The organism is Pseudomonas sp. B33.4, from assembly GCF_034555375.1.
Classification (GTDB): Bacteria; Pseudomonadota; Gammaproteobacteria; order Pseudomonadales; family Pseudomonadaceae; genus Aquipseudomonas.
In genome coordinates this window covers 6,297,940-6,354,047 of record NZ_CP140706.1, presented here as the reverse complement: position 1 = coordinate 6,354,047, position 56,108 = coordinate 6,297,940, and the positions used below count along the sequence as shown (strand labels likewise).

Sequence of the window (56,108 nt, the reverse complement as noted above, 5' to 3'; positions counted from 1 at the left end):
CATTCACCCGAGTGAACCGGTGACGGTGGCCGGCACCCAGACCCCGGGCCTGCACCTGGGCAGCGAAGTGTTGAACAACAACTTCAAGGAAGTCGACGAGTTCAAGCAGATGACCGCCGGCGTCGCCACGCTGTTCGTGCGCAGCGGCGAAGACTTCGTACGGGTCAGCACCTCGCTGACCAAGCAGGACGGCACTCGCGCCATTGGCACCTTGCTTGACCACGCGCACCCGGCGTACGCGAAGTTGATGGCGGGGCAGAGCTATGTCGGCCGCGCGTTGCTGTTCGATCGTTCCTACATGACCCAATACACCCCGGTGCGCGATGGCAGCGGCAAGGTGATTGCGGTGCTGTTCGTCGGCTTCGATTACACCGATGCTCAAAACGCCCAGTTCGACAACCTCAAGCGCTTCCGCATTGGCCAGACCGGCTCGCTGGCGCTGCTCGATGAGCAGAGCAAATGGCTGGTTGCACCGGCAGGTGTGCAGGCGTTGGATCAAGCGATTCCAGTGATCAAGGATCTGGCGAAATCGCCGGGCAAAGGTCAGTTCTGGGGCGACAAGTCCGAAGATTTCTACAGCGTCGCGGTGCCGTTTGATGGTGGCCCGTGGTCGGTGGTAGCAAGCATGCCGAAAGCCGAAATCCGCGCAGTGACGTGGAGCGTCGGTACGCAACTGGCGATCGGCAGTCTGTTGGCGATGCTGCTGGCGGTCGGTTCCGTGGTCTGGTTGCTGCGTAGCAAACTGGCGCCACTGAGCGATCTCGTCCGTCAGGCGGAAGCCTTGGGCGCCGGCGATCTGAGCGTGCGCCTGAACGTGTCGAGCAACGACGAAATCGGTCAGCTGTCCCGCGCGTTCAACCAGATGAGCCAAGCGCTGTCGACGATGGTCGAGCACATCCGCCGCTCTTCGGAAGAGGTCAACAGCCGTGCGCAGGCACTGTCCGGTTTGTCCGGCGGTGCCTACGAAGGCATGGAGCAGCAGTCTGGCGAAATCACCAGCATGGCCGGCGCGGTGGAAGAGTTCAGCGCGACCTCGCTGAATATTGCCGACAACATGGGCGCGACCCAGCGTCTGGCGCAGGAAAACGCCCAGCAAACCCAGATTGGCCGCAGCTCGATGGAAGAGGCGTCGTCCTCGCTGGAGCAAATCGCTGGCGCCCTGAACAGCACCGCCACCGTGATCAACACCCTCGGTCAGCGCTCGCAGGAAATCGGCGGCATCGTCGGTGTGATTACTTCGATTGCCGAGCAAACCAACTTGCTGGCGCTCAACGCGGCCATCGAAGCGGCCCGTGCCGGCGAACAAGGTCGCGGCTTTGCCGTCGTAGCCGATGAAGTGCGTAGCCTGGCCTCGCGCACTCGTCAGGCGACTGATGAAATTTCCAGCATGATCCACAGCATCCAGCAGGAAACCGGCAACGCGATCAGCACCATGGAGCAGGGCAATGTGCTGATGCAGGAAGGCTTGTCGCGTAACGCCAACGTCGCTTCGGCGCTGGCGCGCATTGATGAGCAGAGCCGTTCGGCGGGGCAGCAGTTTGCCGCGATTACCACCGCGACCCAAGAGCAGAGCAGCACCGCCACGCTGCTGAGCAGCAATTTGCAGAGCATTGCGCTGGCCAACAGTGAGCAGCGCGAAGTGGTATCCAACCTGGCAGTCACTGCCAAGGAACTGGAGAAGCTGGCCGCCGATCTGCGTCAGGAGGTGGACCGGTTCCGTTAAGGCGCCGGTGCCTTATTGATACACCGAGAGGTCTTCACTGGAGTCGACCTCTCCCCATTCGCCGGTGTAGGCGACAGCTTCGATCGGCACACGACCGGCATCGATAACGCGTTGCAGGGTGTTGGTCATGTGCATGCTGTCGCGTTGCTGCGGCGACAGTTCGGCGCGCAGCCGCACGACTTCCGCCCAGCCTTCGGGAGTGAAGCGCAAAAGCCCCATGTACTGCCCCTGAACATCGTCCACTGATTGCGGCTTGTTGCCGATTTCGGCCAGCGTGTGCGCGGCGGTCAGGCGAAAGGTTTCGGCATCCAGCAACGGGTCGCCGAAGCGCTCGGTCCACAGCTGCAACCAGTTGGGGTCGTAGGTGACGGCCAGCGCTGCCTCGCTGTTGATCAACGACTGCACGGCCACAGCGCTGTAGAAAATATCCGAATAGCTGACGATGCATGGCTCGCCATCAAGCCAGGACTCGGCGCAGGCCAGTGACGAAACCATGTTGGTTTCGGCCCAGCGCGGGTTGTGAAACTCGCTCAGACCACGCTCTGCCAGCAGCTCGCGCTTGTAACCGGTGACCACCGCGATGTCGCTGATACCCGCTGCACGCAACGACTCCAGCTGCCATTCCAGCAGCGGTTTACCGCGCAATTCGACCAGACATTTTGGACGTTCATCAGTGAGGCTTTTCATGCGACTGCCACGTCCGGCAGCCAGAATAATGGCTTTCACAACAGGTCTATCCCGTGAGTTCTTCAGTGGATTCGGTTTCGCCAAACAGTTGTTGCAGGCGCTGAAGGTCGTGCGCTGCGAAATCGCTTTCGCGCTCCGGGTGCCACATCCAGCCCTGCCACGGCAGTTGAAGGTGACGGATCGCTTCGATTTCGCCGTCCTCGCTGCGCGCCAGCACTTCAAACCCTGGCGGGCAATCGGCGAGGGCGAGGGTGTGATAGCTGTTGACCTCGGCGGCGATCTGCCCGGATAGCTGATGCCGGGTGCGTACATGGCCGGTGACCGGTTTCAACGATACACCCGACCAGTGCGCCAGCATTTGCATACCCCGGCAAATCCCCAACAACGGCAGATGGCGCGCCTGTGCGTGATCCAGCAGACCGCTTTCGGTCTGATCACGGGCCGGGCACTGACCGATGTCATTGCCGCCCGACAGCACGATGGCTTGCGGGTTTACCGCTGTCAGCCAGCGATCGAGGTCATCGGGTGATTGCCAGCCGTTGGGCACTGGCACAGGGATAAAGCCTGCCGCCAGCACAAACGCGATCAGGCGCTGATCCAGCGCATCACGGCTTTCGCCGCGCTCAGGGAGTGTGTCGACACGCTGGCTGATCGCGACCACTGTCATGACATCAACTCCACTCGGCGCCCCGGACAATCGAGGTGCAGAAAGTCCGCCGTCGACCAGCGCCGGTAGAGTACTTCGCCGGCGCCAATGACCGCCGGCAGGCCAAGCTCACCGGCACGGATCGCCATGTGCGAATTGGCGCCGCCCCACGCGGTGATCAGCCCGGCAATCGGGTAGGCGAACAGCCAGTCAAACCCCGGATCGGCATTGGGAATGCAGACGATCGCCCCGGCGAGTTTTTCCCGGTCATCACACAGCACCACCGGCGCGGTCACGCGTTTTTGTGTAATGAAGTTGGGCGCCGTTTCCGGCCACTCAAAACACCAGACATCTTCCGGGCAGGTAATCACCGGCGGTAGCGACACTTTGAGCGTTTCGGCGTAGCGCGCCTTGCCCTGTTCAATGCTGCGCTGCAACACTTCCTTCGGATCTGCTGCAGCTACATGCAGCTCCTGGAAGGCGCTGATGTCGCAATAGGCCAGATCCTCGCGATCAATGCCGTACTGCGCACCGACCTGAGCGATCAGAGCCAAGGCATCGGAAAGGTTACGCGTGAAGTGAAACTTGGCCAGCTCGCGCAGCTCGATGCCGTTCTGCAGGAAGTCCAGCAGCCCTACCGGATCAGGCTGCAGGCCATGGGCTTCGAGCTGTTTGACGATTTCGCGCATCTGCGGCAGCGTCAGCGAAAACGGTCGCAGCGGTTCCGGCGCGGCGGGGCTTTGCGTCCAGTCGAAATACAGCTCTGGCGCCTCGTCGTAACGCGGCGAGAGGATGTCGTAAGTGCCCGGTCGCAAATGCCCGTAACGGGCGAGGAACGTGGTTTTGTCGAGGGTGGCGCGGTCACGGGCCAACTGCCCGCTGACCGTGGAAACCCCGGCCATGAACGCATCGTAATCCGCCTGCGAAAACACGCCCACGCTGACCAGCGATCGAAGCATCTGCACGGCAACAAATCCGGCGCGGGCCAGGCCGGCGAAGGGCAGGGTGCCGTAACGCTTGGCATCCTCCAGCAGCCAGTAAATGCGTTCGAGCGGATCGGCATCGGAGGCCAGCAGCTCTTCGCGGCGAGCGTTGAGCACATCGAGCTTGTTGGCATCGCTGCGCCACAAACCGTCCTTGGGGTGCACGATGCGGTTGGTCAGCTTGCGCAGACTGGTGCTGATGGCGTCCAGTTCATGTTCAAGAAAACCGGCACTGCGCAAACGCTCCAGTTGCTGCGACAAGTCGAGGGTGTAGCAGGAGAACACGATCTCGAACTCTACCTTGTCGTGCAGCGTCGGTTCCGCCAGCAAGCGATCGATGTAGTAATCGACCAGACGCCCCGCCAGTCCTTCATCCAGATCGGCCGGGATAAACGAGTTGAACGACAGACGCACGTCGATATACGGCAGACCGAAAAAGTGCGGCATCAGCGGGAAGCTGCGCAAGTTACGGTAGCCATAGTTATGGCGCTGGTAGGCCCAGATCGAGTCAGTGACCAGATCCCGATACAGCGAAAGCGCCAGCGGTTTGGGCCGGATGCCGATGATCTCGGCCGGGTTCCAGTCGGGCATCACGCCATACACCGTGCGCTGACCGATCAGAAAGGGGTGCGGACGCATGCCCCGTTCGACTTTGCTCTGAATGCTTTGCAGGCGAGCGAACTGGGTGGCCGCAGACTCAGGCGCCGTCGGCAGAATCAATGGCCGGGCTTGCAGCAGCCAGAGCGTCTCGCCTTCAGCATCACGGGTGACCGCGAACTCGCAGTCGACCGGCCGATCACCAAACAGGCTGAGCAATTCTTCGAGCAAGGCCACCACTGGTGCGAGCGACACAGGCGCTGCCACTTCACTGTGCGCCGCCTGCTGCCAGAGCCGCCCACCCATGCCGCCAGTGACGGCGGCGGTGTCATCGCCCTCCGACCAATTCACCACGCGATAAGGTGCGCAGGTGTTGGGGTCGTGAGAGAAGGCTACGCCGGAGCGTGCCACATTGCCGAGCATTGGCTGAATCAGGATCTCGTCAGTCAGGTGCGCATCGCCGTAACTGGCGATGACTTGTTCGATCGCCGAGACCAGCTCAGCCTCCTCGACATTCGGCACCGACAGGAAGGCGCCGGCGAACGACGCCTGCGCACTGTCCTCGCGCCCGCAACTGGAGCGCACGATCCACGGAGCGGCTGGCAGCCGACGCTGGATATCCTCAACGCAAGCGCGCTGATCCAGTTGCCAGTCCGCCACCGTGAATGACAGCAACGGCGCAATGTGCGCCGAGGCGAGTCGCCCTTGCAGGCTGGTCAGGGTGCCGGCCTTGGTTGAGAAATGCAGGGCCATCAGCGGTTATCTCAGTTGAGCAACCCAGATGTTGGTCGAGTATGGAATCTGGATCGACGGCGTCTGCAGGCTTTTCAGGTAGTCGTCGATGGCCGCGATCACTTCATGGAAGCTGGCGCCAGCCTGACGTTCCAGCGTGGCGTGCGAGCGCCAGGCTTCGAGGCATTCTTCGATCGACTGCTCGTGGATCACGCGGGCATCCAGATGCACGACCGGGCCGAACAATTCGCTGGCATCGATCACCGCGGTCTGGTCTTCGCGACGGGTGCCGTAGCCATAACCGGCCACGCGCTCTTTGATGATCGCTTCGATGCGCGCCTGGATCGGGTCTTCCAGATTGCGGTGGTTCCACATGCAGGCAAACCAGCCGCGCGGCTTGAGAATGCGCGCGGTTTCCTTAAGGGCCTGCTGACGGTCGCAGACGTTGAAGGAGCTGCCGAACGTGACCATGTCGAACGCTTGCGCCGACTGGCCGGTGGCTTCACCGGTGCCTTCGTGCCATTTGACGTTTTGCAGTTCTGCGGTGCGCTTGATGCCATTGCCGCGCATCGCATCGTTGGGTTCTACCGCTGTCACATCCAGGCCGCGGGCGGCCAGCATCAGCGTCAAGTGCGCAACACCCGCGCCGACGTCGCAGAACTTGTCGCCTTGCTCGGCACCGGCAATCGACAGCATGGCGTCGATGGCCGCGTCGGCGTAGTCAGGGCGCTTCAAATAAGCATCGGCCAGGGTGGTGTAGTCCCATTCGGTTTTCATTGTCAGTTCCTTCGAAGAATTTTAGGGAGCAAATCATCGGCCAGACGCTGGCTGGAGCGTTCGCGATCGAACTCAACCAGGCAGTCCGCCGCCAGCGGTTCATCAATGGCCAGGTCGAGCCCGGCAACGTTGTGCAGTTCGCCTGCATCGAAACGGCGATAGATGTCCTTGGGGTCGCGGCGACGCAACTCCTCGACGGGCACCTTCAGATAAATCTCGAAATATTTGGGCAGCTGGGCGCGGTTCCACTCGTGAACCTCGCGAAACAGCGAGATCGTGGCGATCACTACGATTTGTCCCTGTGCTGCGATCATTTTGCACAGGCGAGCGTATTGCAGAGCGAGGGCCAGGCGACCTTCGCGGCCATGGTTCTGTGAGTTGGCGGCGGCTGCGCCAAATACTTCGCGCAATTCATCGCCATCGAGTATGACCACCGAGCGTCCTTCAGCACGCAGTCTGGCAACCAATTCACCGGCCAGCGTTGATTTGCCCGCTCCTGAAAGGCCCGTAATCCAGATTACCTGTCCACCAGCTTCACATTTCATAGTGTTCTGACTTGTGTTCGATTCGAGTGTATCGGCAGGCTGTTTCCTTGCATGAGGCCAGACGTGCTTTATTTTAAGCGTTGTCCCGCTCGATTATGTTTCCGAAAGAGTCAATCGAGAGCGGGCAATACTGCGACTCGTGCCGGTATTCAATCAGGTCGTGGAACACTTCCTGAGGCAGGGGCAAGTCGCTGTATTGTGCCTGGTAGAACTTGTTGTATATGTAATAGCTGTCTTCTGGTTTCAGCAGGCTGAACCCCAGTGCCATGTCCCTGAGCTCATTGTTGCTTCTGGCAATTGGCAACAGGTTATCCATTTGCTTTAGCCAGGCGTCGACCGTGAGATTGCTCTCTTCGGTATAGGGCACATAATAAATCGGCAGTTTGCAGGTATTGAGCATGAACGAAACACCGCCGGTGGATGCATCGGTGATGACCGTGTCGCATTGTGTATAGAAAGCCGTGCTGCTGGTCCCGGGCTTGTCTATGGTTATCCAGTCATGGGCAGACAGTTGTTCGCACAGATCCTTCACGGTCGGATGGGAAAGTTCGGCCATGTACGGACGCAAGATGAACGTCGCGTGGGGAATTTGCGACTTCACTGCATTGATGACGGTCTGCAGATTCTCATACAGAGTCGCCCCGTTCGGGCAGATACCCAGTTGGGTCGGCAGAAGCCCGACGACGTAGTCATCCGAGGTTTTTGTCGATGGCGGTGATGATTCGAAATTACCGGGGATCTTCACCGGCAGCGTGGCCACCGGGCTGGTGCTGCGCATGTCCGAGCGCAACGCCAGTCCATCGATCAATAGTGTTTTCAGGGCCTTTCTGTCGCGACGGTATGCCTGCATCCCGGCAGTAATCAAATCAAAGCCTGACCGGGAAGACGCGATGACCACATCCCAGTAAGAGGTCAATTCGGCGTAGTAATATTTGTCTTTGGTCGGCATCCCGACATTGCCGTGACTGATGAAGATGCCAAAGTTCGAGTTGTCCAGCAGGCGTCCGGAATAGGCATCATTTGAAATGACAACCTGCGATTTCAGGCTTGCGATGAATTCATTGTCAACCTGCTCTACCGGGAAATCGAGGACGGCTTCGACTTCCTCTCTATTCAAGCCGGTACGATCAGTATTGAGCACGACACAGTTATACTTTTCTCGAAGCGATTTTAGCGCTGGAATCAGATACTCGAGATAAGTTTTGCCGCCGTCCACCACGTTGCTGAGCAAGTAAACATTTTTCATAATGAAGTTTTGTTTTCAAAGTTTGTTTAAATAAGGCCAATGCCAAACAGAGTAATAACGACGGGCAAGGGATTTTTTGTCTTGATTTGAACTAATGAATTGAACAGCTTTGTCCGGTAACAGTAAAAACCTTGTCCATGATGCCCCGCCTCCACTCCATGATGAAAAATGCTCTATGTCTTGACGATAGACAGAATGTAGTAAAAAAGAGCGCCGTCGTTATATCACATCCCGGCCAATCGCCATCAGCGCTCGGGTGTTTATTTTCGGGGCAGTTCACTTGCGAGCCGCGCTGTCATTTTCATTGCGTTGCCGGCCGATACTGCAAAGCCTCCGCCAGGTGTTCGCGTTTAATGTCTTTTTCCTGGCTCAGATCGGCCAACGTTCTGGCGACCTTGAGCAACCGGTGCGCCGAGCGCAGTGACAGGGTCAGCCGTTCACAGGCTGATTCCAGCCAGGCCTCATCGGCTGTGGATAACTTGCAGTGGCGACGCAGGCCTGGCAGATCAAGAAACGCATTGGCACATCCCTGGCGTTTCTGTTGTCGTTCACGGGCCTCGGCTACCAACGCGGCCGCACTGGCGCTGTCTTCTCCTGGCTTTACCGCAGGGTTCAGCGCTGTCGCCTCCCGCGCTACCGTCAGGTGTAAGTCGATCCGGTCCAACAGGGGGCCCGACAACTTGTTGCGATAACGCTGAACCATATCCGGCGTGCACGAGCACTTGCCACTGGGTTCACCAAGATATCCACAGGGGCAAGGGTTCATCGCCGCCACCAACTGAAAGCGCGCGGGGAAACGCACGCGGTCCTTGGCCCTGGCGATCACGATGAACCCGGACTCCAAAGGCTCGCGTAAAACCTCCAGCACCTTGCGATCAAACTCCGGCAGCTCATCGAGGAACAGCACGCCGTGGTGGGCCAGGGTGATTTCGCCGGGTTGCGGTTTTGAACTGCCACCGACCAGTGCCGGCCCGGATGCCGAGTGGTGCGGTTGGCGGAACGGACGCTGCGGCCAATGGGTCAGCGGCGCACCGCTGGCGACTGACTGAATCGCCGCGACTTCCAGCGCTTCACTCTCAACCAACGGTGGCAACAGTCCCGGTAACCGGCTGGCCAACAAGGTTTTGCCGGTTCCCGGCGGCCCGCTGAACAACAAGTTATGCGCACCCGCAGCAGCAATCAGCAGCGCCCGTTTTGCCGCCAGTTGCCCCTGCACTTCATTCAAGTCGGGATAAGGCTTGCTGGCGTGCATCAACCCGTCGGACACATAGGGCTCAACCGGCGTATGCCCATTGAAGTGCGCCACCGCCTCCAGCAAATGATCCACCGCAAACACCTTCAACCCCGAAGCCAGGCACGCCTCCTCGGCATTCGCCCGCGGCACCACCAGTGCCCGTCCAGCCTTGCGCGCCGCCAGTGCCGCCGGCAACACGCCACGCACCGCTCGCACTGCGCCGGACAACGCCAATTCACCCAGACATTCCACATCATCCAGCGTCAGACACGGCACCTGCACACTCGCCGAGAGAATCCCCAAGGCAATCGCCAGATCAAACCGCCCGCCATCCTTGGGCAGATCGGCCGGCGCCAGATTCAAGGTGATCCGCCGCGCCGGAAACTGCAGCCCGGAATTGATGATCGCGCTGCGCACCCGATCCTTGCTCTCCTTCACCGCCGCCTCGGGCAGGCCGACCATGGTCAGCGATGGCAGACCATTGGCCAGATGGACTTCGACGGTGACAGCGGGGGCTTCCACGCCAATCTGGGCGCGACTGTGGACGATGGAGAGGGACATGGTCGTTCCTTGAGCTGAATCGGGGGCCGCTTCCTGCGGGTTTTTGAAGGGTAGCCTGGGGAGAAGATGTTGGTAGGTGGGTTCTATGGGTGAATGTTCACCGGATGTTGCAGGAGACAGTAACCTTCAAGCGTAAAAAAACCGCCTTGAGGAGGCGGTTTTTTTGTATGCAGGCTTCGGTGAGGCCAAGGCCTGCGCATCCTTAGCGGACACACTCACGTTCGCTGAGACTATGCACCTTTGCTCAAGGGTGCAAGTGCAAAAGTCATCCTTCGCTTATCAACCCGGTTCTGGAGTGGACTGCTTTATTCATGTCCGACCACTAGCTTCATGGCTTGATACACCTTGTTTAAATTGCCTCTGGGAGCTTGCAATAAAATCCGAGACGACGATGCCCACGCATTGAGTATTCGTAAAGTGTGGTCGGGAGCCTAAAGATTTCATGTTCCTCGACACGGTGTGAGACCCGTGCCGGTGCTGGTTTTGGGGAGCCCACAACCGGCCGCCTTAGCGGACACACTCACGTGCAGTCCCGAAGGTGTTCGTACGCCGGAAAGCACATCGGAGGTTTGGCCCCACGCAAGGAGGGCCAAAGTATGTCTAAGTTTCTTAAACATATGTGGCGCCTCGTCAGGATCGCGTTATGGGCTTTTCGCCTGTACGAGATTCTGCGAGACCGTTGGAATAATTCGTTGTAAAGGATTGATCTGACGGAAACCGCTCCTGCTTCGGCAGGAGCGGTTTAATTTCTATTAGCAAAATTGAAGGTATTTTTGCTCAGGCGTTGCAGTTTTACTCGGCGGGCGGCGTCAGCTTCGCTTCCATCTCGGCAACTTTAGCTTCGAGGCTTTCGAGGCGGGCGCGAGTGCGCGCCAACACAACCATCTGGCTATCAAATTCTTCACGGCTGACCAAGTCGAGTTTGCTGAAGGCACTCTGCAGCAGCATCTTGAACTGGCTTTCGATTTCGGCTTTCGGTAGCGGGGTGTCGCCGCTGAAGAGGCGGGAGGCGGTGCCGCTCAGGGCGTCGAGGAAGTCTTTGGGCGCGAGCATGGTGGATGTCCTGGAAACAATGGCCGGCAGTGTATCACGCAGTGTCTATAGTCAATCTCGTGGTCAGGGATGCACGCTTTTCGCGCAGGCGCACGGACGGCGACGCACCGTTGTTGTGCGTATCCGGATGGCGTTTCGGGCGCGATGGCTTGCAGCAGCGGCCAAGGGATTGAAATCAGGGGATTTTGGCGAGATGGCAAGGTTTCTGCTTAGTCACCTTCGACCCATGCACTGATGCAGTCGCTGTGACGAATGCAGTGCGGCAGACGGAGCGGGGAGTTTCGTCAGCAGCGGTTAGCTGGCGTCAGTCGGGCAGGTACGGCCGACGATGCGTTACAAAGCCAGGCACTGCGCTTAGACTTGAGTCGGGTTTGTTTTCCTGGGGCAAGTCCACCAATTCGGGAGAGAGTTTCATGAAGCTAGTCACTGCCATCATCAAGCCGTTCAAGTTGGACGACGTGCGCGAGTCGCTGTCCGAAATCGGCGTGCAGGGCATTACCGTTACTGAAGTCAAAGGCTTCGGCCGGCAGAAGGGTCACACCGAGCTGTATCGCGGCGCGGAATATGTGGTCGATTTTCTGCCCAAGGTGAAAATCGACGTGGCCATCGACGACAAGGATCTGGATCGGGTTATCGAGGCGATAACCAAAGCGGCCAACACCGGCAAGATCGGTGACGGCAAGATCTTCGTGGTCAATCTGGAACAGGCGATTCGCATCCGTACCGGCGAAACCGATACAGACGCGATCTAAGCGCCGCCACAAACCCCAACGCCCCAGGAGAAAACAATATGACTCTGCGTAAATTCGCAGGGCTAGGAGCCCTGTTGTCTATCGTAATGCCAAGCCTTGCAATGGCGGCAGACGAAGTGGCGGCCCCGGTCCTCAATTCCGGCGACACCGCCTGGATGCTCACCTCGACAGCCCTCGTGCTGTTCATGACCATCCCGGGCCTGGCGCTGTTCTACGGCGGCATGGTTCGCTCGAAAAACATTCTTTCCGTGATGATGCAGTGCTTCGCCATTACCGGTCTGATCAGCATCCTGTGGGTCATTTATGGCTACAGCATTGCGTTCGACACCACCGGCATGGAGCAGGGCGTCGTCAACTTCAACTCGTTCTTCGGCGGCATGGGCAAGGCGTTCCTCGCCGGTGTCACGCCTTCGAGCCTGACCGGTCCTGCGGCGCTGTTTCCTGAGGCGGTGTTCATCACCTTCCAGATGACCTTCGCGATCATCACCCCGGCGCTGATCGTCGGTGCGTTCGCTGAGCGGATGAAGTTCTCCGCGATGCTGATCTTCATGGGCATCTGGTTCACCCTGGTTTATGCACCGATCGCACACATGGTCTGGTCCGGCAACGGCGGCCTGATGTGGGACTGGGGCGTGCTCGACTTCGCGGGCGGCACCGTGGTGCACATCAACGCCGGTGTGGCCGGTCTGATTTGCTGCCTGGTATTGGGTAAGCGTAAAGGCTTCCCGACCACCCCGATGGCTCCGCACAATCTCGGTTACACCCTGATGGGCGCGGCGATGCTGTGGGTCGGCTGGTTCGGCTTCAACGCCGGTTCCGCTGCAGCGGCCAACGGCACCGCTGGCATGGCGATGCTGGTCACTCAGATCGCTACCGCTGCTGCCGCACTGGGCTGGATGTTTGCCGAGTGGGTCACCCACGGCAAGCCAAGCGCACTGGGTATCGCATCGGGTGTGGTTGCCGGTCTGGTAGCGATCACTCCGGCTGCCGGCACCGTGGGCCCGATGGGCGCACTGGTCATCGGTCTGGCCGCAGGCGTGGTGTGCTTCTTCTGCGCCACCACCCTGAAACGCAAACTCGGTTATGACGATTCCCTGGACGCGTTTGGCGTACACGGTATCGGCGGTATCCTCGGCGCGATCCTTACCGGTGTGTTCGCAGCTCCGGCGCTGGGTGGATTCGGCACCGTGACCGATATTGGCGCGCAAGTGTGGATTCAGGTCAAAGGCGTCGGCTTCACGGTGATCTACACCGCGATCGTCACCTTCATCATCCTCAAAGTCCTCGACGCCGTGATGGGTCTGCGTGTGACCGAGGAAGAAGAGTCGGTCGGCCTCGATCTGGCACAACACAACGAACGCGGCTACAACCTGTAAGTACGCGCATTAAAAAACTTGCCCGGTTCGCCGGGCATTTTTTTGTCTGGAATTTGTCATTGAGTTGAAGGCTGAAAGGATTTTTCGTACGGCTTTGGTCGTGTTTACGACGGGCGTTTTTCTGCGGCCAATGGCTTACATCATTGCAGGAATATTAGGGCCTTTGTTTTTTCCCAGAGCGCGCTAGAATGCGCCCCGAACGTGCGGAGAACTGTATGTGGCAACAGACTCTGATAACCCTGCGGGCACGGCCCCGGGGCTTTCATCTGGTAACGGACGAGTTGATCAAAGGCCTGCCTGAACTCAGGGAGTGCCGGGTCGGTCTGTTGCATTTGTGGCTGCAGCATACCTCGGCGTCGTTGACCATCAACGAGAACGCCGATCCGGCGGTACGTCGCGACTTCGAACGATTTTTCAATCGTCTGATCCCACAAGGAACAGACGGCTATGAGCATAACGACGAAGGCCTGGACGACCTCCCGGCGCACTTCAAGGCCAGCGTACTTGGCTGCCAGATCAGTCTGCCGGTTTCGGCGGGTCGCCTGGCATTGGGGACCTGGCAAGGCGTTTATCTGGGCGAGCACCGTGATCATGGCGGTGCTCGAAAAGTCCTCGCCACCTTGCACGGTGAAGGGGCATAAACCGTTGGTCACCAATGGTTACTGATTTTTTAACGGCGACTTTCGACAGTTGCCAAAGCTGGTCTATAACTAATCTGCTTTTCGCAAGTCATGAGGTAGAACATGAGCGACGATGATCTGGAAAACGACGACCTCGAAGTAGGCGACGAAGACGAGGCCGAGGAAGGCCTGGAAGCAGCAGCGGAAGACGTTGCTGACGACGATGGTGGCGACGATACGCCGGCCCCGGCTGCCAAAGGCAAAGCCAAGGCTGCGGTGTCGGTAGACGAATTGCCGAGCATTGAAGCCAAGAACAAGGAGCGCGACGCCCTGGCCAAGGCCATGGAAGAGTTCCTGTCCCGTGGCGGCAAGGTTCAGGAAGTGGAGGCCAATGTGGTCGCCGATCCGCCGAAGAAGCCGGACAACAAGTACGGTAGCCGCCCTATCTGAGGCGTGCCGCTGTCTTGCTGAAAAAGCCCGCCGTCGCTGCGGGCTTTTTCATGCCTGGAATTCCGCACGCGCCACTACCCCCTGTAGGAGTGAGCCTGCTCGCGATTGCGGTGTGTCAGTCAACCCAGATGTATCTGATACACCGCAATCGCGAGCAGGCTCACTCCTACAATGGAACTGTGTCAGTTCGAGGTGGCATTCCAGCGTGCAAGCACGGCTGGCAAATCGGTCAGGCTACGAATCTCGGCATCCGGCAGGCGATCCGCTTCCCAGACTTTGCCCGCCGGGTTAAACCAGATAGCCCGCAACCCGGCCTGCTGCGCCCCGGCAATGTCATCGCCCGGATGATCACCGATGTGCACGGCAGTTTCGGCTGTAGCACCACCACGCTGCAAGGCTTCATGAAACAACCGGGCATCCGGTTTGGCGATGCCGATATCTTCCGCGCACAGCGCAAACTTGAAGTAATCCGCCAGCCCCAATCGACGCACATCGGCATTGCCATTGGTGACCACGCCAAGCGCATAGTGATTGGCGAGAATTTCCAGCACTGGCTCGACTTCAGGGAACACTTCGATCTGATGCCGCGCATGCAGAAATACTTCAAAACCCTTGTCTGCCAGGTCGGTGGCTTCGCCATGGGCATATCCAGCGTCTTCCATCGCATGAAACAACACGCGCCGTCGCAGCGCGCTGATTCGATGCTTGAGCCCCGGCTCATTGGTCAGCACCCGCTCACGAATCGCCCACAAATGCTCCACCGGCACGGCGCCCAGATTCGGCGCGTGTTCGCTCAGCCATTCGCGCAATACCGCTTCGGCGCTGACGATCACTGGCGCGGTGTCCCAGAGGGTGTCGTCGAGGTCGAAGGTGATCAACTGGATGCTCATGAATCATCGCCTTTCATGCGTTTGGCCCGTGGGTGGGCGCTGTCGTAGACCGCCGCCAGGTGCTGGAAGTCCAGATGGGTGTAGATCTGCGTGGTCTTGATGTCTGAGTGGCCGAGCAATTCCTGCACGGCGCGCAGGTCCTGCGAAGATTCCAGCAGGTGACTCGCAAAGGAGTGCCGCAGCATGTGCGGGTGCAGGTTCTGCCCCAGTTCGCGCTCGCCGGCCAGTTTGACGCGTACCTGAATCGCTCGCGGGCCAAGGCGTCGACCTTGCTGGCTGACGAACACGGCGTCGTCCGCCGGGTTGGTCATGGCGCGCAATGGCAGCCATTGTTCGATGGCTTCGCGGGCCTTTTTACCGACCGGCAGCAGACGGGTTTTGCTGCCCTTGCCGAGCACTTGCACCATGCCATCGGCGAGGTCGAGTTGATCTAGATTGAGCCCGGTCAGCTCGGAGAGGCGCAGACCGGAGGAGTAGAACAACTCCAGAATCGCCTGATCCCGACGCGCAAGAAAATCGTCCTCGACCGCGCCTTCAAGCAGTTGCAATGCACGGTCGGTGTCGAGGGTTTTCGGTAGGCGACGTTCGCCTTTCGGCGGCGCCAGACCGGTCGCCGGATCGTGGTCGCAAAGACCTTCGCGATTCAGATAGTGATAGAGCCCGCGCACCGCCGAGAGCAACCGGGCGAGGCTGCGCGAGGACTGGCCTTGCGCGTGCAGGCGGGCGATCAGGCTGCGCAGGCGTTGAATATCGAGCGCGGCCCAACTGCCAATGTTCTGCTTGATGCACCAGCCGAGGACTTTATCGAGGTCACGGCGGTAGGCTGACAGCGTGTGCGGCGACACCTGTCGCTCACTGCGCAGGTGTTCGCAGTAAGCGTCCAGCTGCCGTTCCATGTTCAGCGTACCGAGCGCAGGGAGCTGTTGACCCGTGGCAGCACGCGGCCCATGACTTCGGCGATGTAGCTGAGGAACAGCGTACCGACCGAACTCTTGTAGTGCTGCGGATCACGGCTGGCGATCGCCAGAATGCCATGGATGCCTTGATGGCTGACCGCGACCACAGCGGTGGAGCCGATCTGCTTGCGCTGTTCTTCGCCGAAGAGGAAGTCCAGCTCATGTTCGCGCAGGCTGCCGCTGACGCTTTTGCCTTCGGTGAGCAAACCGCCGATGGCGACCTGCGCGTCGGCGTGGGTGACCCAGCGGCCGACCGGTGCCGGGTTATCGCCGAGCAGAATCAGGCTGACAAAAGGCACCTGAAAATCCTGGCGCAGACTGTCTTCGACGCTGATCACCACGTCTTCCAGGCTACTGGCGTCCATCAGGGAAAGAATCAGGCGGCGGGTTTTGTCGAACAGGCGATCGTTGTCGCGGGCGACGTCCATCAACTGCGAGAGCCGATGGCGCATTTCGATGTTGCGGTCGCGCAGGATGGTCATCTGCCGTTCGACCAGCGACACGGTGTCGCCGCGCTGGTGAGGAATACGCAGGGCAGGCAGCAATTCTTCGTGCTCGACGAAGAAGTCCGGATGCGCCTCGAGGTATGCGGCAACCGCTGCCGCCTCCAGGCTCTCGGACGCTGATTCGTCGGACTGTCGGGCGGGTACCTGAGGCTTATCGGTCATGGTTTCTGCTCACTCAAAGACGCACTTGTCCTTCGTATACACGCACTGCCGGACCGGTCATCAGCACCGGTTGGCCAGGGCCTGCCCATTCTATGGACAGACGCCCGCCGGGCAGGTCGATCAATAGCGGCGAATCCATCCACCCCTGGCTGATCGCAGCGACAGCCGCTGCACATGCGCCGGTGCCGCAGGCCTGAGTTTCCCCGGCGCCGCGTTCCCACACGCGCAGCTGCGCGCGGTTGCGGTCGATGACCTGGAGAAAACCGACATTCACTCGCGCCGGGAAGCGCGGGTGGTGTTCGATTTTCGGCCCCAGTTCATGCACCGGTGCGCTGTTGATGTCCTGCACACGCAGCACTGCGTGAGGGTTGCCCATCGACACGGCGGCCAGTTCGACCGTGGTGCCGTCGACTTCCAGCTGATAACTGATGGCTTGCGCTGGCGCGTTGAACGGAATATCCGCCGGCACCAGACGCGGGGCGCCCATGTTCACGCCGATCTGGCCGTCGTTACGCACGTCCAGTTCAATGATGCCGCCCTTGGTCTCGACGCGGATCTGCCGTTTGGCGGTCAGACGCTTGTCGAGCACGAAGCGCGCAAAGCAGCGTGCACCGTTGCCGCACTGCTCAACTTCAGAGCCGTCGGAGTTGAAGATCCGGTAACGGAAATCCACGTCCGGGTTGCTCGGCGCCTCGACGATCAGCAACTGGTCGAAACCAATGCCAGTGTGGCGGTCGCCCCATTGCTTGGCGTGCTTTGGCTGAATATGCGCGTGCTGGCTGACCAGGTCGAGAACCATGAAGTCATTGCCCAATCCGTGCATTTTAGTAAAACGCAGCAGCATGGGTTACTCCGGCAGCAGGCTTTCGCCGGCAAACAGCTCGGCCACGGTTTCGCGGCGGCGCACTTCAAAAGCCTGATCACCGTCTACCAGCACTTCAGCGGCACGGCCACGGGTGTTGTAGTTGGAGCTCATCACAAAACCGTAGGCACCGGCCGAATGCACAGCCAGCAGGTCGCCTTCTTCCAGTGCGAGTTCGCGGTCCTTGGCTAGGAAGTCGCCGGTTTCGCAGATCGGGCCAACGATGTCGTATTTGCGCGCAGCGGTGTCACGCGGTTTGACTGCAGTGACGTCCATCCACGCCTGATAGAGCGCCGGGCGGATCAGGTCGTTCATCGCCGCGTCGACGATGGCGAAGTCTTTGTGTTCAGTGTGCTTGAGGTACTCGACCTGAGTCAGCAGCACGCCAGCATTGGCAACGATGTAACGGCCCGGCTCGAACACCAGTGCCAGATCGCGACCGTTCAGACGCTCGCGCACGGCTTTGATGTAGTCGGCAGCCAATGGTGGCTCTTCATCGCGATAACGCACGCCCAAACCACCACCGAGATCGATGTGGCGCAGGTGAATGCCGCAATCGCCGAGACGATCGACCAGATCCAGCAGACGGTCGAGGGCATCGAGGAACGGTGGCAGCGTGGTCAGCTGCGAACCGATGTGGCAGTCGACACCGACCACTTCCAGGTTAGGCAGATGCGCGGCACGCACGTACACGTCTTCGGCGTCGGCGATGGCGATGCCGAACTTGTTCTCTTTGAGACCGGTGGAAATGTACGGGTGGGTGCCGGCATCGACGTCCGGGTTCACGCGCAGCGATACCGGCGCGCGAACGCCCAGCTCAGCGGCAACCACTTGCAGACGCTCGAGCTCGTCGGTGGATTCGACGTTGAAGCAGTGCACGCCGACTTCCAGTGCGCGACGCATGTCGTCACGGGTCTTGCCGACACCGGAGAAGACGATCTTGTCAGCGCTGCCGCCAGCGGCCAGTACACGCTCCAGTTCACCACGGGAGACGATGTCGAAACCGGCGCCGAGACGGGCCAGGACATTCAGCACGCCGAGGTTGGAGTTGGCTTTGACCGCAAAGCACACCAGATGCGGCATGCCGGCCAGCGCATCGGCGTAAGCCAGATACTGCGCTTCGATGTGTGCGCGCGAGTAGACGTAGGTGGGCGTGCCGAAGCGGTCGGCGATGGCGGACAGCGCCACACCTTCCGCGAACAGCTCCCCGCCACGGTAGTTAAAAGCGTCCATGGCGATCCCTTATTGGTAAACGTCGTGCTTGTGTGCTTTGGACGGCTGCTTCTGCGAAGACTGGGCTTGCTCGGCCGGGTCCTGATCGTCATCCGGCAGGTACAGCGGGCCTTTTTGACCACAGGCCGAAACGAGGCAGGCAACCGCGACGAGCGCAGCAAGGGAAGAGATCAGGCGCTTCATGGCGAAATCCTTGAAAATGCGTTAATTGCGCCGGAGTATACCGGCCACCCGGCGGCTTGCCTATGCGAGGGGGTTCCCGTCCGGCGGGGCTTGCCCACCAGCATATAAAACCCTGTGGGAGCGGGCTTGCCCGCGATTGCGGTGGTTCAATCGACATCAATGTTAAATTTGCCGGCCTCATCGCGGGCAAGCCCGCTCCCACAGGTACCGGGTTTGTTACGCCGATCGGTGCTTGGTCGTTAATCTTTGCAATCGGCCGGCAGCGTCCGTATCTTTCGGCGCTTGAGCCTGATCAGACATTTTTTGAGGTTGCCGCAATGAGTTTGTCCGAAGCCCGTTTTCACGATCTGGTCGATGAAACCCAGGAAAAACTGGAAGACATCTTTGACGAAAGTGATCTGGATATCGACATGGAGAACTCGGCCGGTGTGCTCACCGTCAAGTTCGAAAACGGCTCGCAGCTGATCTTCAGCCGTCAGGAGCCGCTGCGTCAGCTGTGGCTGGCGGCGGTGTCCGGTGGTTTCCACTTCGACTACGACGAAGAAAGCGAGCGCTGGATGTGCGACAAGAGCGAAGAGCAACTGGGCGAAATGCTCGAGCGTATCGTCAAGCAGCAGGCCGACGCCGAATTCGATTTCGAAGGTCTGTGATTCCGTGACTGACACCGCTCCCGCCCGGCCTCCGAAGCCGCTCTACAGCAACATCAGCCCGGCCGTGCCTTCACCGTGCAGCGGCGTGTGCCGGCTGGACGAACAAAAGGTCTGTCTGGGCTGCTTCCGGCATGTCGAAGATATCCGCGAATGGCGCTCGGCGGACGATGAGCGGCGGCGGGTGATTTGCGCGCAGGCGTCGCAGCGCAAACAGCGCGGCGGGGCGTGACTTGTATATTTTTTGAGCTGTGATAGTGTCCGAACACGCCTCAACCCATCGAGGCCTGGTGAAAACCCCGTCTTTTTTGGCGGGGTTTTGCTTTTTTTGTGTGCAGAAGAAAGGAGTCTGCCCGGATCATGACCGCACCTTCCATCACCCTTACCCGTCTGGACGTGCAACGTCTGGAGCGCCTGATCGACAACCTGAACGAGAAAGACCAGGCTGCGCCGGGCGTGATTGCGCTGCAAACCGAGCTGGACCGCGCCGACACCGTGGTCGGCCACGATGAAGTGCCCGCCGATGTCGTGACCATGAATTCCCGTGTGCATTGCCGCGAAGAAGGCAGTGGCAAGGACTATCACCTGACGCTGGTCTATCCCAAGGATGCCAACGCCGATGAAGGCAAGATCTCGATCCTGGCTCCGGTCGGCAGCGCGTTGCTGGGCCTGAAAGTCGGTCAGCACATCGACTGGCCTGCACCCGGTGGCAAGACCCTCAAACTGACTTTGCTGGAAGTTGAATCGCAGCCGGCCAACGGCGGTGATTTCCGCGAGTAGGCCCGCCTCAGACCTGTTCGAGCGCCTCGTTCAGGGCGCGCTCCAGGTCAGCCTTGTAGCGCAGATAGAGATTGCTTGAACTTTGCCCGTCACCGAGCAGGCCTGAAAGGTCGAGGTCGGTGATGTAGCAGCGATAGCGTTCGCTGTCGCGGCGCTGCTCGACGATCTCCCGGGCGACCACGCTGAACAGCTGGTCGCCATGTTCCAGCTCGCTGAATTCCCGTTGATTGCAATACAGGGTGACCTGCACTTCGCCCGGTGCGGCTTTGCCGACGATTGCCTGTACGTCGTAGAACGGCTTGTTCACCGGCGTCTGCGGTGCCGGCCGCGCTTCGACACGACGCGCGCGCCCCGGACCCGAAGGCAATAACTGGTAATACAAAGTTTCGAGGCGGGCATCCGGACCGGCGTCCATCGGCAGCACGGCTTCGCGGCGGAACAGGATCGATTGCAGGAAACGCTGCAATGGCACCAACAGACTTTGCTCGTCGTGATAGGGCAAATGCTGCTGCCACAGCGCGTTGAACTCATCCAGCACGTACAGCTCTGCCTGTTGCTCGGTGATGCGGTAAAAGACCTGAATGCACTCCGGCTGGCCCATCGGCAGGATCAGCGCAAGGTCGTGATCTTCCAGTGCCATCGGATCCAGATGCAGCGGACTGTAGCGCGGCTGTTCTTCACCGAGGTAATCCAGCAACGCTGGCAATGTCGCGAGCGCGACGTGGTTGACCTGACCAGGTACCAATTCCAGCACGTGATAGTGCTGCTGCACCTGGATCAGGTAGCGGTGATTCAAGTCGCTGAGCAGCAGATTCTGTGCGGTGTCGACGATTTCCTCGACACGACGGGCAATGAACTGCGCACGGTTGTGACAGAAACAACGCACCTTCAACGACGGCTGCAAGGACCCGCGTGGCAAATTGTTGAGGTAATCGCGCAGGCAATCGAGCAGGGCATGCGGCCCGTCGAAACGATTGACCAGCACTTCGTTCCAGCTGTTGAGCGTCACTTGGTCGAGCGTCAGCACGAGGTTTTCGCGCACGCCGGCGTAACTCAGCGAGTCGGTGCGCTCGGTGGTCATCAGGATGTTCAGGTCGCGGTGATGCTTGAGCGGATCAATGCCGACGTTGACCAGCATCAGCACTTCACTCGGCACCGCAGCACGCAGCAACGGCTCTTCCGCAACGGTGGGCAAGGGCAGGGCAATGCACTGCTGCAGGCTGCCGAGCAGGTTGAACAGCTCGAACTCGCTCAGGTCGCTGGTGCCGGGATGCAAAGCGAGGCGGGTGCTGCTGTCGATCACGCCGTTGCGGTGACACCAGGTCAGCAGTTCAAGCAACTCGCGACTGCGCTTGATCGGCGCGAAGTGTTCCCACTCCAGTGCAGTGAGGCTGCCGTTATACAGGCCCCACTGGGTCTGCCCCGGTTCCTTTTTATTGCGCGATTGCACCAGGGTCAGAGTGTCTTCGGCCAGATCCGGGGCGATGCCGGGATTGATGAACTCGACCTTGGCGGCCTTGCGCTCGAAGGCTGCATAGAGCCGGCGACCGAGGACGTTGAGGTCGCGTTTATTGATCAGGCTGACGGTCTGCTCGGTACGCGCGAATTGGGTCAGGAAGCGATAGCTGTAATTCAGCTCGTTGACCAGCGCGCGGCGTTCGGCGCTGACCTGACGCACCTTCCACTGACTGCGGCTGTCGAGCAGGGCGAGTTGACGCTGATCCCAATGCCATTCGCTGGCCAGGCGTTCCAGCAACGAGCGTTGCCAGCTCTGGGTGCGGCTGTTACCGGTGAGCTTGCGGTTGACCTTCAGGTACAGCGCGCGGCGCACCAGTTCAAGCCGTTCCGGCTCATTGCGCGCGGTGAGGTATTCCTCGATGCGCCGGTACACGACCATGTAGGGATCCAGCTCGTCCAGATCCAGCTGGTTGGCGAATACGGCTTTTTTGAAGCGCAGGCTCAGACACTGCACCTGCGGGTGTTCGCTGGCGTAAACCTCGGTCAGCAGCAGTTTCAGCACCGATTTGTAAGGCGATTCGATGCCTTTGAACAGTTGCCATAACCCGGCGCCGATGAACTCACCCGGCGGAATGGTCGCCAGATGACCGAGATCGAGGGTTTCGTCGGCGCGAATAAAGCGCTTCGACAGCAGGGTATGGGTGTAAAGGTCGTAGGCGGTTTCTTCGTAGACCGGCACCAGCCACCAGATGGGTGTGCGCCCGGCTAGCCAGATAGCCGTGCGGTAAAACTCGTCCAGCAGCAGGTAATGCTGGGTGGTGCCGCAGTTTTCCGAACTGAGCTGGGTGTCGCGTTCGCCTTTGACGAAGCGCACCGGATCGATCAGAAAGAAATGCGCCTCGGCGCCCTGACTCGCGGCCCAGGCTTCCAGTAACTGGCATTTCTTGCTCAGTTCGGCGAGTTCGCTGTCGCTCAAGTCTGGCGCGTGGCAGACCCATACGTCCATGTCGCTCTGGTCGGCCTGCGCCAGCGTGCCGAGGCTGCCCATCAGAAACAGACCGTGGATCGGGCGCGGTGGATTGCTGCCGTGGCGCGGCTTGTAGGAGAACGAACGGGTCAGGCGCTGGGCTTCGGCGAGGGTGTTGGCGTCCGGCTCGTAATTCGACAGGCCGGCCGGCGTGCTGCCGGAGACATAACCCGGCAGCAGCGGATGATTGACGTGGAAGAACAGTGGCAACAGCGTCAGCACGCTCTGTTGGCGTGGCGACAACCCTTCGAGGGCGCGGCCGAGTCGGCCTTCGTTGAGTTTGAGAAAACGCGCACGCAGTTGGCTGAGTACCTTGCGGTCGATGCCTTCGTCCAGGTCGGGGCGGATTTCGTGTGTGCGCGTCATGTCAGCTCAAACCGGCTCGCAGGCACGGACGTAGAGGGTCTCGGAATGTCAGGCAGTTTAGCCTTAGCGCAGCGGGACTTTTAAGCTGAATTTGTTTTTTGACGTCAGATTTCTATCGCGGGCGACCGGGCAGGCCCGCGGAAATCCCGTGGCAGGAGTTCCCGTGGGCGAAGTCGGGAAGAATCAGGCGGTTTCTTGCTCTCTCAGAATGGTCAGCACGGTTTGCACATTTTGTGCGGCGTCGCGACCGAGGCTGGTCAGATAACCGCCATCAGGCTGATCGGTCAGGTCTTTTTCAAAGAGGCGTTTGGCGGCAGAAATATGTTTCGGGGCAGCGGTCTGATGAATTTTCAAACCTTCCTGGGAACTGTCCAGGGGAAAGAGTGCGAGGACTTCCAGTTCGGCAACCAACTCAGGGGTAAGCGACATAAGGACTCCAGACTTTCTAGGAATTGGACGACAGCGTCCCTAAGGTGAACCCGCTTTTGCGGCATGTCCAGTGCTCAGATCAGGGATTTTGTCTTGAGGCGGATTCCAGTGTAGTCGGGGCCGGGGAGTTGGCTGGATGGATACGTTACAAACATTGTAGGAGTGAGCCTGCTCGCGATGACGCAGTGTCAGTCAGCTAATATTTTTCTGAAAGACCGCAATCGCGAGCAGGCTCACTCCTACAGGATCGGGGTTTACTGCTTTTCAGGTGGCAGCTCAGGTAGAGCACGCAGCGCGGCTTCGTACCATTCAGTATCAAATGCGCGGTCTTCATCAAGCATCGCGTCAATCTCGTAAGCCAGCACATGCGCCATCAGATTGAGGATCTCTTCGCGCTCGACACCCACCAACGTCAGCTTGTTGAACGTTGCCTTGGCCGCTGGCGGGTTGTCGCTTTCGATCTGGTTCTCGATGGCTTCGATCAAAGTAGCCTCGGTGAACTCTTCTTCGTCGTTGTCATTGTCGATGTCTGTCGGCTCGCTCATGGCAGGCTCCTCAAGGAAAGGCGCCAGTTTACCCGCATTCAGTGGGGTGATGCTGCTGGCGCGAATCGCCTGCACGATCTATAAACACGCACTGCCCACCCCGCACGGCCTGGAGGCTATGTGATGTTCAAGCTCTACGGATTCTCAGTCAGCAACTACTACAACATGGTCAAACTGGCGCTGCTGGAAAAAGGCCTGCCGTTCGAAGAGGTCACGTTCTACCCGACGCAGACACCGGAGTCTCTGGCCATCAGCCCGCGCGGCAAAGTGCCGGTGCTGGGCGTGGACGCCGGGTTTATCAACGAAACCGCGATCATCCTCGAATACCTCGAACAAACCCAGAAAGGCACACCGCTGCTTCCGAGCGATCCGTTCGGGCGCGCGCAGGTGTTGGCGATTGCCAAGGAAATCGAGCTGTACATCGAGCTGCCGGGCCGTGCTTGCTACGGTGAAGCGTTCTTCGGCATGACCCTGCCGGACGCGATCAAGGAAAAGACCAAGACCGAATTGCTGCTGGGTTTTGCTGCGCTGGGACGACACGGCAAGTTCGCCCCGTACGTGGCGGGCGACAGTCTGAGCATCGCGGATTTGTATTTCCTCTACAGCGTGCCGCTGGCCTGTGCGGTCGGGCAGAAGCTGTTCGGGATTGATTTGCTGGCGGAGTTACCGCAGGCGAAGGCGCTGCTGGAGCGGCTTGAGCAGAATCCGCATGTGCAGAAGATTGCAGCAGACAAAGAGGCTGCGATGCCGGCGTTTTTGGCGATGATCGCTGCCAAGAAGTGAGTTTTGTAGTGAGTTGAAAGCAGCTATCGCGAGCAGGCTCACTCCTACAGGGGAACGCATTCCAATGTAGGAGTGAGCCTGCTCGCGATGCTTTTGGCTTTTGCTGTTAGCGGCTGGCGATCAGCGCTTGACCACGCACCACAGCAGCCTTGACCTGCGCCGGCGCAGTGCCGCCGATATGGTCGCGAGCATTCACCGAGCCTTCCAGTGTCAGCACGGCAAACACATCCTGCTCGATCTGGTCGCTGAACTGACGCAGTTCTTCCAGGCTCATCTCGGCCAGATCCTTACCGGTGTCCACGCCGTATTTCACCGCGTGGCCAACGATTTCGTGGCAATCACGGAATGGCAGACCACGGCGCACCAGGTAATCCGCCAGATCGGTTGCGGTGGAGAAGCCACGCAGCGCCGCTTCACGCATGATCGCGTGCTTCGGTTTGATCGCCGGGATCATGTCGGCAAAGGCCCGCAGCGAGTCGCGCAGGGTATCGGCGGCGTCGAACAGCGGCTCTTTGTCTTCCTGGTTGTCCTTGTTGTAGGCCAGTGGCTGGCCTTTCATCAGGGTCAGCAGGCCCATCAGTGCGCCGAACACACGGCCGGTCTTGCCGCGTACCAGCTCTGGCACGTCGGGGTTTTTCTTTTGCGGCATGATCGAGCTGCCGGTGCAGAAGCGGTCCGGCAGATCGATGAACTGGAACTGCGCGCTGGTCCACAGCACCAGCTCTTCGGAGAAGCGCGACAGGTGCATCATCGCGATGCTCGCGGCCGAGCAGAATTCGATGGCGAAATCGCGATCGGAAACGTTGTCCAGCGAGTTGCCGCCCACTGCGTCGAAGCCTAACAGTTGCGCGGTGTATTCACGGTCGATCGGGTAGGTGGTGCCGGCCAGCGCGGCGCTGCCCAGTGGCATGCGATTGGTGCGTTTGCGGCAGTCGACCAGACGCTCGTAGTCGCGGCTGAGCATTTCGAACCAGGCCAGCATGTGGTGCCCGAAGGTTACCGGCTGTGCAGTCTGCAAGTGAGTGAAGCCCGGCATGATGCTCGCGGCTTCGCGCTCGGCTTGCTCGAGCAGGCCTTTTTGCAGGCGGGTGATTTCGGCGAGGATCAGATCAATCTCGTCACGCAGCCACAGGCGGATGTCGGTGGCGACCTGGTCGTTACGGCTACGCCCGGTGTGCAGCTTTTTACCGGTGACGCCGATGCGGTCGGTCAGGCGTGCTTCGATGTTCATGTGCACGTCTTCGAGGTCGATGCGCCAGTCGAACTGGCCGGCCTCGATTTCGCCCTGAATGGTCTTCAGGCCATCGATGATGCTGTCGCGCTCGGCATCGGTCAGCACGCCGACCTTGGCCAGCATGGTGGCGTGGGCGATCGAGCCCATGATGTCGTGGCGATACAGGCGCTGGTCGAAAGTGACGGAGGCGGTGAAGCGGGCGACGAAGGCGTCGACGGGTTCACTGAAGCGGCCGCCCCAGGACTGATTGGTCTTGTCAGTGCTCATGAATTCGCTCGTATCGGCTTGAAGAAAAAAGGCGTGAAACGCTGGCGCGGATAATAACAGGGTTGCCAATCCTGTCGTTGACACTGGTCGATACGTTTTTTTCTCATTGTCTGCGCCATAGTCGGCGCTGACCGCGGCGGTTTTGCGCAAGGATATTTTTCGATTGAGCAATATCGGCCCGACGAACGTCTACAGTTGGACATAAGGGTCGACGCAGCTGCGGACCGCGCAAAGGTCTGGCCGCCGACTATAAGAAGAGGGGGGTGGGTGTAATTGTCCTTCGGCAATCGCCGTGAGAAACGCAGGAAACAGCGGGCTTCGAGCAGTACGACCCGGACACTGGCAAATATTGCTGGCCGACGTACGGCACTTTTTGGCGCTCGGGCTAGTCTTAGCGTGGATCGCGGTGACGGACGTCACTTCACCTGTCTACGCTATCCTTGTGCGAGACTCACGCAGGAATCCAGCGCAATATGAATGTCCTGATCGTTGATGACGAACCCATGGCTCGCGAGCGCCTCAGCCGAATGGTGAGTGAGCTTGAGGGTTATACAGTTCTGGAGCCCAGCGCCACGAATGGCGAAGAGGCGTTGGCACTGATCGACAGCCACAAGCCGGATATCGTGCTACTCGATATCCGCATGCCGGGCCTCGATGGCTTGCAGGTTGCTGCCCGTCTGTGCGAACGCGAAACGCCGCCGGCCGTGGTGTTTTGCACCAGCCCCGATGAATTTGCCGTGGAAGCCCTGCAGGCCAGCGCCGTGGGCTATGTGGTGAAACCCGTGCGAACCGAACATCTGCATGACGCCCTGAAACGGGCTGAACGTCCCAATCGGGCGCAACTCTCGGCCCTGACCCGTCCCGCTGCCGAAAGTGGCACCGGGCCGCGCAGCCACATCAGTGCGCGCACCCGCAAAGGCATCGAACTGATCCCGCTGGATCAGGTGGTCTATTTCATTGCCGACCACAAATACGTGACCCTGCGTCACGAAGCCGGTGAGGTGCTGCTGGACGAACCGCTCAAAGCCCTTGAAGACGAATTCGGCGAACGCTTCGTGCGTATCCACCGCAACGCACTGGTCGCCCGCGATCGCATTGAACGACTGCAACGCACGCCGCTGGGGCATTTCCAGCTGTTCCTCAAAGGTCTGAATGGTGATGCGCTGATTGTCAGTCGTCGCCATGTGGCCGGTGTGCGCAAGATGATGCAGGGGCTGTAGCCCGGTCATTCCGGGCGGCTCCTCGTTCCTTTACCAGGCATTGCCGGCCAGGGAGGCCACGCCGTTTCTGATTCAAGTCAAAGTGGATTTGGCTGAGCTGTTATTATCCGCCGTATCTATTCAGTACGGATTGATCCATGTCCTCTCGCGAAATCCGCATCGCCACCCGTAAAAGTGCGCTGGCCCTCTGGCAGGCCGAATACGTTAAAGCCCGTCTGGAAGCGGCCCACCCGGGCCTGCTGGTGACGCTGGTGCCCATGGTCAGTCGCGGCGACAAGCTGCTCGATTCGCCGCTGTCGAAGATCGGCGGCAAGGGCCTGTTCGTCAAAGAACTGGAAACCGCGCTGCTGGAGAACGAAGCCGATATCGCCGTGCATTCGATGAAAGACGTGCCGATGGATTTCCCTGAAGGCCTCGGTCTGTTCTGCATCTGCGAACGTGAAGATCCGCGTGATGCCTTCGTTTCCAATACTTATGCAAGTCTGGAGGCGTTGCCGGCCGGCAGCATCGTCGGTACTTCGAGTCTGCGTCGTCAGGCGCAGCTGCTGACCCGTCGCCCGGATCTGCAAATCCGCTTTCTGCGCGGCAACGTCAATACCCGCCTGGCCAAGCTTGATGCTGGCGAGTACGACGCGATCATTCTTGCGGCAGCCGGTCTGATCCGTCTCGGTTTCGAAGATCGCATCACTTCGGCCATCAGCGTCGACGACAGTCTGCCAGCCGGTGGCCAGGGTGCGGTCGGTATCGAATGCCGCAGCGCCGACACGCAAATCCACGCCTTGCTCGCACCGTTGCATCACGCCGATACCTCGTCGCGCGTGACCGCCGAACGTGCCCTCAACAAACATCTGAACGGCGGCTGCCAAGTTCCGATCGCCTGCTACGCCGTGCTTGAAGGCGAGCAGTTGTGGTTGCGTGGCCTGGTTGGCGAGCCGAGTGGTGGCAAGCTGCTCAGCGCCGATGCCCGGGCACCGCGTGCCGATGCCGAAGCGCTGGGCGTAAAAGTTGCCGAAGACCTGCTCAGCCAGGGTGCTGATGACATTCTCAAAGCGGTCTACGGCGAGGCAGGTCACGAGTGACCGGCTGGCGCCTGCTGCTCACGCGTCCTGCAGAAGACTGTGCGGCGCTGGCGCAGACGTTGGCGGCGCAGGGTGTTTTCAGTCATTGTCTGCCGCTTCTGGACATTGTCGCGCTACCGGTTTCTGACAAGATTCGTCAGGCAATTGCGCAGTTGCCGAGTTGCAACGCGGTAATCGTGGTCAGCAAACCGGCGGCACGCATTGCGCTGGATCTGCTCGATGGCTCGCGTTCGTTGACGATGCCTTGGTTCAGCGTCGGCGCGGCGACGGCACAGATTCTTCGCGATCATGGTCTGGACGTCAGCTATCCGGCGGACGGCGATGACAGCGAAGCCTTGCTGCTATTGCCGCGTCTGCGTGAGGCGCTCAGCCAGCCCGGTGCGCAGGTCTTGATCCTGCGCGGAGAGGGCGGCCGAGAGCTGCTCGCCGAGCGCCTGCGTGAGCTAGGTGCTAGTGTCGAGTATCTGGAATTGTATCGACGCGACCTGCCAGCCTATGCGCCGCAAGAGCTGCCACGACGGATCGCAGCGGAACGCTTGAACGGGCTGGTGGTCAGCAGTGGACAGGGTTTCGAGCACCTGCGCCAAATGGCCGGCGATGTCTGGCCGACCGTCGCGCAGTTGCCGTTGTTTGTACCAAGCCCAAGGGTCGCCGAGCTGGCACGTGCCGCCGGGGCTCAAACAGTTGTGGATTGCCGCGGCGCGAGTGCCGCGGCTTTGCTGGCGGCGTTACGGGAGCATCCCGAACCCGTTTTTTAATGCAAAGGATGGATACGTGAGCGAAACAGCCTTGCCTAAAGATGACGTCCAGCCTGTGATTGAATCCCAGGTTGAAACTCCACCACCGGCCACAGAGCCGCGCCGAGGCAATGGATTGGCCATCGTCGCCCTGTTGCTCGGCGCTGCCGGCGTCGCGATCGGTGGCTGGGGTGTCTGGCAGGTCCGCCACCTGCAGACCAACACTCAGCAGCAGTCCGGTGAAGTGCAGGCATTGAACGATCAGGCGCAGAGTTTGAAGCTCAATGAACAGCGTCTGACCGAGCGCCTTGCGCAGTTGCCGGGTGCCGACGAACTTGCCGAGCGCCAGCGTCTGGTGACGCAACTTCAAGGCGACCAACAGCGCCTCAATCAACGACTGGAAACGGTACTGGGTGCCAGCCGCAAGGACTGGCGTCTGGCCGAGGCCGAGCACCTGCTGCGTCTGGCCAGCCTGCGTCTGTCGGCGTTGCAGGACATCAGCAGCGCTCAGGCGCTGGTGCAGGGCGCTGACGAAATCCTCCGTGAGCAAAACGATCCCGGCTCCTTCGCCGCTCGCGAGCAAGTAGCGAAAACCCTGGTGGCGCTGCGCAGTACCACGCAACCGGATCGCACCGGGTTGTTCCTGCGCCTCGGCGCGCTGCGCGATCAAGTTATCGATCTCACTGAACTGGCGCCAGAGTACAAGGATCGCGGCGAATCGCTGCTGGGCCTGACCGCCGACGGTGACGGCGCCAGTCGTTGGGCGCAGTGGTGGGATCAGGTCTCGCGCTACATCCGTATTGATTTCAACGCCGACAAAAATGTGCGGCCGCTGCTTGCCGGGCAGAGCCTGAGTCAGGTGCGTCTGGCCCTCAGCCTGGCGCTGGAGCAGGCGCAGTGGGCTGCGCTCAACGGTCAGGCGCCGGTCTACACCCAAGCGTTGGCCGAGGCGCGGGATGTGCTCAAGGGCAATTTCAACCCGGACAATCCGCAAAGCAAAGTGATGCTGGAGCAGGTCGCCGAGCTTAGCAAGGAACCCGTCACGGTCACGACTCCGGATCTGGCTGGCACGTTGAGTGCGGTGCAAGCCTATCTTGAGCGGCGCGACGTCAACGCCGAAGAATCGGTGAAACCCTTCGCCAAACCTGCCGCCAACACCGCGCAGGAGACCACGCCATGAAACGCCTGTATGTGATCGTGTTTCTGGTGATCGCGGCGACGGCGGCGCTGGGCTTTGCGGTGGCCCAGCATTCCGGCTACGTGCTGATTGCCTACAAGAGCTTCCGTTACGAAGCGAGCCTTTGGGCGACCCTGGCGGTGATCGCGGTGTTGTGGCTGCTGATCTGGGGCATTAAGACGCTGGTTGAATTGGTCATGACCTCCAGTGGTGTGGTCAATCCATGGTCGCGCCGCAACCGCAGTCGACGTGTCCAGGTGGCAATCGAGCATGGTCAACTGGATCTGGCCGAAGGTCGCTGGGCCAGCGCTCAGCGTCATCTTTATCGAGCGGCAGAAGCCGAGCGTCAGCCGCTGCTGTACTACCTCGGCGCTGCCCGCGCGGCCAATGAACAAGGACATTACGAGGAATGCGATCGATTGCTGGAGCGGGCGCTGGAGCGTCAGCCTCAAGCCGAGCTGGCGATCGCCTTGAGTCATGCGCAGTTGCAGACTGACCGTGGCGACACCGACGGTGCCTTGGTGACCCTGCAAGCGATGCATGATCGCCACCCGCACAATGCGCAGACGTTGCGTCAGTTGCAGCGCTTGTATCAACAGCGCGGTGAGTGGTCGGCGGTGATCCGTTTACTGCCGGAGTTGCGCAAGGACAAGGTCCTGCCCCCTGTCGAGCTGGCTGAACTTGAGCGTCGTGCCTGGGGTGAAAACCTCTCGCTGGCGGCGCAACGTGAAGAGGACGGGAGCGTTGGCCTGCAATCACTCACGCGCGCATGGCAGCAGCTCACCTCGGCGCAGCGGCAAGAGCCGCCGCTGGTGCTGGCGTATGCCGAACAGTTGCGTCAGCTGGGTGCTCAGGTCGAAGCGGAGGAAGTGCTGCGCACCGCCCTCAAACGCAAGTACGACAGTCATCTGGCCCGTCTCTACGGTCTGGTGCGCGGTAGCGATCCGGCCCGTCAGTTGCAAACCGCTGAAGGTTGGCTGAAGGATCATCCGAACGATCCGAGCTTGCTGCTGACCCTCGGCCGACTGTGTCTGCAAACCAGTCTGTGGGGCAAGGCGCGGGATTATCTGGAAAGCAGTCTGCGTGTGCAGCGCAATCCTGAAGCCTGTGCGGAACTGGCGCGCTTGCTCGCACAGTTGGGCGATACCGAGCGCAGCAACCAGTTGTTTCAGGAAGGCCTGGGGCTGCTGGACGAACGCCTGCTGGCGGCACCGTTACCGGTTCTGGCTCACGTCTAAAGAGGCGAGGGAGAATGCTCCCTCGCTTGACTTTTGTGGCTGGAATTTCAACTCCAGTGAGTGCCCGAGGTAAATTCCTACGTCGGGCTACACCAATTCCTCTCTAACCTGTCGGGTTTTCCCTACACCTCTGGTGAACTGTCGGCAGGGCCTCGCCTTGAAAGGCTGACACGCTTTCCTCTACCGTAACCGTCTGTCTCTACTGTTACGGAAAAGCCATGTCGTTGGCCTGCTCACGCTCCTTGTTCTTCATGGCTTTCACTGCGGGGGCCTTTGCTCTGGGAGCTTCCTATTATCTTGAATATGCTGTCGGTCTGACGCCGTGCAGCTTGTGCCTGGTGCAGCGCCTGTTCCTCACGCTGCTGTGCGCATCCAGCGGTCTGGCGGCGGTGCATGGACCCAAGCGTGTCGGTTTGTGGTTCTACTGGCTGTTGACCCTGGGCGCGAGTCTGGGGGGCACCACGGCGGCGTGGCGGCAGGTATTGATACAGAGCGATCCGATGCTGCAACTGCTCAAATGCACACCGGCCCCCGAGACACTGTTCAGTGGTCTGCCGTGGATCTGTGCTCTGCAAACGATGTTTAGTGGCGGTACCGATTGTGCGGAAATTTCCTGGACGCTGTTCGACCTGAGCATCCCGGAGTGGAGTCTGCTGTTCTTTGTCGCGGTCTCGATTCTGGCGGTGTATCAATTGTTACGGCTGGTCTGGAGTGCTCTGCAACGCCCGCTCAGCGGCGAAGCGTCGCACCCGGTGCTGCTGCGGGATTAAACACTTGTATGAACTTTATCTCCTGCGTACCTTGAAGCCATAGGCGTGCGGGCATAATCTGGCCCGCACGTGTCATTGGATTTATGTTGCTCGATGACGCTCTGCCCGGCCGACCCCCAAGCCAAAATCAGAAGAGGGGCGCGGGTGTAGAGCAGCATGACCCACAAGGGAAGAGAGATCGCCATGCTCGAAAGTTGTCAGAATGCTCAGGAACGTTGGGGTGGAGTTCATCTGCTGATCGACCGCTGGTTGCAGGAGCGTGAAGATCTGATCGGTGCCTACGACAATCTCGGTGCGCAGCCTGAGTCGCTGTCCGAGAGCCGCAAGCCCTTGCAGGAATTCTGCGGCGTGTTGGTCGATTACGTCTCGGCCGGGCACTTCGAAATCTATGAACAGCTGACTGGCGAAGCCAAGGCGTTCAACGACAAACGCGGTCTGGAACTCGCCGAGACGATCTACCCGCGCATCGACGTTATCACCGAGAAGCTGCTCGCGTTCAATGACCTGTGCGATGAGGGCAAATGCGTTGCCGAGAAATTCAAAGAGCTCGGTGGCTTGCTGCACGAGCGCTTCGAACTCGAAGACTGCCTGATTGAAGTGCTGCACACAGCACACAAGGAAGAAGATCCGGTTCAGGCCTGATTCTTTCTGCCGATCACAAAAAACGGTGCGCCCAAAGCGCACCGTTTTTTATTGCCTGCTCAACTGGTCGCGCCGCGCAGTTCCACTTCGAACACCAGCGGTGTGAACGGCGCGATCAAGTCGCCGGCACCATCAGCGCCGTATGCTTGATCCGATGGAATCACCAGGCGCCATTTCGCGCCCACCGGCATGTTCTGCAACGCGGTACGCCAACCGGCAATCACGCTGTCGAGGTTGAACCATTGTGGCTGCGTGTTCTGGTCGAACACGGTGCCGTCCGGCAGTCGACCGACATACAGCACCTGCACTTTTCCGTCCGGTCCGGCCTTGTCACCGGTGCCTGGCGTCAGCTCGGTCAGCAGGATGCCATCGGCCAATTCCTTAACGCCGGGTTTGGCTTTTTCTGCGGTGAGAAAGCGCTGTTCGTTTTCCATCGCGGCGTCGCTCGAAGGCTGTGCCGAGTGTTCGGCATTCTGCGATTCGTGATCGGCCAGAATCTGTTCGATGCGTGCCTCGCTCAGCGCCAGTGGCTTGCCTTGATAGGCTTGCTGCAAACCGTCGACCAGCGCCTGAATCTGCAATTGCGGGACTTCCTGGCGCAGCCGTTCACCGAGGCTGGCACCGAGGCTGTAGGCCAGATCGTGAGCGTCGTTCGCGGTGGTTTTTTCGTCAGCGTGAGCGGCCGAAAAAACCATGCAGAGGGATAAAAAAAAGTAGCGCGACATGGGCACACTCCGTCCTGAGATGCGGTGGATTATGCCAGCGCGAAGGTCTGCAACGGTGAACTGCTTTTGACTTCGCGCAGAACATTTTCGATTCGGTGCAACGCAACGCAATCGATACTGTCAAGATGCCCTAGCGGCGGTAACTGCAGAGGTCTAGTATGAGCCGCACTCACGTCAGCCAGGAGGTAAACCATGTCGGCCACCAAGAAGCCTGTAAACACTCCGTTGCACTTACTCCAACAACTCTCGGGCAGCTTGCTCGAGCATCTGGAAAACGCTTGCTCCCAAGCCTTGGCTGATGCTGAAAAACTGCTCGCCAAACTGGAAAAGCAACGCGGCAAGGCACAAGAAAAACTGCACAAATCCCGCACCAAATTGCAGGACGCAGCTGCCGCCGGCAAAGCCAAGGCACAGACCAAAGCCAAGGGCGCAGTGAAAGAACTGGAAGACCTGCTCGATGCCTTGAAGGAACGTCAGTCCGACACCCGCAGCTACATTCTGCAACTCAAGCGCGATGCCCAGGAAAGCCTGAAACTGGCTCAGGGTGTTGGTCGCGTTCAAGAAGCCGTGGGCAAAGTGTTGTCGACCCGCGCGGCCAAACCAGCGGCGGCACCGGCGAAAAAAGCCGCTGCCAAACCTGCTGCAGCCAAGGCGCCAGCGAAAACTGCGGCGGCCAAGCCTGCGGCAAAAGCTGCTGCTAAAACTACCGCCAAGCCTGCTGCAAAAGCACCGGTGAAAGCCGCTGCAAAACCAGCTGCCAAAGCGGCGGCAAAACCTGCAGTGAAAAAACCGGCTGCAGCGAGCGCTGCAAAACCAGCGGCTAAAACCACTGCGGCAAAACCAGCTGCCCGTACTGCCGCTGCTAAACCAGCTAGCCGTGCCGCCGCTGCCAAACCGGCTGCTGCCAAAGCTGCTCCGGCGAAAACCGCAGCCGCTAAACCTGCTGCCAAAGCTGTCGCAAAACCTGCGGCAAAACCTGCTGCTCGTACTGCCGCTGCTAAACCTGCTGCCAAGACTGCCGCCAAACCGGTTGCAGCCAAACCTGCGGCAAAAGCACCAGCCAAAGCTGCTGCCAAACCGGCTGCAAAACCAGCCGTGAAAGCCGCCGCCAAACCAGTAGCCAAGGCAGCCGCGAAACCGGCCGCTGCTGCTAAACCTGCGACTGCTGCCGCCAAGCCTGCTGCTGCAAAACCAGCCGCCAAGCCAGCGGCAAAACCAGCCGTTAAAAAGCCAGCCGCTGCCAAACCAGCTGCCGCCAAGCCGGCTACTGCTCCAGCTGCCAAGCCTGCCGCACCGGCAACGTCGGCTGCACCAGCTGCACCGGCACCTGCCGCTACTGCCTCGACGCCTTCGACTGCGCCAACGCCAGCCGCTGTGTCGAGTGTCAGCACCAACCCAACCAGCGCTTCCTAAGCGCCGGTAGCCGCGACGCGCAGCACTTGCAGCGCGTCGCGGTTCGGGTTGGCCGCCGTGCCGGCCAAACCTTCAAGCCAGGTCATCGCACCTGTGTCGTTTCGCGTCCATTCCTGTGCAACACCTTCCAGCCGTGACAGCAACGCTCGCTCAGCTTCCAGCTCGAGTGATTTGATCTGCTCGCGCATACCTTTCAACACCGCGTCATCCACTGCCCGCGTTTTCCATTGCATGCGCAGTGTTCGCAGCGGCTGCACAACCTCGGTATCCCAAGGTGCGGTCAGTGCCTGAAGCGCATTGATGCGTTGTTCATCGCAGGTCACCCCGCGTTGTTCCAGCCATAAGCCGCACAACAGCAGGCACACGTTCGCGCCCGCCGTTTGCAGTTGCAGGCAGGCGTCTTCCACACCCGGACGGGCGTAGGTGGCAAGGGAAAAGCTCCACAGGTCAGAGGACATCGTGCTACTCGCGCCAGTTGTGAGCGAAGCTGGTAGACTCCGCCGCCATTATGATCCGACTTCAGAACCTGACTTTACAGCGTGGTCCGCAACGTCTGCTAGAAGACGCCGAGCTGACCCTGCACGCCGGCCACAAAGCCGGCCTCATCGGTGCCAACGGCGCCGGCAAATCGAGCCTGTTCGCCCTGATTCGGGGTGAGCTGCACCCCGACTCGGGTGATTGCTTCCTGCCGGCTGACTGGCGCATCGCCCACATGCGCCAGGAAATCGAGACGCTCGAGCGGCTTGCCGTCGACTATGTGCTCGATGGCGACCTGCGTCTACGTGAGGTGCAACGTGACCTCGTCGCCGCTGAAGCGGCGCACGACGGTGCCGCCCAGGCCCGTCTGCACTCGGAACTCGACAGCGCCGACGGTTACACCGCTGACGCACGAGCGCGCAAGTTGCTCGCCGGTCTCGGTTTCACCAACGAGCAGATGGATCGCCAGGTGGGAGATTTCTCTGGCGGCTGGCGGATGCGTCTGAATCTGGCGCAGGCCTTGATGTGCCCGTCGGACCTGTTGTTGCTCGATGAGCCGACCAACCACTTGGACCTCGACGCGATCATCTGGCTCGAAGAGTGGCTGAAAAGCTACCCGGGCACCTTGCTGCTGATTTCCCACGACCGCGATTTCCTCGACGAAGTCGTCGATCACGTCGCGCATGTCGATCAGCGCAAAATCACCCTCTATCGCGGCGGCTACACCGCGTTCGAGCGCGCCCGTGCCGAGCGTCTGGCCCAGCAGCAACAGGCCTACGAGAAGCAGCAGGCGCAACGTGCGCACATGGAAAGCTACATCGCCCGCTTCAAGGCGCAAGCGACCAAGGCCCGTCAGGCGCAGAGCCGGATCAAGGCCCTGGAGCGGATGGAAGAGTTGTCGGCGGCCCACGTCGATTCGCCGTTCGACTTCGTCTTCCGTGAGTCGACGAAGATCTCCAGCCCGCTGATCGACCTGTCCGATGCCAGCCTGGGTTACGGCGACAAAACCATCCTCGAGAAGGTCAGGTTGCAACTGACCCCGGGGGCGCGGATTGGCCTGCTCGGGCCGAACGGCGCGGGTAAATCGACCCTGATCAAGAACCTCGCCGGCGAGCTGTCACCTATCGCCGGGCGCCTGACCCGTGGCGAGAACACCGTGGTCGGCTACTTCGCTCAGCATCAGCTCGACTCGCTGGATTCCAAGGCCAGTCCGTTGCTGCACATGCAGCGTCTGGCGCCGACCGAACGCGAGCAGACTCTGCGCGACTTCCTGGGCGGCTTCGACTTCCGTGGCGCGCGCATCGATGAGCCGGTGCTGAATTTCTCCGGTGGTGAAAAGGCGCGTCTGGCTTTGGCGTTGATTGCCTGGGAACGTCCGAACCTGTTGCTGCTCGACGAACCGACCAACCACCTCGACCTGGAAATGCGCCTGGCGCTGACCATGGCGCTGCAGGAATTCAGCGGCGCGGTGCTGGTGGTGTCTCACGATCGGCACTTGCTCAAGAGCACCACCGATAACTTCTACCTGGTCGCTGACGGCAAGGTCGAAGAGTTCGATGGCGACCTCGAAGACTACGCACGCTGGCTGGTGGAATACCGTCAGCGCAATGCGCCGGTCAACAACACCCCGGTCAACCCGGACAAGACCGACAAGAAGGCTCAGCGTCAGGCGGCAGCTGCGTTGCGTCAGCAATTGGCCCCGCACAAGCGTGAAGCCGACAAGCTCGAAGCCGAGTTGGGCAAGCTTCACGAGAAGCTCGCCAAGGTCGACGCCAGCCTCGGCGACAGCGACATCTACGAGCCGGCACGCAAGAACGAGTTGCGTGATCTGCTCGCCGAACAGGCCAAGCTGAAGGTTCGTGAAGGCGAGCTGGAAGAGGCGTGGATGGAAGCTCTCGAGGTATTGGAAAGCATGCAAGCGGAGCTGGAGGCGCTGTCCTGATGGATGCGTTCAAGCTGCCTCTGCCGGCGGAGTGGGTCGAGCCGGTCTGGTTTGCCGTGCAGATTCTGCTGATCCTGCTGGCCGGTTACCTCACTCAGCGCTTCGTCGCCAAAGGCCTGACCCGACTGGGTGAGCGCTATCCGTTTCCGCCGCAGCTGTTGATGCCGCTGCGTGGCGTGTTGCGCTGGCTGATCATGGGCAGCGCGCTGATCTTCGTACTGGAACGCCTCGGCGTTTCGGCCACGGTGTTGTGGACGGCGCTGTCGGGTTTCGTCGCGGTGGCGGCGGTCGCGTTCTTTGCGATGTGGAGTGTGCTGTCGAACCTCCTTTGCGCGATTTTGATCTTCACGGTCGGGCCGTTTCGGTTGGGCGATATCGTTGAGCTGGTGGACACCACCGACAAGCCTGGCGTCAAAGGTCGGGTGGTAGCGATCAATCTGCTTTACACCACGTTGATCGAGGCGGAAGAGCTGGGGACTGGCAGCGCGATGGTGCAGGTGCCCAATAGCCTGTTCTTCCAGCGATCGGTGCGGCGTTGGCGCGGGACGGATGTGTTTCCTTCCAGCGGGTTTGAGAAGTAAGTCTTACAGCAAGATCAAAAGATCGCAGCCTTCGGCAGCTCCTACAGGGATCGCATTCCATAGTAGGAGCTGCCGGAGGCTGCGATCTTTTGCTTTTAGCCCCAATCCGCATTAGCTTGAGCGTCTGTCACGATTCAGATGCGAGGTGTGCGATGGAGCTTCAAACATGGCTGGCGTTTTTTGCCGCCTGCTGGGTGATCAGTCTGTCCCCGGGTGCTGGCGCCATTGCGTCGATGTCCAGCGGTCTGCAATACGGTTTCTGGCGCGGTTACTGGAACGCCCTCGGCTTGCAAATCGGTCTGGCGGTGCAGATCGCGATTGTCGGCGCCGGTGTTGGCGCGATCCTCACCGCTTCGGCCACGGCCTTCCACGCGATCAAATGGTTCGGTGTCGCTTATCTTGTGTATCTGGCCATCAAACAGTGGCGTGCGCTGCCCATGGACATGAGCGATGACGCAGCAGTGCGGCCGATCGGCAAACCGCTGGCACTGGTGTTCCGTGGCTTTCTGGTAAACATCAGCAACCCCAAGGCCTTGGTGTTCATGCTCGCGGTGTTGCCGCAGTTCATCAATCCGCATGCACCGTTGCTGATTCAGTATCTGGTGATCGGTGTGACGATGATCTGCGTTGACCTGATCGTCATGGCAGGCTACACCGGTCTGGCGTCCAAGGTCCTGCGTTTGCTGCGCACCCCGCAGCAGCAGAAGCGCATGAACCGTACATTTGCCGGGCTGTTCATCGGTGCGGCGGCGTTTATGGCGACGTTGCGTAAAGCGGCAGCATAAACCGCGCAGGCACAAAAAAAAGGCGACCTTTGCGGGTCGCCTTTTTTTGTGGCTGGGACGCAGAGCGGCCAAGGATCAGCGCAAGATCACCGGCGCAGTATCACGCGGCAAGTTGTTGCGTTGCGCCGGCTCACGCGGCTGCTCGTAACCGCCGCCACCGAGCTGCATGCTCAGTTGCCCGGCCACGTCTTCGCCCAAGGCCTTGGACACGTCACGCACCACCCGTGGGCGGTTCAGTGAGATCTTGATGTCGCGATGGTTCACCAGTTTGGTGTCCTGCGCTTCACCCATCGCCGTGAAGGCCGAAGTGATTTCGAAGGTCTTGGTGTTGATCAGGCTGAAGTCCGCCACCAACGTCAGGCCCAGCACCGCCGAATAGCTGTCGGTGTTCGCCAGCTCGTTGACGTCCTGAGTGAAGTCGATGTCCGACACCGTACCAAACAGCACATAGTCGGCGCCTTTGAAGTTGCCGGCCTTGATGCGTTTGATCACGTCATAGACATCCCCCTTGGACGACGCGGTGTACGGCGTGCCTTGCACCAGCTGGAACATGCCGGTACGCAGAATTTCACCCTTGATGTCGCCGGTGAATTTACGCAGCTCGGTCTGTTCGATGTAGCTGGTCGTTGCTTCAATCTCGTTGTAGCTCGAAGAGCCACTGGAGCTGTAGTAACCCTCGCGGTGATTGCTCTGGGCCGAAACGATGTGGATGTATTGCTCCACACGTTCCTGATACGCCAGGTCCGTCACCGCGACTTTCGGGGCCGCTTGCACGCTGCACGCGCAAGCCAGGGCCATCATGCCAATCCATGCGCGCATTGATTAACGCTCCGTGGTTTTGCGGATCTCTTTTTCGTCCATCCACTCGGCCAGACCGCTTTCAACGTCGATCAGTTGCAGGCTGAATTTGTAGAAGACGTCCTTGTAGTCGCTGCTGCGCTTGACGATCGAGCTGATCGAGCCTTCGATGCGGTACTTGGCGGCAACCATGTTGCCAGTCTTGGCCACGGTGCTTTTCTTGTACAGACCGCTCTGGTTTTGCAGCTTGAGCTGGTCAACCTGGCTTTGCATGGCGTTGTTGTCGCTGGCGAAGCGCGCTACGCCAGTCTTCATCAGCTGGGTCTTGATGCTGGTAGTGATTTCGCGGGTGTCGATGTATTCGCTGGTCTTGTTCTTCACGTCGTAGACCTGAACCACCGGACGGCCCTGCAGAATGCCGGACTGGGCCAGCGAGCGGGTCATCGACTCGGCGATCATTTGCAGGTCGGTCGAACCGAATTCGTTGGTCACGGTTTCAACCGCTTTGGTGTCGCCGTAACTGATGTTCTTGCTGCCCAGGGTCGGCGAGGTGTTGGCGCAACCGGAGGCCAGCAGGGCGATGACGGCGATGCAGGAAAAGCGTGCAAACATGGGAATTCTCTCTAAAACAGGAATAGGGTGGCAGGCTTACGGCGTCTTGATTTCAAGACGGAAGTCCACGGCTTTCGGGGTCGGGGCGATGCCTTGAATGAAGCTGGTCTGGGCGCCGTACATCATTTGGCTTTTCCACACTTCTTCTTCGGCAATCGGGAAACCTTCCGCGCCGAGCCAGGCGAAGCGGTAGTAGAAAATCTTGTTGCTGTTGAGGGTGTTGCTCAACTGCACATTGACCGTCATGAAGCCGTTTTCACGGGCGACGCGCATGGCGCCTACGACGATGTGTTTCTGCGGGCCCATGGCCACGACTTTGCTCGCGGCGCTGCCCGGCTCTGGCGGTGGCGGGGTGGCGCAGCCGCTCACCAGCAAGGCGAGGGCGGCGACGGCGATGAGTTTGAAACGCATGCAAAGACTCCGTTCTTAAGGTTGTTTGAGGCTGGCGACGTTGGTCGCGCTGGCGCTCGGGATGACGTGGGCGGCGAGGCCACCGGCGAACACCTGGTTGCCGACGGCGCGCAGGGTGATCACCTGATAACGCTGATCGACAGTGACCTTGACTACCGAACCGCCGACGGCGCTCGGCAGACTGACCTGGTGCTCACCCTTTTTCAGGCGCAGACGCACCACTTGGGTGTTGTCCGGCAGGGTACGCCACGTACGGGTATCGGCACCTTCGAGCACAGCTGAAGAGATGCCAACGGCGAGACCGGCCAGCGGGTTGGTTTCGTTGATCTTCTTCTGCGCTACACCTTTGGTGATTGCACGCACGGTGGTGCGCAGAATGATCCCCGGCATGTCGTCACGCAGGGCGCGGCGGGACATGGCGGTGGTGCTGTTCAGCGCGGTCAGATCGACCTGCTGACCATCGACACCGATCTGCGCGAACGGCGCGGTGGAGGTGTCCGGTTTGATGATCGGAAACGACAGCGGCGTGATCACCACGTTGTTGGAGATCGGCAATGGCAGTGGCACTCGGATCGAGTCACGGGCTGGCGCCAGACCGCTTTGCACCACGATCAGGATGTCGCTGTCGTCGGACTTGCTTGGCTTGTCGAGATTGACCAGCGCCTGCTCCAGCAGCGGCGTGTTCGGGCGCAGTTCGGCAGCCTTGCGGTAGCCCGGTGCAGCCAGGCCTTTCTCGCCCAACGCCTCATAGACGAAACCGGACAGATAATGGCTGAACGCACTCTGGTAGCTGTTTTTCAGGCCAACTACTTCCGGCGCGTCGAGACTGGCGACCGGATAACCCTGCAGATCTTTGTACTGCGTCTTGATGCCTTCTTTCTCGGCCTCTTCCTCGCTCTTGAGGTATTCCTTGTCGCGCAGGTCGGCGATCACCGCTTCACGTTCGTGAGTTTTCTTGATCGCAGTGCGAGCACCGTCAAAGTCGTTGACCGCCAGCAGGTTCAGAGCCATCTGCGTGGTCAGCATGACTTTTTCGTAATCGTAGCCTTCGTAGCGACGCACTTTGTCATTGACCAGGAAACTGCCGAACTGAGCCAGGTACTTACCGGTGTCGAGCTTGACCGAGTCTTCCCACTGACCGACCACCACATCGGCGCTGGTCCAGGCATTCTGGCTGCCAGAGAGGTCGCCCTTGGCGCGCAGCAACTCACCTTTCTCGAAGTAATAGAGCAGGTCTTTATCCGGACCGGTGTTGTTCTTTTCCAGCAGGGTCAGCGCGGCGTCGACGTTGCCGGTGGCCAGTTGCTGGTTGGTCTGTGCCAGTTCCGAGTCGTAGTTGCGAAACGCCGAACAGCCGGACAGCAGAGTGACGGCGCTGAGCGCGATCAGAGTGGGGGCGCGGAATGCCATGGGGGTACTTCTTCCCTGGAGTAAATACAGCCGCGAATGCTGGTCGGGCTGGTGTGACCCATCGACAGTGGCGTTGGCCTCCTGCCAATTCCTCATAACCAGAGGAGCTTTAATGCCGTTTCGCGATAGCGAGGGCGCGGCATTATAAGCGGGTGGTGATGGCTATGTAATAGCTTTTTAATCGCACTTGTTAGTTTGGTGCCATTACTTATTTCAGGTTGGATACCACGCTCTTTGCCGGCGCCACATCCGACTGGAATGCGCTGCCATTGGCAAACACCCGATCACCCAAGGCACGCAGGCCGATGACCTGGCGGTTCTGGTCGATGCGGATCTTCAGTGGCGCAACCCCGGGCGCGTTGGGCAGGCTGATCAGGTGGTCACCTTTTTTCAAACGCAGGCGCACAACCTGAGTGAGGTTAGGCAGGGTGCGCCAGGTGCGGGTGTCGGCCTGCTCGAAACCGTCCCAGTGAGTGACGTAGGAGGCTTTGCTCGGATCGCGTCGATTGTCCGTAGCCTGAACATCGGCCGCCAGAAATGCCCGATAGATTGTGCGCTGGATAATGCCCGGCATGTCGTCACGCAGGGTGCGCAAAGACATGTCGGTAATGCTGTTGACCGCGATCAGCTTTTTTTGACGGCCGTCGATGCTTACTTGATTGAATGATGGGGGCGAGGTGTCGGGCACCATCACCGGAAACGAAACATTGGCGACGATGACCTGGCCGTCTGCAAGCTTCACCGGGTAGGGCACGCGCACAGAACTGCGGGCTGGCGCCAGACCGCTCTGCACGATGATCAGCACATCACTTTCGTCGGCCTTCAGTCCCGGGCTGTCGAGGTCGCGCAATGCCTGTTGGAAAAATGCCATGTCCGGGCGTAGTTCAATCGCCTGGCGATAGCCAGGCGCCGCCAGATCTTTCTCGCCAAGCGCTTCGTAGGTGAAACCGGCGAGATAGTGACTGAATGCGCTTTGGTAGCCGTTCTTCAAAGCAATGACGGCAGGTGATTCCAGCATGACCACCGGGTAGCCTTGCAGATCCTTGTAATGGACGCGGGCGCCGTTGGCCTTGGCCGCTTCTTCGACACGCTCGTATTCCAGTTCCCGTTGGCGGGCGATCAGTGCTTCACGCTCGTGGGTTTTCTTGATGTCGGCGCGGGCACCGTCAAAGTCATTCATGGCCAGTTGGTTCAGGGCCATTTGCGTGGTCAGCATGACTTTTTCGTAATCGTAGCCATCGTAGCGACGCAGCTTGTCATTGATGATGCTGCCCCAGTGATCGCCCATGGCGGAGAGCAACTTGTCACCGGTGGTTTCGATGGGGTCCTGGCGCTGTATGACCATTTTCTCGGCGCTGCGCCAGGCGACCTGGCTCTGCGGGAACTCACCGCCAGCGCTCAACACCGCGCCCTTCTCGAAGTAATAGAGCAAATCCTTTTCTTTGTCCGGATTGTGCGCCTCGATCAAGGCCAGTGAGCCGTCGATATTGCCGGCCTTGAGCTGTTGCGTGGTCTGTTGCAGTTCGAGGTCGTAATCGCGGTAAGCGGCGCAACCGCTGAGTTGCACCAGTGCAGCGATCAGAAGGGACGGCAGCAAGCAGTGGCGCATAGCGGGTTCTTCCTTGAACGGAGAAGGCGAAATGATGGCGCATTATAGAGGCACTTCGCAGCTGCCGGGGCGGTATGGATTGCGCTAGGCTTGCGCGCTCACCGATCAATTGGGTTGCGGTATTTCGATGAATCAACTGCTGGCCATGCGTGCGTTTCGTTGCATCGTCGAGTGTCGTGGCTTCAGTGCTGCTGCCGAACGGCTCGACACCACGCACTCGACCATTTCCCGGCAGTTGCAGCAACTGGAAGCCGAACTCGGCACGCGTCTGATCAATCGCAACACCCGGCGTTTCAACCTGACCACGGCGGGGCAGCAGTATTACCTCGCCTGCGTGGATATTCTTGAACGCATCGATCAAGCAGCGGTGGCGATCGGGCAGGCCCATGAAAGCCCCAGCGGCTTGCTGCGCATCAGCGCGCCGATGGTCATCGGCACGTTGGAACTGGCGAATTGGTTGCCAGGTTTTCAGCAGCGTTATCCCGAGATTGAAGTCGAGTTGTCCTGTGATGACCGTTTTGTCGATCTGATCGCCGAAGGCTTCGACGTCGCATTGCGCATTTGCGGACCGTTGGAGGACTCGTCACTGGTGGCGCGCTTGCTCACGGTTTCGGACATGTTGCTGGTGGCATCGCCGGCCTATGTTGCGCGGCATGGTCTGGTGCGACAGGTACGGGAGCTGGCCGAACATCAACTGCTGGCGTTTGCCGGCGGCAGCGACTGGTCGCTGACTGACGCCCGAGGCCAGGCCACGCCGGTACGGGTGCAGGGCCGGTTCAAGGCGGATTCGATCAGTTCGCTATACGCGGCTGCGCTGGCGGGTGTCGGCATTGCGGCGTTCACTCGGGCCACGGTGCAGGACGACTTGTTGAGTGGCCGGTTTGTGCAGATTCTGCCGAACTGCTCGCTCGGCCAACGGCACTATCATGCGTTGTACCCGCATGCGCGACATGTCGCGCTGAAGGTTAAAGTGTTCGTCGAGTTCATGGCCGAGCACTATCGCAGCCTGACGTCGCCGTTGCGTTAAACGCAGGCAAATGCCGACAAAGCTTGAGGGAAACGCCGCCGGAGTGAACAATATGTAACTCCGTATTTCCCCTTGAGACTCCTTCATGACTGCCTCGTCCCGATTTCTGGCCTGGCTGGTGTTCCCGTTGTGTGCCCTGAGCAGCTTCAACCTGCTGGCCGATACCGTGGAAGGCGCGCCGCAAGCGCTGCACCTGCTCGATTACATCAGCGCGGATTACCCGCCGACGGTCGAGGCGGGAAACGTCGTCGATGACGCCGAATATCGTGAGCAACTGGAATTCACCCAAGCGCTGCAAGGCCTGATCGCCGGCATGCCGGCCAAGCCTGAAAAGGCAGGGCTGGAGCAGGGCGTCGAGGCTTTGCGCGTCGCGATCAACGCGAAGCAGGACGGCACCGAAGTCGCCCGTCAGGCGCGGCAACTGGGCGCGCAACTGGCCGTGGCGTATGAAGTCAGCCAAGCGCCGATCATCACTCCCGATCCAACTCGTGGTGCGCCGCTCTACGCGCAGAACTGCTCGGTGTGCCACGGCGACAGCGGTGCCGGTGACGGCCCGGCGGGGCTTGGCATGACCCCGGCGCCAGCCAATCTGCGCGATGCGGCGCGGCTGGATCACCTGAGCCTGTACGCGATCTACAACACCCTCGGCCAAGGCGTCGAAGGCACCGACATGCCGGCGTTTGCCGATCAGCTTGATGATCGGCAGCGCTGGGATTTGGCGACTTATATTGCCGGTTTTAGCGCCGATGCCGCGTCGGCCAAATCCGAGAAGACCTACAACATCGCCGATCTGGCGCGCCAGACCCCGGCCGAAGTGCAGGCCGCCGAAGGCCCGCAAGCGGCGGCGACGTTCCGTGCGCAACGCGCGCAACCGCCCCAGGTCAAGCGTGGCCCGGCACAGTTGCTCGACTACACCGCTGCAACCCTGGACAAGAGCCTCGCCGCGTATCGCGCTGGCGAACACGATCAGGCCTACGATCTGTCGGTCGCGGCGTATCTGGAAGGCTTCGAGCTGGTCGAAAGCTCGCTGGATAACGTCGACGCCAACGTGCGCAAAGACACTGAAAAATCGCTGATGGCGTATCGGCAATCGTTGCAGGACGGCTTGCCGGTCGAGCAGGCCGAGCAGCGCCTGGAGGCGGCCAAGGCCAAGTTGAAAGAGTCAGCCGGCCTGCTTGGCAGCGATGGGCTGAGCTGGTCGCTGAGTTACATTTCCGGTCTGCTGATTCTGCTGCGCGAAGGCCTGGAAGCGATTCTGGTGCTGGCGGCGATCCTCGCGTTCCTGCGCAACACCGGCCAGCAATCGGCGGTGCGCAGCGTCAACGTCGGTTGGGGCCTGGCGCTGCTGGCCGGCCTCGGCACCTGGGCGCTGGCGGCGTATGTCATCGATGTCAGCGGCTCGCAGCGTGAGCTGCTGGAAGGCGCGACGGCGCTGTTCGCCAGTGTCATGGTCTTGTGGCTCGGCGTGTGGATGCACGATCGTCGCCACGCAGCGGCCTGGCAGGATTACATCAAGAGCAGTCTGGTTGGCGGTGGCGGGCGTTTTGGTTTCGCGATTCTGGCGTTCTTCTCGGTATATCGTGAGTTGTTCGAAGTGATCCTGTTCTATGAAACCCTGTGGTTGCAGGCCGGCCCGGCCGGGCATGACGCGGTGCTTGCAGGTGGCGCGACGGCACTGGTGCTGCTGGTTGGTCTGGCGTGGGTGATTCTGCGCGGTTCGGCGAAACTGCCGCTGACGCTGTTCTTCAGCATCAACGCCGCGCTGCTCTGTGCACTGTCGGTGGTGTTTGCCGGGCATGGCGTGAAGGCCTTGCAGGAAGCCGGGATTTTCGGCACGCGGCCGGTGGCGTTCTTTGAATTCGACTGGCTGGGGATTCATGCCGATGCGTATTCGCTGACGGCGCAGGCGGTGGCGATTGTGGCGATTGTTGTGTTGTATGGGCGTAGTTGGGTGGCGGAGAAGCGGCGGGTTTCGGCTGCTTGATTGAGTGCTCCCTTAAAAGATCGCAGCCTTCGGCAGCTCCTACAGGGGCGTAGCATGTCGCAATATTGCGGCACGACGCGCACTCTGTAGGAGCTGCCGAAGGCTGCGATCTTTTGCTTTTAGAGGTAAAGAAAATGCGTGTATGGATCGATGCCGACGCCTGCCCACGGGCGGCAAAGGATCAGGTGGTGAAATTTGCGCTCAAGCGCCAGTTCGAAGTGGTTCTGGTGGCCGGGCAGCCGCAGATCAAGCCGGGGCTGGCCATCGTCAAGTTGATCGTGGTGCCGAGTGGGCCGGATGCGGCGGACGATTATCTGGTCGAACACGCGGTACCCGGTGAGCTGGTGATTTGCAGCGATATCCCGCTGGCTGATCGGCTGGTAAAGAAGGGCGTCGCGGCGCTCGACCCGCGCGGCAAGGAGTTCGATGCGCAGAACATGGGCGAGCGTTTGGCCGTGCGCAACCTGTTCACCGATCTGCGTGAGCAGGGCCAGATGAATGGCGGGCCGGCGCCGTTTGGCGATCGCGAGAAGCAAGCGTTCGCCAATGCGCTGGACCGGATCCTCACGCGCCTGACCCGCAAGCCTTAAGCCCTACACAAATCCCCTGTGGGAGCGAGCCTGCTCGCGAATGCTTTGTATCAGACAACATAGAGTTGAATGACACGCCGCCTTCACGAGCAAGCTCGCTCCCACCTTTGGTTTTGTACGCTACGGGGATCAGGCGTCGTTTTCGTGGGTCAGTTCGAGCACGCGGTCGACCAGTTTGTTGATCCCCGACGCCGCTTCACTGATGTTCTGCGCCAGCATGTAAGCCGGGGTGGTCACCAGTTTGCGCGCCTTGTCTTCGATGATGTCGGTCACCGCACAGTCTTCGTGGGTGGCGCCCATCTTGTTCATCGCCGTGGCGGTGTCGGCGTCGTTGCCGATGGTGCAGGTCACGCCCGGGCCGTAGATCTTTGCGGCCAATGCCGGCGAGATGCACATCAGGCCCACCGGCTTGCCCGCTTCGGCAAACGCCTCGGCCAGTGCCAGCACTTCAGGCTGCACGCTGCAGCCAGCGCCTTCGACGGCGAAATTGGACAGGTTCTTCGCCGCACCAAAACCGCCGGGCACGATCAGCGCATCGAAGTCGTCGACATCAGCCTCACGGATGTCCTTGATGTTGCCACGAGCGATGCGTGCCGATTCCACCAGCACGTTGCGCGACTCGGGCATTTCTTCGCCGGTCAGGTGGTTGATCACGTGCAATTGCGCGATGTTCGGGGCAAAGCACTGCACCTGGGCGCCACGTTGGTCGAGGCGCAGCAGGGTGATGACACTTTCATGGATCTCGGCGCCGTCGTACACGCCACTGCCGGACAGGATCACTGCAACTTTTTTGCTCATGGGTTTCTCTCCAGATTCATGGCGCTAAATGTCCACTAAATTGTCGCGCGTTGCCATAGGCTCAAGTGGTGGCTGCACCTGCATGGAGCGCTTTCTACATGGATCGCAACAACGGCGGGGTGTTCATTATTTGGGGTTGCCTGCTGCGTAACGAGCGGGAGATTTTTGGCGCGAGGACGCCGCTGGCGAACAGGAGTCCGCTAGCGCAGAGGGAATAAATGACTGAAAGATGCGGCCAGCCCGCGCTGTGAGCAGGCCTGTACGCCAGTCGCCAGCGCGTTACTCGGCTGGCGTCTTCGGTTCGGCAGGCTTGGACGCTTCGGCTTGATTCAGCAGTGCCGCTTTTGCGGCTTGCTCGTCGGCGTAAACCTGTTTCGCCAATCGCGCATTCTTGAAGCGGCGGCGTAGCCACAGGCCAACGCCAAGAATCAGCAGCGCACCCAGTACCCACAGCTCGTACTTCTTGATGCTGCCGAGCATGCCTTCCAGCACCGCGCCGAAGTGGTAGGCGGCCGCAGCCAGCGCCGTCGCCCAGATCGCAGCGCCAATGCCGTTAAGCAGCAGATAACGTCCCGGCGGATAACCCGACAGGCCGATCGCCACCGGCATCACCGTGCGCAAGCCATAAACGAAACGGAAGCTCAGCACCCAGATGTCCGGATGCTTGCGAATATGCTCCAGCGCGCGGTCACCCATCAGCTGCCAGCGCGGTTTGCGCGCGAGTAACTTGCGCCCGTGCTTGCGGCCGAGGAAGTACCACAGCTGATCGCCGGCATAGCTGCCGAAGAACGCCACGACCACCACCATATTGATGTCCATGTATCCACGGAACGCGAGGAAGCCCGCGAGCACCAGAATGGTTTCGCCTTCGAAAAACGTGCCGAGGAACAAGGCAAAGTAGCCAAAGTCATGCAGAAATTGTTGGAGCATTGTCTGGGTGCTGGCGAAATGAACGCGCAGCCTAACCCTTCGGACACATTCATGAAAGTGTCCAAATGTGTCTCGACGTGAACAATTCCTACACTGAGAATGGAATGCGGCTACATGTCACGGGCCTCACACAACTGTCATCTGTTCGTCATAATGGCCGTCTATAACTGTCACGCTCGCCCGTTTGCGCGGGCTCAGGAGTCCGCCGTGAGCTTTACCCCAGCCAACCGTCTGTTCCCTGCCACGCGCCTGCGCCGCAATCGTCGTGATGATTTTTCGCGTCGGCTGGTGCGGGAAAATGTGCTGACGGTCGATGATCTAATCCTGCCGGTGTTCGTGCTCGACGGTGAGAATCGCCGCGAAGCCGTGGCCTCGATGCCCGGGGTAGAGCGGCTGACTATCGATCTGCTGCTCGAAGAAGCGGCCAAATGGGTCGAGCTGGGGATTCCGGCGCTGGCGCTGTTCCCGGTCACACCTCCTGAACTGAAATCCCTCGACGCCGCTGAAGCCTGGAACCCCGAAGGCATCGCCCAGCGCGCCACCCGCGCGCTGCGTGAGCGTTTCCCGGAACTGGGTGTCATTACCGATGTCGCGCTTGACCCGTTCACCACCCACGGCCAGGACGGCATACTCGATGAAGCGGGCTACGTGCAGAACGACATCACTGTCGACGCACTGGTCCGTCAGGCCTTGTCCCATGCCGAAGCTGGCGCTCAGGTTGTCGCGCCGTCGGACATGATGGACGGTCGCATTCAGGCGATTCGCGAAGCGCTGGAAATCGCCGGTCACGTCAACGTGCGGATCATGGCCTACTCGGCCAAGTACGCCAGCGCCTATTACGGCCCGTTCCGCGATGCGGTCGGTTCGGCATCGAACCTCGGCAAGGCCAACAAGGCCTCTTATCAGATGGACCCGGCCAACAGCGACGAAGCGCTGCACGAAGTCGGTGCAGACTTGTCTGAAGGCGCGGACATGGTCATGGTCAAACCGGGCATGCCCTACCTGGACATTCTTTTCCGGGTAAAAGATGCCTTCAAAGTGCCGACCTTCGTCTATCAGGTTAGCGGCGAATACGCCATGCATATGGCGGCGATCCAGAATGGCTGGTTGAGCGAGGCGGTGATTCTCGAATCACTGACCGCCTTTAAACGTGCCGGCGCTGATGGCATCCTGACTTACTTTGCTGTCCGCGCCGCTCAATTGTTACGAGAGCAGAAATAGCCCTCCCAGGAACATTCAATGAATACCGAAGGACTCACGGAAGTTGCAGTAAAAGAAGCTCAACCGGTGGTCGAGCAAATCACCGAGACCCCGCCGGAACTGGAGCCTGCGCCACCCGCGCCGGCGGCCGAACCTGCGGCGGCGGTGCCGGCGATTGCCATTCCGGGCCTGGATGACAGCAGCCTGTACATCCACCGCGAGCTCTCGCAACTGCAATTCAACATCCGCGTGCTGGAACAGGCGCTGGACGAGTCCTATCCGTTGCTGGAGCGCTTGAAGTTCCTGCTGATCTTTTCCAGCAACCTCGACGAATTCTTTGAAATCCGTGTCGCCGGCCTGAAGAAGCAGATCACCTTCGCCCGTGAGCAGGCGGGTGCCGATGGTCTGCAACCGCATCAAGCACTGGCACGGATCAGCGAGCTGGTTCACGGTCACGTTGACCGTCAGTACGCGATCCTCAACGACATTCTGCTGCCAGAGCTGGAAAAGCATCAGGTGCGCTTCATCCGGCGCCGCAACTGGACGGTCAAGCTCAAGACTTGGGTACGCCGCTATTTCCGCGACGAGATCGCGCCGATCATCACCCCGATCGGCCTCGACCCGACGCACCCGTTCCCGTTGCTGGTGAACAAGAGCCTGAACTTCATCGTCGAACTGGAAGGTATCGACGCCTTTGGTCGCGATTCCGGTCTGGCGATTATCCCGGCGCCGCGCTTGCTGCCACGGATCATCAAGGTGCCGGAAGAAGTCGGCGGTCCCGGCGACAATTACGTGTTCCTGTCGTCGATGATCCACGCCCACGCCGATGACCTGTTCCAGGGCATGAAGGTCAAGGGCTGCTACCAGTTCCGCCTGACCCGAAACGCCGACCTGGCGCTCGACTCCGAAGACGTCGAAGACCTGGCCCGCGCGCTGCGTGGTGAGCTGTTCTCGCGTCGTTACGGTGATGCAGTGCGTCTGGAAGTCGCTGACACCTGCCCGAAACACCTCTCGGACTACCTGCTCAAGCAGTTCAATCTGAGTGAGAGCGAGCTGTATCAGGTCAACGGCCCGGTCAACCTGACGCGGCTGTTCAGCATCACCGGCCTGGACAGTCATCCGGAGCTGCAATACACGCCGTTCACCCCGCAGATCCCGAAACTGCTGCAGAACAGCGAAAACATTTTCAGCGTGGTCAGCAAGCAGGACATCCTCTTGCTGCACCCGTTCGAGTCGTTCACCCCGGTGGTCGACCTGCTGCGTCAGGCGGCGAAAGACCCGCACGTTCTCGCTGTGCGCCAGACCCTTTATCGCTCCGGCGCCAACTCCGAGATCGTCGATGCGCTGGTCGATGCCGCGCGTAACGGCAAGGAAGTCACGGCGGTCATCGAGTTGCGTGCGCGGTTCGACGAAGAATCCAACCTGCAACTGGCCAGCCGTCTGCAAGCGGCCGGTGCGGTAGTGATTTACGGTGTGGTTGGCTTCAAGACCCACGCCAAGATGATGCTGATCCTGCGTCGCGAGGCCGGCGAGATCGTGCGTTACGCGCACCTCGGCACCGGTAACTACCACGCCGGCAACGCCCGTCTCTATACCGACTACAGCTTGCTGACCTCCGACGACGCTTTGTGTGAAGACGTCGGCAAACTGTTCAGCCAGCTGATCGGCATGGGTAAAACCCTGCGCATGAAGAAGTTGCTGCATGCGCCGTTTACCCTGAAGAAGGGCATGCTCGACATGATTGCCCGCGAGACCCAGTTCGCTGTTGAAGGCAAGCCGGCGCACATCATTGCCAAGTTCAATTCGCTGACCGATCCGAAGATCATCCGCGCGCTGTACAAGGCCAGCCAGTCGGGTGTGCGCATCGACCTGGTGGTGCGCGGCATGTGCTGCCTGCGTCCGGGGATTGCCGGGGTTTCGCACAACATTCATGTGCGCTCGATCATTGGCCGCTTCCTGGAGCACACACGTGTTTTCTACTTCCTCAATGGTGGCGACGAGCAGATGTTCCTCTCCAGCGCCGACTGGATGGAGCGCAACCTCGACAAGCGCGTCGAGACTTGCTTCCCGGTGGAAGGCAAGAAACTGCTGACCCGCGTGAAAAAAGAGCTGGAGTTGTATTTGACTGACAACACTCATAGCTGGAGCTTGCAGTCGGATGGCCGATACATTCGCAACACGCCGACGGGTAACCAGAACCCGCGTAGCGCGCAGGCGACGTTGCTGGAGCGGTTGGGCAGCCCGATCTTGCCGGTGAGCAGCTAAAGCCAAGAGCAAGAGCCCCTCACCCTAGCCCTCTCCCGGAGGGAGAGGGGACTGACCGGGTTGGATGGGCGAGTTACGCCGACCTGAACTACCGAGTCGAACTCAGGCCTTGAAGCCAACGGAGATCGGCTCCCTCTCCCTCGGGAGAGGGCTGGGGTGAGGGGGAAGGTTCACCTCTTCACTCAAGTCGAACCCAATAAAAAGGCGATCCCTGCGGATCGCCTTTTTTATACCTGTCATTCACAAATTTGCTGGGTATCAGTGAACAGTCAGCACAATCCCCACCCGCGTCAGCCAATCCGCCTCAAGCCCGAAATCCGCCTGAGTCAGCTGATTCTCATCCAGCCAGTTCTCCGGGAATTCCACATCCAAGGTGTTGCCCTTGGCATGCAGCACCACCTGCGGCATCGCCTGCGTGCCACGAATGTGGTGGAACAGAATCGCAAAGCGCAGCAGCACGCACAGGCGAATCAGCTTGTCGCCGTCGTCGCCAAAGTCAGCAAACTTGTCCTTGGGAATATTACGGCGATGGCCGCGCACCAGCAGGGCGAGCATCTGTTGGTCTTCGCGAGAGAAACCGGCAAGGTCCGAGTGCTCGATCAGGTAAGCGCCGTGCTTGTGGTAATGATAGTGAGCGATATCGAGGCCGACTTCGTGCACTTTCGCCGCCCAGCCAAGGAGTTCGCGCCAGATGCCGTCGTCCAGCTCCCAGTCCACCGCGACTTGATCGAACGCGTGCAAGGCTTTGCGTTCGACCCGTGCCGCCTGCTCGAGGTCGACGTGATAACGCTCCATCAGCGAGGTCAGGGTACGTTCGCGCACGTCCTCGTGATGATGCCGGCCGAGCAGGTCGTACAGCACGCCTTCACGCAGCGCGCCGTCGCAGTGGTCCATGCGTTGCAGTTCGAGGGCGTCGAAAATCGCCTCGAGAATCGCCAGACCCGCCGGGAAAATGGTCCGGCGATCCGGTTTGATGCCTTCAAAATCGATCTTGTCGACGTCACCGAGCTTGAACAGCCGGCGCTTGAGCCAGGCCAGACCTTCGGCGTTCACTTCGCCAGTGCCGTGTCCGCCGGCCTTCAGCGCCAGGCCGATGGCGCGGATGGTGCCCGAGGAACCGATGGCTTCATCCCAGGTCAGGCGGTGCAGGGCGTGTTCGATGCTCATAATCTCCAGCCGCGCCGCCGTGTACGCCTGGGCGTAGCGGGCCGGGGTGATCTTGCCGTCCTTGAAGTAGCGCTGGGTGAAGCTGACGCAGCCCATCTGCAGGCTTTCGCGCAGCAGCGGCTCGAAGCGCTGACCAATGATGAACTCGGTACTGCCGCCGCCGATGTCGGCGACCAGGCGTTTGCCCGGGGTGTCGGCAAGGGTGTGCGACACGCCCAGATAGATCAGGCGCGCTTCTTCACGACCGGAGATGACTTCCACCGGGTGGCCGAGGATTTCTTCGGCGCGGTGGATGAATTCGAGGCGGTTGCGCGCTTCACGCAAAGCGTTGGTGCCAACGATGCGCACGGCGCCGAGCGGCATACCGTTGATCAGTTGGGCAAAGCGCTTGAGGCAATCGAGGCCGCGCTGCATCGATTCTTCGTTGAGCTTGCGCTCATCGTCGATGCCAGCGGCCAGTTGAACCTTCTCGCCGAGGCGCTCGAGAATGCGGATTTCGCCGTTCTGGGCCTTGGCCACGACCATGTGAAAGCTGTTCGAGCCCAGGTCGATTGCGGCGATCAGGGACAGATTCTTGGCTTGGGATTGCGGCATGGTCAGGGGGTCTCGGTCGATAACCTCGACATCGTGCCACGATCAAACGCTGGCGCCAACGCGCACGGTTCAAACCGTTGATTCAGCGCAGAAAGTCGGTGACCGCTGCGCGGTCAATCGCGAGCAGGCTCACTCCTACAGGTGAACGCATTCCGATGTAGGAGTGAGCCTGCTCGCGATGAGGGCCTGGAAGCCCCTGTATTTCTCTCAGGCTGTTGCTTCAACTGTGCCAATGAAGTTCGCCAGCTCCGCCGTCTGCGGATTGGCAAACAACACCTTCGGATCCCCCACCTCATGCACCTTGCCATGGTGCATGAACACCAGTTTGTCGCCGACCTCGCGGGCAAAACGCATTTCGTGGGTGACCATGATCAATGTCATGCCTTCCTTGGCCAGTTGCCGAACCACGCTGAGCACTTCGTTGACCAGTTCCGGGTCGAGCGCCGAGGTGATCTCGTCGCAGAGCAACACTTTCGGCGACATCGCCAGTGCCCGGGCAATCGCTACTCGCTGCTGCTGGCCGCCGGAAAGTCGATCCGGGAAGGCATCGAATTTTTCCCCGAGGCCAACCCGTTCCAGCATCTCTCGCGCCAGTTCCGCTGCCTTGGCTTTCGGCACTTTCTGCACCACCTGCGGCGCGAGCATGACGTTTTCGCCCACGGTCAGGTGCGGGAACAGATTGAACTGCTGAAACACCATGCCGACCTTCTGTCGCAGGCTGCGCAGATCAGCGCGGGCGGCGTCGAGGTATTCGCCGTCGACTTCGATCACGCCGTCGTTGATCGATTCCAGACCATTAAGCGTGCGCAGCAGGGTGGATTTGCCCGAGCCGCTGCGGCCGATGATTGCCACGACCTGGCCTTCCTCGACGCTGAGGTCGATGCCTTTGAGCACGTGGTGATCGCCGTAGTATTTATGCAGGGCGGAAATTCTAAGCAGAGGCATGCAGTCTCCTTTCCAGGTAGCGCGCACTGAGGGACAAGGGGTAGCAGAGCAGGAAGTAGCCGAGGGCGACGAGGCCGTAGACCATGAACGGTTCAAATGTGGCGTTGGCGAGCATGCCGCCGGTCTTGGTCAGCTCGGTGAAACCGATGATCGAGGTGACGGCGGTGCCTTTGACCACTTGCACCGAGAAACCCACGGTCGGCGCCACGGCAATGCGCAGCGCTTGCGGCAGGATCACGTAGCGCAGTTGCTCCAGCGGATTGAGCGCCAGACTTGCCGAGGCTTCCCACTGGCCGTTGGAGATCGACTCGACGCAGCCGCGCCAGATCTCTGCCAGATAGGCGCTGGTGAACAGGGTCAGGGCAATCGCTGCGGCCATCCACGGTGAAATCTCGATCCCGGCCAGGGCCACGCCGAAGAACACCAGAAACAGCTGCATCAACAGCGGCGTGCCCTGGAACAGTTCGATCCAGGTACGGGCGATGTTGCTCGACAGAGGATTTTTCGAGATGCGCATGATCAGGATCAGCAACCCGACGAGGCCGCCGCCAATAAACGCCACCAGCGACAACGCCAGCGTCCATTGCAGGCCGACGAGCAGGTTGCGCAGGATGTCCCAGAAGGTGAAATCGCTCATGCGCGGCTCCTGCTGATGTAGCGCCGGCCGATCCA

General features: G+C 60.2%; 56 protein-coding genes and 1 pseudogene (2 of these 57 only partly in view). 26 read left to right on the top strand and 31 right to left on the bottom strand.

The features are described 5' to 3' along the window. Positions 1–1,723 carry the 3' portion of a methyl-accepting chemotaxis protein gene (locus U6037_RS28260; RefSeq protein WP_322845240.1) on the top strand. The gene continues 254 nt to the left of window position 1, outside the view, so 1,723 of the gene's 1,977 nt are visible here — the last part of the coding sequence; its start codon lies beyond the left edge, outside the window; the stop codon is at positions 1,721–1,723. 12 nt (positions 1,724–1,735) lie between these two features. Here the strand turns inward: U6037_RS28260 and U6037_RS28255 are convergent, their stop codons facing one another. From U6037_RS28255 to U6037_RS28220, 8 genes are all read right to left on the bottom strand, one after another. Further along, positions 1,736–2,449 (bottom strand): phosphocholine cytidylyltransferase family protein, encoded by a 714-nt coding sequence (locus U6037_RS28255; RefSeq protein ID WP_322845239.1) that lies wholly within the window; start codon positions 2,447–2,449, stop codon positions 1,736–1,738. Positions 2,450–2,456: 7 nt separating this feature from the next. Further along, complete coding sequence (locus U6037_RS28250) at positions 2,457–3,077, bottom strand: gamma-glutamyl-gamma-aminobutyrate hydrolase family protein (RefSeq protein WP_322845238.1); 621 nt, start codon at positions 3,075–3,077, stop codon at positions 2,457–2,459. Next, positions 3,074–5,389, bottom strand: a complete 2,316-nt coding sequence (locus U6037_RS28245) for a PEP/pyruvate-binding domain-containing protein (RefSeq protein ID WP_322845237.1) — start codon at positions 5,387–5,389, stop codon at positions 3,074–3,076. Before U6037_RS28245 ends, U6037_RS28250 begins: the two co-directional genes overlap by 4 nt. A 6-nt stretch (positions 5,390–5,395) precedes the next feature. Continuing rightward, a complete protein-coding gene (locus U6037_RS28240) occupies positions 5,396–6,145 on the bottom strand; it encodes a class I SAM-dependent methyltransferase (RefSeq protein ID WP_064116408.1) in 750 nt (249 codons plus the stop codon). Between the two features lie 2 nt (positions 6,146–6,147). Continuing rightward, positions 6,148–6,690, bottom strand: a complete 543-nt coding sequence (locus tag U6037_RS28235; RefSeq protein WP_322845236.1) for an adenylyl-sulfate kinase — start codon at positions 6,688–6,690, stop codon at positions 6,148–6,150. A 73-nt stretch (positions 6,691–6,763) separates the two neighbouring features. Then, positions 6,764–7,936: a hypothetical protein gene (locus U6037_RS28230; protein ID WP_322845235.1), complete on the bottom strand. Its 1,173-nt coding sequence runs from the start codon at positions 7,934–7,936 to the stop codon at positions 6,764–6,766. 301 nt (positions 7,937–8,237) lie between these two features. Next, the gene (locus U6037_RS28225; RefSeq protein ID WP_322845234.1) at positions 8,238–9,731 is read right to left on the bottom strand and encodes a YifB family Mg chelatase-like AAA ATPase; all 1,494 of its coding nucleotides are present in this window, start codon (positions 9,729–9,731) and stop codon (positions 8,238–8,240) included. A gap of 792 nt (positions 9,732–10,523) precedes the next feature. Continuing rightward, on the bottom strand, positions 10,524–10,784 hold the full coding sequence (locus U6037_RS28220; RefSeq protein ID WP_007920416.1) for an accessory factor UbiK family protein: 261 nt from the start codon (positions 10,782–10,784) through the stop codon (positions 10,524–10,526). A 413-nt stretch (positions 10,785–11,197) separates the two neighbouring features. Here U6037_RS28220 and glnK point away from each other — a divergent pair, with 413 nt between their 5' ends. The 4 genes from glnK to sutA all read left to right on the top strand — a co-directional run bounded on the left by glnK (position 11,198) and on the right by sutA (position 13,982). Further along, positions 11,198–11,536, top strand: a complete 339-nt coding sequence (gene glnK / locus U6037_RS28215; protein WP_002555808.1) for a P-II family nitrogen regulator — start codon at positions 11,198–11,200, stop codon at positions 11,534–11,536. Positions 11,537–11,574: 38 nt separating this feature from the next. Next, complete coding sequence (locus U6037_RS28210) at positions 11,575–12,912, top strand: ammonium transporter (protein WP_016985874.1); 1,338 nt, start codon at positions 11,575–11,577, stop codon at positions 12,910–12,912. Positions 12,913–13,127: 215 nt separating this feature from the next. After that, positions 13,128–13,553 carry a secondary thiamine-phosphate synthase enzyme YjbQ gene (locus U6037_RS28205; RefSeq protein WP_102901435.1) on the top strand — a complete coding sequence of 142 codons (426 nt, stop codon included), beginning with the start codon at positions 13,128–13,130 and terminating at the stop codon, positions 13,551–13,553. A 102-nt stretch (positions 13,554–13,655) separates the two neighbouring features. After that, a complete protein-coding gene (sutA, locus tag U6037_RS28200) occupies positions 13,656–13,982 on the top strand; it encodes a transcriptional regulator SutA (protein ID WP_007920420.1) in 327 nt (108 codons plus the stop codon). A gap of 182 nt (positions 13,983–14,164) precedes the next feature. Here sutA and U6037_RS28195 read toward each other — a convergent pair whose 3' ends face one another. From U6037_RS28195 to lptM, 6 genes are read right to left on the bottom strand one after another with little or no spacing between them, the layout of a single operon-like run. Beyond that, positions 14,165–14,872, bottom strand: a complete 708-nt coding sequence (locus U6037_RS28195) for an HAD-IA family hydrolase (RefSeq protein ID WP_322845233.1) — start codon at positions 14,870–14,872, stop codon at positions 14,165–14,167. After that, positions 14,869–15,768, bottom strand: coding sequence for a tyrosine recombinase XerC (gene xerC / locus U6037_RS28190; protein ID WP_053124977.1), 900 nt, complete (start codon positions 15,766–15,768; stop codon positions 14,869–14,871). Before xerC ends, U6037_RS28195 begins: the two co-directional genes overlap by 4 nt. 2 nt (positions 15,769–15,770) lie before the next feature. Continuing rightward, complete coding sequence (locus tag U6037_RS28185; RefSeq protein WP_053124974.1) at positions 15,771–16,496, bottom strand: DUF484 family protein; 726 nt, start codon at positions 16,494–16,496, stop codon at positions 15,771–15,773. 13 nt (positions 16,497–16,509) lie between these two features. Further along, positions 16,510–17,340 carry a diaminopimelate epimerase gene (gene dapF / locus U6037_RS28180; RefSeq protein ID WP_322845232.1) on the bottom strand — a complete coding sequence of 277 codons (831 nt, stop codon included), beginning with the start codon at positions 17,338–17,340 and terminating at the stop codon, positions 16,510–16,512. A gap of 3 nt (positions 17,341–17,343) precedes the next feature. Continuing rightward, entirely contained in the window at positions 17,344–18,591 is a 1,248-nt protein-coding gene (lysA, locus tag U6037_RS28175) for a diaminopimelate decarboxylase (protein ID WP_322845231.1), read from the bottom strand. A 9-nt stretch (positions 18,592–18,600) separates the two neighbouring features. Next, positions 18,601–18,774 carry an LPS translocon maturation chaperone LptM gene (gene lptM, locus U6037_RS28170; protein WP_007911098.1) on the bottom strand — a complete coding sequence of 58 codons (174 nt, stop codon included), beginning with the start codon at positions 18,772–18,774 and terminating at the stop codon, positions 18,601–18,603. A 317-nt stretch (positions 18,775–19,091) separates the two neighbouring features. Between lptM and cyaY the strand changes: the two genes are divergently transcribed. The 3 genes from cyaY to rnk all read left to right on the top strand — a co-directional run bounded on the left by cyaY (position 19,092) and on the right by rnk (position 20,201). After that, on the top strand, positions 19,092–19,424 hold the full coding sequence (gene cyaY / locus U6037_RS28165) for an iron donor protein CyaY (RefSeq protein ID WP_322845230.1): 333 nt from the start codon (positions 19,092–19,094) through the stop codon (positions 19,422–19,424). A gap of 4 nt (positions 19,425–19,428) precedes the next feature. Beyond that, positions 19,429–19,653 (top strand): DUF1289 domain-containing protein, encoded by a 225-nt coding sequence (locus tag U6037_RS28160; protein WP_322845229.1) that lies wholly within the window; start codon positions 19,429–19,431, stop codon positions 19,651–19,653. A 128-nt stretch (positions 19,654–19,781) separates the two neighbouring features. After that, positions 19,782–20,201, top strand: a complete 420-nt coding sequence (rnk, locus tag U6037_RS28155) for a nucleoside diphosphate kinase regulator (protein ID WP_038359156.1) — start codon at positions 19,782–19,784, stop codon at positions 20,199–20,201. A 7-nt stretch (positions 20,202–20,208) separates the two neighbouring features. Here the strand turns inward: rnk and U6037_RS28150 are convergent, their stop codons facing one another. From U6037_RS28150 to U6037_RS28140, 3 genes are all read right to left on the bottom strand, one after another. After that, entirely contained in the window at positions 20,209–23,052 is a 2,844-nt protein-coding gene (locus tag U6037_RS28150; RefSeq protein WP_322845228.1) for a class I adenylate cyclase, read from the bottom strand. A 183-nt stretch (positions 23,053–23,235) separates the two neighbouring features. After that, complete coding sequence (locus U6037_RS28145) at positions 23,236–23,481, bottom strand: TIGR02647 family protein (RefSeq protein ID WP_008084565.1); 246 nt, start codon at positions 23,479–23,481, stop codon at positions 23,236–23,238. A 254-nt stretch (positions 23,482–23,735) separates the two neighbouring features. Then, complete coding sequence (locus U6037_RS28140) at positions 23,736–24,026, bottom strand: hypothetical protein (RefSeq protein WP_150648999.1); 291 nt, start codon at positions 24,024–24,026, stop codon at positions 23,736–23,738. A 123-nt stretch (positions 24,027–24,149) separates the two neighbouring features. Here U6037_RS28140 and U6037_RS28135 point away from each other — a divergent pair, with 123 nt between their 5' ends. After that, a complete protein-coding gene (locus tag U6037_RS28135) occupies positions 24,150–24,809 on the top strand; it encodes a glutathione S-transferase (RefSeq protein WP_322845227.1) in 660 nt (219 codons plus the stop codon). A gap of 106 nt (positions 24,810–24,915) precedes the next feature. On the opposite strand, the gene argH is transcribed toward U6037_RS28135, so the two are convergent. Continuing rightward, the gene (gene argH, locus U6037_RS28130; protein WP_007911110.1) at positions 24,916–26,310 is read right to left on the bottom strand and encodes an argininosuccinate lyase; all 1,395 of its coding nucleotides are present in this window, start codon (positions 26,308–26,310) and stop codon (positions 24,916–24,918) included. Between the two features lie 336 nt (positions 26,311–26,646). On the opposite strand from argH, the pseudogene U6037_RS29595 reads away from it, so the two are divergent. The 8 genes and pseudogenes from U6037_RS29595 to U6037_RS28095 form a co-directional block, all read left to right on the top strand. Continuing rightward, positions 26,647–26,787 (top strand): annotated as a pseudogene (locus U6037_RS29595) (sensor histidine kinase); the annotation flags it as partial. Continuing rightward, a complete protein-coding gene (locus tag U6037_RS28125) occupies positions 26,784–27,530 on the top strand; it encodes a LytR/AlgR family response regulator transcription factor (RefSeq protein ID WP_242207694.1) in 747 nt (248 codons plus the stop codon). The pseudogene U6037_RS29595 and the gene U6037_RS28125, both read left to right, overlap by 4 nt. Before the next feature lie 137 nt (positions 27,531–27,667). Continuing rightward, positions 27,668–28,609, top strand: coding sequence for a hydroxymethylbilane synthase (gene hemC / locus U6037_RS28120; protein WP_322845226.1), 942 nt, complete (start codon positions 27,668–27,670; stop codon positions 28,607–28,609). Next, entirely contained in the window at positions 28,606–29,367 is a 762-nt protein-coding gene (locus U6037_RS28115) for a uroporphyrinogen-III synthase (RefSeq protein WP_322845225.1), read from the top strand. Before hemC ends, U6037_RS28115 begins: the two co-directional genes overlap by 4 nt. A gap of 16 nt (positions 29,368–29,383) precedes the next feature. After that, on the top strand, positions 29,384–30,526 hold the full coding sequence (locus tag U6037_RS28110) for a uroporphyrinogen-III C-methyltransferase (protein WP_322845224.1): 1,143 nt from the start codon (positions 29,384–29,386) through the stop codon (positions 30,524–30,526). Further along, entirely contained in the window at positions 30,523–31,761 is a 1,239-nt protein-coding gene (locus U6037_RS28105; protein WP_322845223.1) for a heme biosynthesis protein HemY, read from the top strand. Before U6037_RS28110 ends, U6037_RS28105 begins: the two co-directional genes overlap by 4 nt. 218 nt (positions 31,762–31,979) lie before the next feature. After that, complete coding sequence (locus U6037_RS28100; RefSeq protein ID WP_322845222.1) at positions 31,980–32,531, top strand: disulfide bond formation protein B; 552 nt, start codon at positions 31,980–31,982, stop codon at positions 32,529–32,531. Between the two features lie 183 nt (positions 32,532–32,714). After that, positions 32,715–33,173, top strand: coding sequence for an Rsd/AlgQ family anti-sigma factor (locus U6037_RS28095; RefSeq protein ID WP_053124949.1), 459 nt, complete (start codon positions 32,715–32,717; stop codon positions 33,171–33,173). Positions 33,174–33,232: 59 nt separating this feature from the next. Here U6037_RS28095 and U6037_RS28090 read toward each other — a convergent pair whose 3' ends face one another. After that, the gene (locus tag U6037_RS28090; RefSeq protein WP_322845221.1) at positions 33,233–33,898 is read right to left on the bottom strand and encodes an FKBP-type peptidyl-prolyl cis-trans isomerase; all 666 of its coding nucleotides are present in this window, start codon (positions 33,896–33,898) and stop codon (positions 33,233–33,235) included. Positions 33,899–34,090: 192 nt separating this feature from the next. On the opposite strand from U6037_RS28090, the gene U6037_RS28085 reads away from it, so the two are divergent. Then, positions 34,091–35,311, top strand: a complete 1,221-nt coding sequence (locus U6037_RS28085; RefSeq protein ID WP_322845220.1) for an AlgP family protein — start codon at positions 34,091–34,093, stop codon at positions 35,309–35,311. On the opposite strand, the gene U6037_RS28080 is transcribed toward U6037_RS28085, so the two are convergent. Then, on the bottom strand, positions 35,308–35,769 hold the full coding sequence (locus tag U6037_RS28080; RefSeq protein WP_322845219.1) for a TIGR02444 family protein: 462 nt from the start codon (positions 35,767–35,769) through the stop codon (positions 35,308–35,310). The two genes, U6037_RS28085 and U6037_RS28080, sit on opposite strands and share 4 nt — an antisense overlap. Positions 35,770–35,819: 50 nt before the next feature. On the opposite strand from U6037_RS28080, the gene U6037_RS28075 reads away from it, so the two are divergent. From U6037_RS28075 to rhtB, 3 genes are all read left to right on the top strand, one after another. After that, on the top strand, positions 35,820–37,730 hold the full coding sequence (locus tag U6037_RS28075; RefSeq protein ID WP_322845218.1) for an ATP-binding cassette domain-containing protein: 1,911 nt from the start codon (positions 35,820–35,822) through the stop codon (positions 37,728–37,730). Continuing rightward, entirely contained in the window at positions 37,730–38,311 is a 582-nt protein-coding gene (locus U6037_RS28070) for a mechanosensitive ion channel family protein (protein ID WP_242207703.1), read from the top strand. The genes U6037_RS28075 and U6037_RS28070 overlap by 1 nt, the downstream gene beginning before the upstream one ends. Positions 38,312–38,463: 152 nt before the next feature. Continuing rightward, entirely contained in the window at positions 38,464–39,096 is a 633-nt protein-coding gene (gene rhtB / locus U6037_RS28065; RefSeq protein ID WP_007911125.1) for a homoserine/homoserine lactone efflux protein, read from the top strand. A gap of 75 nt (positions 39,097–39,171) precedes the next feature. On the opposite strand, the gene U6037_RS28060 is transcribed toward rhtB, so the two are convergent. The 5 genes from U6037_RS28060 to U6037_RS28040 all read right to left on the bottom strand — a co-directional run bounded on the left by U6037_RS28060 (position 39,172) and on the right by U6037_RS28040 (position 43,936). After that, positions 39,172–39,915 carry a penicillin-binding protein activator LpoB gene (locus U6037_RS28060; RefSeq protein ID WP_322845217.1) on the bottom strand — a complete coding sequence of 248 codons (744 nt, stop codon included), beginning with the start codon at positions 39,913–39,915 and terminating at the stop codon, positions 39,172–39,174. 3 nt (positions 39,916–39,918) lie between these two features. Next, on the bottom strand, positions 39,919–40,506 hold the full coding sequence (gene lpoB, locus U6037_RS28055) for a penicillin-binding protein activator LpoB (protein ID WP_016772610.1): 588 nt from the start codon (positions 40,504–40,506) through the stop codon (positions 39,919–39,921). 36 nt (positions 40,507–40,542) lie between these two features. Further along, positions 40,543–40,917 (bottom strand): YcfL family protein, encoded by a 375-nt coding sequence (locus tag U6037_RS28050; RefSeq protein WP_322845216.1) that lies wholly within the window; start codon positions 40,915–40,917, stop codon positions 40,543–40,545. Positions 40,918–40,932: 15 nt separating this feature from the next. Beyond that, positions 40,933–42,327, bottom strand: a complete 1,395-nt coding sequence (locus tag U6037_RS28045; RefSeq protein ID WP_322845215.1) for a hypothetical protein — start codon at positions 42,325–42,327, stop codon at positions 40,933–40,935. Positions 42,328–42,535: 208 nt separating this feature from the next. Next, on the bottom strand, positions 42,536–43,936 hold the full coding sequence (locus tag U6037_RS28040) for a hypothetical protein (protein ID WP_322845214.1): 1,401 nt from the start codon (positions 43,934–43,936) through the stop codon (positions 42,536–42,538). Positions 43,937–44,063: 127 nt separating this feature from the next. Here U6037_RS28040 and U6037_RS28035 point away from each other — a divergent pair, with 127 nt between their 5' ends. From U6037_RS28035 to U6037_RS28025, 3 genes are all read left to right on the top strand, one after another. Beyond that, positions 44,064–44,963: a LysR family transcriptional regulator gene (locus tag U6037_RS28035; protein WP_322845213.1), complete on the top strand. Its 900-nt coding sequence runs from the start codon at positions 44,064–44,066 to the stop codon at positions 44,961–44,963. An 85-nt stretch (positions 44,964–45,048) separates the two neighbouring features. Next, positions 45,049–46,947: an FTR1 family protein gene (locus tag U6037_RS28030; protein ID WP_322845212.1), complete on the top strand. Its 1,899-nt coding sequence runs from the start codon at positions 45,049–45,051 to the stop codon at positions 46,945–46,947. 134 nt (positions 46,948–47,081) lie between these two features. After that, complete coding sequence (locus U6037_RS28025) at positions 47,082–47,537, top strand: YaiI/YqxD family protein (protein ID WP_322845211.1); 456 nt, start codon at positions 47,082–47,084, stop codon at positions 47,535–47,537. A 129-nt stretch (positions 47,538–47,666) separates the two neighbouring features. On the opposite strand, the gene elbB is transcribed toward U6037_RS28025, so the two are convergent. Together elbB and U6037_RS28015 are read right to left on the bottom strand one after the other, a co-directional pair. Further along, positions 47,667–48,335 (bottom strand): isoprenoid biosynthesis glyoxalase ElbB, encoded by a 669-nt coding sequence (gene elbB / locus U6037_RS28020; RefSeq protein ID WP_064116372.1) that lies wholly within the window; start codon positions 48,333–48,335, stop codon positions 47,667–47,669. A 279-nt stretch (positions 48,336–48,614) separates the two neighbouring features. Next, the gene (locus U6037_RS28015; protein WP_322845210.1) at positions 48,615–49,265 is read right to left on the bottom strand and encodes a DedA family protein; all 651 of its coding nucleotides are present in this window, start codon (positions 49,263–49,265) and stop codon (positions 48,615–48,617) included. A gap of 207 nt (positions 49,266–49,472) precedes the next feature. Here U6037_RS28015 and hemB point away from each other — a divergent pair, with 207 nt between their 5' ends. Both hemB and ppk1 read left to right on the top strand, forming a co-directional pair. After that, positions 49,473–50,486, top strand: a complete 1,014-nt coding sequence (gene hemB, locus U6037_RS28010) for a porphobilinogen synthase (RefSeq protein ID WP_150749815.1) — start codon at positions 49,473–49,475, stop codon at positions 50,484–50,486. 18 nt (positions 50,487–50,504) lie between these two features. Beyond that, positions 50,505–52,730: a polyphosphate kinase 1 gene (gene ppk1 / locus U6037_RS28005; RefSeq protein WP_322845209.1), complete on the top strand. Its 2,226-nt coding sequence runs from the start codon at positions 50,505–50,507 to the stop codon at positions 52,728–52,730. A 258-nt stretch (positions 52,731–52,988) separates the two neighbouring features. Here ppk1 and ppx read toward each other — a convergent pair whose 3' ends face one another. The 4 genes from ppx to U6037_RS27985 form a co-directional block, all read right to left on the bottom strand. After that, positions 52,989–54,491 (bottom strand): exopolyphosphatase, encoded by a 1,503-nt coding sequence (gene ppx, locus U6037_RS28000; protein WP_016985904.1) that lies wholly within the window; start codon positions 54,489–54,491, stop codon positions 52,989–52,991. A gap of 207 nt (positions 54,492–54,698) precedes the next feature. After that, complete coding sequence (locus U6037_RS27995) at positions 54,699–55,436, bottom strand: amino acid ABC transporter ATP-binding protein (RefSeq protein WP_007911148.1); 738 nt, start codon at positions 55,434–55,436, stop codon at positions 54,699–54,701. Then, positions 55,423–56,073: an amino acid ABC transporter permease gene (locus U6037_RS27990; protein WP_110718085.1), complete on the bottom strand. Its 651-nt coding sequence runs from the start codon at positions 56,071–56,073 to the stop codon at positions 55,423–55,425. Before U6037_RS27990 ends, U6037_RS27995 begins: the two co-directional genes overlap by 14 nt. Continuing rightward, positions 56,070–56,108 carry the 3' portion of an amino acid ABC transporter permease gene (locus tag U6037_RS27985; protein ID WP_322845208.1) on the bottom strand. It continues 630 nt past the right edge of the window, so the window shows 39 of its 669 coding nt (coding positions 631–669); the start codon falls outside the window, past its right edge — the gene reads right to left on this strand; it ends in the stop codon at positions 56,070–56,072. Before U6037_RS27985 ends, U6037_RS27990 begins: the two co-directional genes overlap by 4 nt.

Coding starts and splice junctions, on each gene's coding strand:
- U6037_RS28030 (WP_322845212.1), top strand. CDS start 45,049: ATGACTGCCTCGTCCCGATTTCTGGCCTGGCTGGTGTTCCCGTTGTGT.
- xerC (WP_053124977.1), bottom strand. CDS start 15,768: ATGGAACGGCAGCTGGACGCTTACTGCGAACACCTGCGCAGTGAGCGA.
- elbB (WP_064116372.1), bottom strand. CDS start 48,335: ATGAGCAAAAAAGTTGCAGTGATCCTGTCCGGCAGTGGCGTGTACGAC.
- U6037_RS28035 (WP_322845213.1), top strand. CDS start 44,064: ATGAATCAACTGCTGGCCATGCGTGCGTTTCGTTGCATCGTCGAGTGT.
- U6037_RS28070 (WP_242207703.1), top strand. CDS start 37,730: ATGGATGCGTTCAAGCTGCCTCTGCCGGCGGAGTGGGTCGAGCCGGTC.
- U6037_RS28220 (WP_007920416.1), bottom strand. CDS start 10,784: ATGCTCGCGCCCAAAGACTTCCTCGACGCCCTGAGCGGCACCGCCTCC.
- U6037_RS28225 (WP_322845234.1), bottom strand. CDS start 9,731: ATGTCCCTCTCCATCGTCCACAGTCGCGCCCAGATTGGCGTGGAAGCC.
- U6037_RS27990 (WP_110718085.1), bottom strand. CDS start 56,073: ATGAGCGATTTCACCTTCTGGGACATCCTGCGCAACCTGCTCGTCGGC.
- U6037_RS28245 (WP_322845237.1), bottom strand. CDS start 5,389: ATGGCCCTGCATTTCTCAACCAAGGCCGGCACCCTGACCAGCCTGCAA.
- U6037_RS28230 (WP_322845235.1), bottom strand. CDS start 7,936: ATGAAAAATGTTTACTTGCTCAGCAACGTGGTGGACGGCGGCAAAACT.
- glnK (WP_002555808.1), top strand. CDS start 11,198: ATGAAGCTAGTCACTGCCATCATCAAGCCGTTCAAGTTGGACGACGTG.
- U6037_RS28250 (WP_322845238.1), bottom strand. CDS start 3,077: ATGACAGTGGTCGCGATCAGCCAGCGTGTCGACACACTCCCTGAGCGC.
- U6037_RS28195 (WP_322845233.1), bottom strand. CDS start 14,872: ATGAGCATCCAGTTGATCACCTTCGACCTCGACGACACCCTCTGGGAC.
- ppk1 (WP_322845209.1), top strand. CDS start 50,505: ATGAATACCGAAGGACTCACGGAAGTTGCAGTAAAAGAAGCTCAACCG.
- rnk (WP_038359156.1), top strand. CDS start 19,782: ATGACCGCACCTTCCATCACCCTTACCCGTCTGGACGTGCAACGTCTG.
- U6037_RS28085 (WP_322845220.1), top strand. CDS start 34,091: ATGTCGGCCACCAAGAAGCCTGTAAACACTCCGTTGCACTTACTCCAA.
- argH (WP_007911110.1), bottom strand. CDS start 26,310: ATGAGCACTGACAAGACCAATCAGTCCTGGGGCGGCCGCTTCAGTGAA.
- ppx (WP_016985904.1), bottom strand. CDS start 54,491: ATGCCGCAATCCCAAGCCAAGAATCTGTCCCTGATCGCCGCAATCGAC.
- U6037_RS28210 (WP_016985874.1), top strand. CDS start 11,575: ATGACTCTGCGTAAATTCGCAGGGCTAGGAGCCCTGTTGTCTATCGTA.
- U6037_RS28080 (WP_322845219.1), bottom strand. CDS start 35,769: ATGTCCTCTGACCTGTGGAGCTTTTCCCTTGCCACCTACGCCCGTCCG.
- dapF (WP_322845232.1), bottom strand. CDS start 17,340: ATGCTGCTGCGTTTTACTAAAATGCACGGATTGGGCAATGACTTCATG.
- U6037_RS28205 (WP_102901435.1), top strand. CDS start 13,128: ATGTGGCAACAGACTCTGATAACCCTGCGGGCACGGCCCCGGGGCTTT.
- U6037_RS28240 (WP_064116408.1), bottom strand. CDS start 6,145: ATGAAAACCGAATGGGACTACACCACCCTGGCCGATGCTTATTTGAAG.
- U6037_RS28140 (WP_150648999.1), bottom strand. CDS start 24,026: ATGAGCGAGCCGACAGACATCGACAATGACAACGACGAAGAAGAGTTC.
- U6037_RS28145 (WP_008084565.1), bottom strand. CDS start 23,481: ATGTCGCTTACCCCTGAGTTGGTTGCCGAACTGGAAGTCCTCGCACTC.
- U6037_RS28235 (WP_322845236.1), bottom strand. CDS start 6,690: ATGAAATGTGAAGCTGGTGGACAGGTAATCTGGATTACGGGCCTTTCA.
- U6037_RS28185 (WP_053124974.1), bottom strand. CDS start 16,496: ATGACCGATAAGCCTCAGGTACCCGCCCGACAGTCCGACGAATCAGCG.
- U6037_RS28075 (WP_322845218.1), top strand. CDS start 35,820: ATGATCCGACTTCAGAACCTGACTTTACAGCGTGGTCCGCAACGTCTG.
- U6037_RS28045 (WP_322845215.1), bottom strand. CDS start 42,327: ATGGCATTCCGCGCCCCCACTCTGATCGCGCTCAGCGCCGTCACTCTG.
- U6037_RS28090 (WP_322845221.1), bottom strand. CDS start 33,898: ATGTCGCGCTACTTTTTTTTATCCCTCTGCATGGTTTTTTCGGCCGCT.
- U6037_RS28025 (WP_322845211.1), top strand. CDS start 47,082: ATGCGTGTATGGATCGATGCCGACGCCTGCCCACGGGCGGCAAAGGAT.
- U6037_RS28135 (WP_322845227.1), top strand. CDS start 24,150: ATGTTCAAGCTCTACGGATTCTCAGTCAGCAACTACTACAACATGGTC.
- U6037_RS28125 (WP_242207694.1), top strand. CDS start 26,784: ATGAATGTCCTGATCGTTGATGACGAACCCATGGCTCGCGAGCGCCTC.
- lptM (WP_007911098.1), bottom strand. CDS start 18,774: ATGAAGCGCCTGATCTCTTCCCTTGCTGCGCTCGTCGCGGTTGCCTGC.
- cyaY (WP_322845230.1), top strand. CDS start 19,092: ATGAGTTTGTCCGAAGCCCGTTTTCACGATCTGGTCGATGAAACCCAG.
- rhtB (WP_007911125.1), top strand. CDS start 38,464: ATGGAGCTTCAAACATGGCTGGCGTTTTTTGCCGCCTGCTGGGTGATC.
- U6037_RS28095 (WP_053124949.1), top strand. CDS start 32,715: ATGCTCGAAAGTTGTCAGAATGCTCAGGAACGTTGGGGTGGAGTTCAT.
- hemC (WP_322845226.1), top strand. CDS start 27,668: ATGTCCTCTCGCGAAATCCGCATCGCCACCCGTAAAAGTGCGCTGGCC.
- U6037_RS28015 (WP_322845210.1), bottom strand. CDS start 49,265: ATGCTCCAACAATTTCTGCATGACTTTGGCTACTTTGCCTTGTTCCTC.
- U6037_RS27995 (WP_007911148.1), bottom strand. CDS start 55,436: ATGCCTCTGCTTAGAATTTCCGCCCTGCATAAATACTACGGCGATCAC.
- U6037_RS28150 (WP_322845228.1), bottom strand. CDS start 23,052: ATGACGCGCACACACGAAATCCGCCCCGACCTGGACGAAGGCATCGAC.
- U6037_RS28060 (WP_322845217.1), bottom strand. CDS start 39,915: ATGCGCGCATGGATTGGCATGATGGCCCTGGCTTGCGCGTGCAGCGTG.
- U6037_RS28050 (WP_322845216.1), bottom strand. CDS start 40,917: ATGCGTTTCAAACTCATCGCCGTCGCCGCCCTCGCCTTGCTGGTGAGC.
- U6037_RS28040 (WP_322845214.1), bottom strand. CDS start 43,936: ATGCGCCACTGCTTGCTGCCGTCCCTTCTGATCGCTGCACTGGTGCAA.
- sutA (WP_007920420.1), top strand. CDS start 13,656: ATGAGCGACGATGATCTGGAAAACGACGACCTCGAAGTAGGCGACGAA.
- U6037_RS28100 (WP_322845222.1), top strand. CDS start 31,980: ATGTCGTTGGCCTGCTCACGCTCCTTGTTCTTCATGGCTTTCACTGCG.
- lpoB (WP_016772610.1), bottom strand. CDS start 40,506: ATGTTTGCACGCTTTTCCTGCATCGCCGTCATCGCCCTGCTGGCCTCC.
- lysA (WP_322845231.1), bottom strand. CDS start 18,591: ATGGACGCTTTTAACTACCGTGGCGGGGAGCTGTTCGCGGAAGGTGTG.
- U6037_RS28105 (WP_322845223.1), top strand. CDS start 30,523: ATGAAACGCCTGTATGTGATCGTGTTTCTGGTGATCGCGGCGACGGCG.